We start from the raw sequence: 55464 nt of genomic DNA, 5'->3' as shown, positions 1-55464 counted from the left end.
AAAAAGAATTTGGTGATTCCGCCCGGCACTGATATTCTTGCCGCAACGCAAAAATCGAATGAGCGCCAGCTGCATACCTTCTGGAATTGCGCGGCGCGGTGGATAACGAACGTGGAAGACCCCGAAGGCGGCGCAAAGTCGCAATTAGACGGGGCGTCGGCGGCAAGGCGCAAGGATGGCAAAAAGTCCAGGCGCCGCAAGGGCAAACATGGCGGGCACTCCCGCAATGTAAGCCAGGTCGCTACGCATGTCTCCTCCGGCAATGCAGGAGAGACAGCGCGCCCAATGGACGACGGCGCCGGTAATCCGGCTCGCAAGCGCAAGCGTCGGCGGCGTGGATCAGGCGGATCTGCCGAGAGCGCCAATCAGAATCGAGCGCCGGTTGAGAAAAGCGCGGCTTTAGAAGCGGCTGCGCGTCCGCAGGGCGAATTGGCGTCGGGCCGGCGCAATCGCCGCAAGAATCGCGGCAAGCGCGGTTTGCAGGGTCGCCCGCTCGCACCCACCAAGTCCGTCGGCCATGCTGCCCCGAATGCCCAGCAATCCGCGACCGTAGCACGCAGCGCGCCCACTGATCAGCGTAGCGGCGAGAACGACACGCGATCGTCCCGCCAGCCCGAGCGCGAATCGCGCGGCCAGGGTGGCGAACATGCGTGGCCGGACGAACTCTATGCCGCGCTCGATCTCGGCACCAACAATTGCCGCCTGTTGATCGCGCAACCGACGCGGCCCGGACAGTTTCGGGTCGTTGATGCTTTTTCGCGAATCGTGCGCCTGGGCGAGGGGCTTGCCGCAAGCGGTCGGCTATCCGACGACGCGATGGATCGTGCGGTCGATGCCCTGCGGGTGTGTGCCTCAAAGCTCAAGAACCGCGAAATCCGCCGGATGCGACTGATCGCCACCGAAGCCTGCCGTCAGGCGAGCAACGGCGCGCAGTTTCTGGAGCGCGTGGTTGCGGAAACCGGACTGGAGCTCGAGATCATCGATCGCGAGACGGAAGCGCGGCTTGCGGTATCGGGATGTTCGTCGCTCGTCAGCCGCGAGACCCGTTCCGTGGTTCTCTTCGATATCGGTGGCGGCTCGTCGGAAATCGCGGTGATCCGCATTGGCGAAAGCAGGTTCAACCGGCTGGCCAACCACATCACGCACTGGACCTCGTTGCCCGTGGGCGTCGTTACGCTTTCGGAGCGGCACGGTGGTCGCGATGTCACGCCCGAAGCCTTCGAGGGCATGGTCGTTGAGGTCGAGGGGATGCTGTCGAGCTTCGATTGCCCCGAGATCGAAATCGGGCACTCAGGCGATTTCCACCTGATCGGCACCTCTGGAACGGTCACGACGCTTGCCGGCGTCCATCTCGATCTGCCGCGCTATGATCGCCGCAAGGTCGACGGTATCTGGCTGTCCGATGACGAGGTGTCGGCGATGCAGGCAAAGCTGCTCTCGTGGGATTTCGCCAGCAGAGCGGCCAATCCCTGTATTGGCCCGGATAGAGCCGATCTCGTGCTGGCCGGATGCGCAATCCTTGAGGCGATACGCCGTCGTTGGCCGAGCCCGCGCATGCGCGTCGCCGATCGAGGCTTGAGGGAAGGCCTTCTCACAGACATGATGGCGGATGACGGCGTCTGGCGGCGCCACCGCAACCGCCGCGGCCAGCGCGGCAAATAGGGGACAGGCATGACCAAGCCAACGATTGCGGGCAACCGCACCGGCCGCAAGCTCGGCCAGCGCGTCAAGAACAAGAAGATGAAGGCGTCCTCCCGACAGTGGTTGCAGCGCCATATCAACGATCCCTATGTGCAGCGCGCGCAGCTCGAGGGCTATCGCGCCCGCGCGGCCTTCAAGCTGCTTGAGATTGATGAGAAGCATGGAATCCTGAAGGGTGCGCGACGGATCATCGATCTGGGCGCTGCCCCGGGCAGCTGGTCGCAAATCGCCGCCAAGGTGACCGGATCGACGGACGAAGATGTTCGCGTCGCCGCGATCGACTTCCTCGAGATGGCGCAGCTGCCGGGCGTCAAGATCCTGCAGCTCGACTTCCTGGATCCGACCGCGCCCGATCAGCTTATGGAAGCGGTCGGCGGTACGCCCGACCTTGTCATCTCGGACATGGCCGCGCCCACCACCGGCCATCATCGCACCGATCACCTTCGCACCATGCACCTCTGCGAGGTTGCAGCGCACTTCGCGATCGAGGTGCTCGGCGAGGGCGGGCACTTCCTTGCCAAGACCTTCCAGGGGGGTACCGAGAAGGAGCTGCTCAACATGCTGAAGCAGCATTTCAAGCAGGTCGTCCACGTCAAGCCGGCCTCGTCTCGGGCGGAATCGGTCGAGATGTTCCTGCTCGCGAAGGGATTTAAGGGCCGCAAGGCGGCAATTGACGTTACGGAAGCTTGATCTTTCGGTCGTTCTGGGTCGAATATAGAACTCCCCAGGACTGAAATGACCGCGGATATCTATGCTGCTTTACGTCACTCTCGGAACCAACGACATCGATCGAGCGCGACGCTTCTACGACGCCGTGCTCCCGGTTCTCGGCTACAAGCTCCAGCGCTTTTCGGAAGAGGAGATCGGCTATGCCGCCGACGGCGACAGCCGTTGCCGGCTGTGGATCGTCACCCCCTTCAATCGTCGGCGGGCATCGAATGGCAACGGCTCGATGGTGGCGCTTGCCGCCGAAAGCCGGGCGGATGTCGATGCCTTTTATGCGGCCGCGATCGCCGCTGGCGGCATGGACGAGGGCAAGCCGGGGCTGAGACCGTTTCATGCCAGCTTCTACGCCGCCTACGTCCGTGATCTGGACGGGAACAAGCTCAGCGCGGTTTGCGAGCGACCGGAATAACTATTTCACCCCTGCTGTTCAGCCTCGACGCCTGCCGGTGTCAGAGGCTTGGCGCGATGGCCGGACACCAGCGCGCCCGCGTTCTTGTCCATGCGGATGAACGGGAGAGTGGCGACCACGGTCAGCAGTGCGATCACGTAGAAGGCGATGTGGAAATCCGCCACCTGCAGTTCCTCGCCGCGTAGGTAGATCGACGTCTCGAGGATCGCTGCGGCAACAGCAACACCAAGAGCCAGGCTGATCTGCTGCATGACCGAACTCATCGATGTCGCTTGGCTCGCCTGTGCATCGTCGATGTCGGCATAGGCAAGCGCATTGACGCCTGTGAAGAAGAACGAGCGGGAGAAGCCGCCGATCAGCAGGATGCCGATGATGACGAGATGCGGCGTTTCCGGCGTAAAGAACCCCGTCGTGACGGTTACGAGCGTGGTCACGCCTGCGGCCGTCAGCAAGGTCGTCCGGAAGCCCACCGCCGCGAAAACGCGTCGCGCCATGAACTTCGTGGTGATCGCGCCGATCGCGCCGGCAAAGGTGATGAGCCCTGATTGAAAGGGTGTCAGCCCGAAGCCGAGTTGCAGCATCAGTGGCGTCAGGAAGGGCATCGCGCCGATGCAGATGCGGAAAAGCGTTCCGCCCGTGGTCGACGCCCTGAATGTCGGGTTGCGAAACAGTTTGAGATTGAGGATCGGCGCCGGGTGGCGCCGCGCGTGGCGCACGTAGAGAGCCCCGCAGACCAGCCCGATCGCCGTTGCCGCGATGCCGATGATGGGAGGGAGCGCAGGCAGGCTCACCACCGACAGACCGAACACGACGCCGGCGGCGGCAAACGAGGTCAATATGAAGCCCGTGACGTCAAGCTTCGGCGGGGCCGTGGCTTCGACCTCCGGGAGGAAGATTGTCGCCAGCCAGACGCCGACAATGCCGACCGGCACGTTGATGAGGAAGATCCAGTGCCAGGTGAAATAGGTAGTGATGAAGCCGCCGAGCGGCGGCCCGGCAAGTGGTCCGACCAGCGCCGGGATCGTCAGCAGCGCCATGGCCGAGACGAGATCGCTGCGCTTCGTCGTGCGCAAGAGCACCAGACGCCCCACCGGTGTCATCATCGCGCCGCCCATGCCCTGCAGGAAACGGGCGCAGACGAATTCGATAAGCCCTGACGATGCCGCGCAAAAGATCGAGCCGACGACGAACACGCAAATCGCCAGCCGGAAGATACGCTTGGCGCCGAACCTGTCCGCCATCCAGCCGCTGATCGGAATGAAGACCGCCAGCGACACCATGTAGGAGGTCAGCGCAAGTTTCAGCGTGATCGGCCCGACATGCAGATCGTTGGCGATTGCTGGCAGGGCGGTCGAGATGACGGTGGAGTCCATCTGCTCCATGAACAGAGCGACGGCGAGGATCAACGGAACGATGCGGTTCATGCGCGACAGCCTTGAATGTCTGGCGAAGGCGGCTTGGAAGGCCAGTGCTCTGTATTCCTCGTACGTATCTCTGCCAACCCCTCAATCGCCTTTGAAAACACGTTTGCATCACGTCTGCGTGAGACTGCTTGTTCAGCAAATTCAACGGTCAAGATTGACATATGTTTGTATCGGGCAATTGCCAGATGAAGGCGGTCGGCTCGGCATGGGGGCTGTGCGGCGAAGGTGCCGTGCGTTATTGGAAGGATGGGATATGGCAAAGTCGACGGGGATAAGACGGCGCGCGTTCTGTGCTGCGGGCATTGGCCTGCTGGCGGCGCCGGCGATTTTGAGACAGACGGCCGCAATGGCTGCAAGTGGAGATAAGACAAAGATGGATGCGACGACGCAGCCTCAGTTCAACAAATTCAAACTCGGATCCTTCAACTTCACCGTTATCAAGGACGGCGCGAGTGTGGCCGAGAAGCCGTATGAAACCTTCGGGACCAACCAGAAGCCGGAAACCGTTCAGGAGTTACTGGCAAAGAACTTCCTGCCGACCGACAAGTTCGTCAACGCCTACGCGCCGACGGTGATCGACACCGGCTCCGATGTCATCCTGGTCGATACCGGGTTCGGCGAGGGCGGCCGGGCGCGCGGCGCCGGCCTGCTTCGCGATGGGCTGAAGGCTGCCGGCTATTCGCCGGATGATATCACCGTCGTGGCGCTGACCCATCTGCATGGCGATCACATTGGTGGCCTCATGGAAGCCGGAGCACCGGCGTTCAAGAACGCCCGTTATGTTGCCGGCAAGACCGAATATGACTTCTGGACGGACAAGGCGCGCGAAGGCACGCCGGCCGAGGGCGGCCACAAGGCGGTGCTCGCGAACGTGTTTCCCTTTGCCGAGAAGATGACGTTCATCGGGGAAGGCGACACGGTCGCGGGCGGCATCACCGCCATGCTGGCCCCGGGGCACACGCCCGGCCACATGATTTTCCATGTGGAGTCCGACGGCAAGCGCCTGGTCGCGACCGGTGACACCGCCAACCACTATGTTCTTTCACTGCAAAGGCCCGAGTGGGAGGTTCGCTTCGACATGGACAAGGCGCAGGCCGCGGCCACGCGCAAGAAGGTGTTCGACATGATCGCGGCCGACAAGGTTGCCTTCCTTGGATACCATATGCCGTTCCCGGCTGTCGGCTTTGTCGAGACCTACGACGCCGGTTACCGCTTCGTGCCGAAGACCTATCAGTTCGACCTCTGAGCACGCTGCATGGCAGCCATACCAAGCCCGGCGGCGGCGCCGGGCTTTTTACTATTCCCTTCCTGTCATAGACGTGTTACCAGCCCTCGCCAACTTCCAAAGCAAACCTTGCACATCGCCGGTGCGGACGACTCGTTCCGGGTGAGGCAGCATTTTTCGTAATTGAGGAAATTGGCCATGGCTCGCATCATAGAAACGCCAACCGGGTTGGACGCACTCACCTTCGATGACGTGCTCCTGCAGCCCGGTCACTCCGAGGTTCTTCCGGGTCAGACAAGCGTGGCGACGCGCATTGCGCCCGATTTCGAGCTGAACATCCCGATCATCTCTTCTGCCATGGATACGGTCACGGAAAGCCGTCTTGCCATTGCCATGGCGCAGGCAGGCGGTCTCGGCGTTATCCATAAGAACCTGACGCCGATCGAGCAGGCCGAGCAGGTCCGCCAGGTCAAGAAGTTCGAAAGCGGCATGGTCGTCAATCCGGTGACGATCGGTCCCGATGCTACCTTGGCCGATGCGCTCGCGCTGATGAAGATGCACAGCATCTCAGGCATTCCCGTTGTTGAAAAGTCCGGCCGCCTCGTCGGCATCCTTACCAATCGCGACGTTCGCTTCGCCTCCGATCCGAAGCAGAAGATCTACGAACTGATGACGCGCGAGAACCTCGTGACCGTCAAGGAAAGCGTCAACCAGCAGGAAGCCAAGCGCCTGCTGCACACGCACCGCATCGAGAAGCTGCTGGTCGTTGACGGCGAGGGTCGTTGCGTCGGTCTCATCACCGTCAAGGATATTGAAAAGTCGCAGCTCAACCCGAATGCGTCGAAGGATGCACAGGGCCGGCTCCGCGCCGCTGCCGCAGTTGGCGTGGGTGACGATGGTTTCGAGCGCGCCGAGCGCCTGATCGAAGCCGGCGTCGATCTTCTGGTCGTCGATACCGCGCATGGCCATTCGCAGGGCGTTCTGAATGCCGTCGGCCGCGTCAAGAAGCTCTCCAATTCCGTCCGCGTCATGGCTGGCAACGTCGCGACGTCGGAAGGCACCAAGGCCCTGATCGATGCCGGCGCGGATGCCGTCAAGGTCGGTATCGGCCCTGGCTCGATCTGCACGACGCGTATCGTCGCCGGTGTCGGCGTTCCCCAGCTCGCCGCCATCATGTCGGCCGTCGAGGCCGCTCGCGCGCAGGATATTCCCGTCATTGCCGATGGCGGCATCAAGTTCTCCGGTGACGTCGCCAAGGCGATCGCCTCCGGCGCGTCTGCCGTGATGATCGGCTCGCTGCTCGCTGGTACCGATGAAAGCCCAGGTGAAGTTTATCTCTACCAGGGCCGCTCCTTCAAAGCCTATCGCGGCATGGGTTCCGTCGGCGCCATGGCGCGCGGCTCCGCTGACCGCTACTTCCAGGCAGAAGTGCGCGATACGCTGAAGCTCGTGCCGGAAGGCATCGAAGGCCAGGTTCCCTACAAGGGTCCGGTCTCCGGCGTGCTCCACCAGCTCGCAGGCGGCCTCAAGGCAGCCATGGGCTATGTCGGCGGCAAGGACCTCAAGGAGTTCCAGGAACGCGCGACCTTCGTGCGCATCTCCGGCGCCGGCCTGCGCGAAAGCCATCCGCATGATGTGACCATCACCCGCGAGAGCCCCAACTATCCAGGCTCCGGCAGCTGAGCATGAATTCGGGCAGCCGTATTCCGCTCTGGATAATCGCGCTGCTCGCGGCCCTCTGCCTGGGCGTGCTTGCATGGACGACCTTTGGATTTGTCATTCCGTTCAAGCATGAGACCGGGCAGGCGGTCCTCGATACCTATTTTGCCGGCTACGACGCACTGACGGTCGGCAAGATGCAACGACTGCTCGACCAGAACGAGGTCGCCGACAAGCTTCTGCGGGCGATGTACTGGGGTCCGGAGATCGTATTCCCGGCCCTGTTGACGGCTCTGCTGCTGCTGATCCTCATGCGGCTTGAGGTTGGCGGTTCCTATTTCGGCCGATCGATCCATCCCTCCCTCGCGAAGCTCGTCTACGTCCTACCCTTCGTTTACGGCATTGCCGACTACAGCGAGAACATCTCCAGCCTTGTCGCGTTCGGCGACAGCGGCTGGGCGGATCTTGCCGCACAGGTGCTGCCCTGGACGACGCGGGTGAAATTCGCAGGCCTGGCGATCTGCCTGATCGTCATCGTCCGTTTCGCCATCGTCCGCATGATGCCGCCCACTGATCGGGACGCCGGTTAGGGATCTGGCGGTGCGTCATTCCTGACAGGCATGTGACTGGCACCGCCCGGCCTTTTCCTCTACAGCTCTGAAATCAAAGCAGAAGCAGCAAGGAGAAGACCATATGAGCGGCATGACAGGCTATGAAATGTTCTGGCCAATCATTGCCCATGTGGCGCTGGTTTACGCCCTCTACGGGCTGCTCAGCTACCGCCGTCAGCAAATGGTCCGGGCCGGCAAGGTCCAGATATCCGATTACCGTGAAAACCGCAGCGAGCCGCCCGAAAGCCTGTTCGTCAAGAACTGCATTGCCAACCAGTTCGAGCTGCCGGTGTTGTTCTATCTCTGCTGCATCCTTCTCTACATCACTGAAGCCGACAACCTCATCGCGGTGATCCTGGCGTGGGTCTTTGTCGCTCTGCGCTACGCTCAGGCCTTCGTGCACGTCACGAGCAACCGGATCCGCTACCGCAGCCCGCTCTTTGCCGCCGGCTATGTCGTTCTGGGCATCATGTGGGGCTGGCTTGCCGTCTGGATGGCGTTCCCGAACGGGTGAATCCGGAGTAACGCAGTTTTGTTTCGGCGTTTTCGGCCTCCGTCCTATGTCTTCTCCCAGGCAAATAGCTTGGGTAGCGAAAGAGGAGCTCGACATGGACAAGCCGGAAATCACGCAGGCAATGATCAATGCCTACGACGAATACACGCATCTGACGCTTGATCGGCGCAACTTCATGGACAAGCTGGCAAAGCTTGCAGGGTCTGCAAGTGCTGCTGCGGTGATCGCGCCGATGCTGGCCGCCAACAAGGCCAGCGCCGAAATGATCTCCGCCACCGACGATCGTCTGACAGCCAAGGATGTGACCTATCCCGGCAGCGGCGGCGAGATGAAAGGCTACCTCGTCGAACCGAAGAATGCCGCTGGCAAACTCGGCGCGGTCATCGTCATTCACGAAAACCGCGGCCTCAATCCGCATATCAAGGACGTCGCGCGGCGTGTAGCGCTGGAAGGGTTCGTGGCACTGGCGCCCGATTTCCTGTCGCTGCAGGGCGGCACGCCTGCAGACGAGGACAAGGCCCGCGACATGTTCAGCCAGCTTGACCCGAATGCCACCGTCGCCAACGCCGAGGCCACTGTGGCCTACCTGTCGAAGCTTGATGGAACCAACGGCAAGGTCGGCGTCGTCGGCTTCTGCTGGGGTGGCGGTGTCGTCAACCGTCTCGCGACAAAGTCGCCCGAGTTGAAGGCTGGTGTCGCCTATTACGGCATGCAGCCGGCAGCGGCGGACGTACCGAACATCAAGGCCGCTCTGATGTTGCACTATGCCGGCCTGGATGATCGCACCAACGCCGGCATCGATGCCTACAAGAAGGCACTCGAGGCATCAGGCAAGGACTTCCAGATCTTTGTCTATGAGGGCGCCAACCATGCCTTCAACAACGACACGTCGGCGGCGCGCTACGACAAGAAGGCTGCCGATCTCGCCTGGGGCCGAACGATCGAGTTTCTGAAGAAGAACCTTTCCTGACCCGGCGGCCGCGCTGTAGCCGGAACACGTCAAGCCGGTCATTCGGACGACGAATCAGGCGCGCGCGTCGCTCTTGAGACGCGGCACGGCTGCAAAGCCGACATGTTCAGCATTTCAGTGCAATGCGGCCGCGCAAAACCATCGCCAAAAACGACCAAATCGGGGTGTATCGCCCCGATTTGTTTATGCTTTTCGCAATCGTTAAAATTCGATGCTTCTCGTTTACCCACCATGAAGACCTGCATGCCATATCGGCCAACGCGGCGGTTGGAGCGATCTTCCGCGCAGTAAAAAAACGCTGGTTGGGGAACGACATGAACGTCGAAAATTTTGATCGCATCGGCCTCCGCAGGAAGCCAAAACAGGAACGCAGCATCCAGAGGCTGGATCTCATTTTATCCGCGGCAGCAGGGCTGATCGCCGAAAAGGGTGTCAGCGCCATGCGCATGACGGAACTGGCAGTTGCAGCCAAGGTGCCGATCGGCTCGGTGTATCAGTATTTCCCGGAAAAGGCCGCGATCGTCAAAGCGCTGTTCGACCGGCACGCGTCTACCATCCAGGCCAGAATTTCCGACGCCTTTTCAAAGGTTTATTCAGTCGATGACGCGCTCGACGTGCTCGCGACGACCATCGACTGGCACTATGACGAGTACCGCAACGACGCCGCCTATCTCGGAATCTGGATGGGAACCGAAACCGACCAGGATCTCCTGCGCCTGAACATCGAGCACTCCACGCGTATTGCCGATATCTTCCACAACGCGGTGCGCCGCATCGCGCCGGAATTGACGACTGTCGATATGGAAGCCCGCACCTACCTTTTCAGCCACCTGATCGGCGCTTCCATTCGCCTTGCGGTCGTCAGCGAGGCGTCGCTTGCCAGACGCATTCTGGAAGAATGGAAGGGCGTGATCCGCTCTTCCTTCTTCTCGGCTGTTCCCGCCTGATAGTTACCAGCTCGGGACTGCGTTGGCGACCTTGAGGCGGGGCTCCACCCTGCCATAGGCGTTCTTCAGGTCCGCATCGAGCGTTTCCTCGATAACGGCCGGCGTGATGTTGTCGAGGCAGGCGCTGATATGCGCCGTGATCGCGTTCATCAGCGAGATCGAAACGCCGGGCCGCTTCATGATGCCGATCTGAACCGGGGGCAGGGCGGGGAAACCGTCTGCCTGGCTCAGCACCTTCATGCCGGTGCGCAGCGCCGATTCCGGCATAACGGAGACGGCCATGCCGGCGAGAACCGCAGCCGCGATAACGGTGCAGGACCAGCTGGTGAAGAGGATCTGGTGTTCGCGGCCGACCGCATCGAGCGCCGAGCAGGCAAGCTGGCGCCACTGACAGTCGCGTCGTCCGACAGCGAGCGGAACTGGTGCGTCGTCGCGGATCGGGTGGTTCGCCGAGCCGACCCAGCAGAGCGGCTCCGTTCGTACCACGTCCGACATGCGTTCGCGCGGGTTGTGCGTCACGAGTGCAACGTCGAGCTCGCCGCGCGTGATGCGCTCGGCGAGATCCACCGAGGGTTCGCAGACGATGTAGATCTCGACATTCGGATGCGTCTTGGCGAAACGGCCGATGATCTCCGGCATATAGCGGTCGGCATAGTCGTCCGGCGTTCCGATGCGCAGTGTTCCCTCGAGACGATTGTCGTCGAAGGCCGCGATGGCCTCGTTGTTGAGACGGATCATGCGCCGGGCATAGTTCAGCAGCTTTTCGCCTTCCGACGTCAGCCGGTTGCCGCGGCCGTCCTTGATGAACAGCTGTTTGCCGATACGCTCCTCGAGGCGTCGCATCTGCATGGAGACGGCGGACTGCGTCTTGTAGACGCGATCGGCGGCCTTCGTGAAGCTGCCGGAATCCACGATGGCGATGAAGGTCTGCAACTGGTCAATATCAAGAGGCGCGGACATGATCTCACCTATAACGATCTCTGATGATAATCATTAGAAACATTCGTTGGACTGATCAATAGCCGTTTGGCATCTTGAGCGTGCAAATCAATCACAGCGAAGGACCGGCGCCCTGCCTGTCCGCTCCGATTTCAACTTGCTTCTTCCCGTTTGACCTCGCGGGAAGGGTGGGTTGTTGCGCGCCAACGAAAGGATCGTCCCATGCGCACGACAGACCGGATACTTGAACTCGACTGCAACCAGGCCAGCATGACGTTTGCACAGCGTCTTGGCTATGCTTTTGCACCGTTGGCATCCGTACTGCGCGTGTTCCGCAACCGTATGGAGATCAACCGCCTGCATGACCTCGACGACAATCTGTTGAAGGATATCGGCCTGTCACGGGCTGATCTGACCTCGGCGTTCCTTACGTCGACCTTCTTCGAGGATCCGTCGGATCACTTGACGCGTTCGGCGCGCAATCGCGCACGCAATTCGATGTTCCGGTCCCACGAAGAGTAGGGCCGGCCCCAGTTTTCCCCGCAGGGTGATAGCCAATAGCCCTGCTTCTTACCCGGTGCCGGCCCCAAGCCGTCTCCGGGTTTTTTTATGCCTTTGGAGGGGAGGCGGGCGGCGCCTTCGGCATATAGGTTTCGAAGATCGCTTCCATGCTCTTCTGGTAGCTCTTCTGCACTTCCAGGCCGCTGTCGAACATGGTGTTCAGCATGTCCATGTAGCTTTCCGTTTCGGCTTTAGCCTCCGCCTTGGGAGGCTCTGGTTGCTGCGGCGCGACCGGCTTTCCAAGGTTGCCCATCATCTCCTGAAAGGCCTTGGCGAAGGGGTTGTCGAGGAACGGGTTGATGGCTGGCTTCTCAGGCTCCGGCTTTGGCACGCTGAACATCAGCTGCATCGCCTGCGTGAACGGATTGTCGAAGATGCTCGGCTCCGGAGCTGGCTTTTCCCGGGGCGCAAAGCCGGTACTCTGCAGCCACTGCTGAATGCTCTCACCCATCGCCGTGTTGACGAACGGGTTTACCGGCGCATTCATCTGTCCCATCGATTGCTTGAACAGTCCGCCCATCAACGTGCCGGCCATAACCGGCAGCATCTGCTTGTAGATTTCCTGCCCGATGCCGGTCATCTGTGCCGCCTGTGCCGCCACCGCGCGCGACACTTCCTTCGAGCCGAACAGTTGCGCAAGGATGTTGTTGCCGTCAGAGATCCCCTGCGGCGTGAAGGCCCTGCTCATGTCCTCGAAGTACCGGGCGTAATTTCCTGACGCGACCGCCTGCATCAATCCCATGAAATCGTAGGGGTTGCTGGTGCTGCGCTTCAATCCGGCCGAAAATGCCGGCATCAGCGCGGCCATGGCTTTGGTTGCCTGTTCCTGTGCAAGGTTGAACTGCCGGGAGACCGCGTCCATCGCCGCGCCGTTCTGCGCCTGCATCATCATGTCGAAGAGTGGCAGCATGGAAATCCCTTTCCCGGTTTGCGACGCATAATCGCGCCACTATAGCCGGAAAAAGGGATGCGCAAACGGCTTTTTACAACCGCTTAGTATTGATACTCATCGAAGACAGGTTCCACCGAGCCATTCCAGCGGCCGTGGTACAGCGCCAGCAGATCCTCGGCCAGCGTTGCCTTCTTGGCCATGACTTCGTCGAGCGGCGAGAGGAAGATGGTTTCGTCCTGACCTTCCTTGTTGAGCTTGCCGCGCGCCTTCAGGCCAGCCTTCGAAACGGCGATCACTTCGCGGGCCGTTTCATAGAGATCATGGCCACGGAACTTTGCCTTCAGCCCTTGAACCGGAACCGCATTGCGAAGGGCCTGGACTTCATCGAACGTCCAGTCCTTGGTCAGGATGTCGGCCGCATCAAGCGCCCCCTCGTCATAAAGCAGCCCGACCCAGAAAGCCGGCAGCGCGCAGATCCGCCGCCACGGTCCGCCATCGGCGCCGCGCATTTCGAGGAATCGCTTGAGCCGAACATCGGGGAACAGTGTCGAGAGGTGGTTCGTCCAGTCGCCCATCGTGGGCTCCCAGGCCGCGACTTCGCCCTTCAGGGCGCCGTTCATGAACTGGCGGAACGTGACATGCGTACAGTCGTGGTAGCGTCCGTCGCGCACGATGAAGTACATCGGCACATCGAGAGCCCACTCGACATAGTCATGAAAACCGAAGTCGTCGCGGAAGGTGGAATCGAGAAGACCGGAGCGGTTGTTGTCGGTGTCGCGCCAGATATCGCCGCGCCAAGACAAGAGGCCGTTCAGCTTGCTTTCGGTAAAGGGAGAAGAGGCAAACAGCGCCGTCGCCAGCGACTGCAGCTTCATCGAGACGCGCATCTTCTTGCGCATGTCGGCCTCGGACGAGAAGTCCAGGTTCACCTGGATCGTGCAGGTCCGGTACATCATGTCGAGACCCTTGCTGCCGACCTTCGGCATGTAGCGCGTCATGATCTCGTAGCGGGACTTCGGCATCACTGGCGTTTCGGCAAGCGTCCATTTCGGGCTGCCGCCAATGCCGAGAAAACGGATGCCCATCGGCTCGGCGATCTCGCGCAGCGTTGCCAGATGCTGGTTCGATTCCTTGCAGGTCTCGTGAATGGTTTCCAGCGGTGCGCCGGAGAGTTCGAACTGGCCGCCGGGTTCGATCGAAATCGCGCCCATGCCCTTCGGCTCGGCCAAGCCGATGATGTTGTCGCCGTCGAGAATGGGATCCCAGCCGCTCTTCGCCTCAAGTCCCTTCAACAGGCCGGAAATGCTGTTCTCGCCGAAATAAGGCACCGGGCTGTTGTCGGCACGAAAGAAGGCGAACTTCTCATGCTCGGTGCCGATCCGAAATGCGTCCTTCGGCTTGTTCCCAGCCGCGAGATAATCGGTCAGCTCCTGAACCGAAGAGAGCGGCGTCTGGTCGGTAGTGTCACGAGCCATTCAAGTAACCTGTATCTGGGGAACGTCCGGGGGAAACGGACATGGAAGGGTGATTAGGACCGCTGGCAGGTATGTTGCAAGTGAATTTGTTTCAACGGGCGATCAAAAAAATAGCAGCGGTGTTGCTTAGTGGGCTTTCGCCCGTCACTCCCAGTCTCCGATCGCCGCCTGGATCACAGCCATGGCGGCAACCGCCGCGGTGTCCGCTCGCAGGATTCGCGGGCCAAGCGGTATGGCGGTGACGAAATCGAGACTGCGCAGCCGAGTACGCTCTTCCTCGGAGAAACCACCCTCCGGACCGACCAGCAGCGCAAGCTTCCGTTCCGTAATTTTGGACAGCAGCGGCAGCGGGTTTTGCCCGGCATCGCCCTCGTCGCAATAGATGATCCGTCGCTCGGTCGGCCATCCGTCCAGCAGGTCGAACAGTCGTATCGGCTCGGCGACATCGGGAATGCCGAGGATGCCGCATTGCTCTGCGGCTTCGATGACATTTGCCTTGAGCTTGTCGAGGTTGGTGATCTTGCCTTGCACATGCTGGGTCATCACCGGCTGCAGCACGCCGGCGCCCATCTCGACGGCCTTCTGCACGAGATAATCGAGCCGTCCGACCTTCAGTGGCGCGAAGAGATAGTGCAGGTCCGAGGGTGCAGGTTGTGGCCGCGTCTGTTCTTCGGCGACGACCAGGATGCGCTTGCGGCTCGGAAAGGACAGGCGGGCCTTCCATTCGCCGTCACGCCCGTTGAACACCAGGATCTCGGCGCCGTCGGTCATGCGCAGCACGTTGGCGAGATAGTTGAACTGATCGGCTGTTGCCTCCGCCGCGCCGCCAAGCGAGAGCGGCGCGTCGACGAACAGCCGTTGCATCCGGAAATTTGCGCGCATCAGGAACCCCTTAGACAAAGAGCGCGAACATAACCCAATAGATCATGGCCGCAAGCGCAGCCGACGCCGGCACGGTAATGACCCAGGCGGCGATGATCGTCATGAAATGCGAGCGGCGAACGAGGTAGCGGCGACGGACCTCGTGCGTATTCGGGTCCGCGGGCTCCTCGACGGTCCAGACCTCCGCCTTGCTGCGAATATACGCGACCCGGCGCTTGGAATGGCGAGTATACCATTCGCGGAAGAAGCCGACGCCGAAGACGGAGCCGACGGCGATATGAGTGGTACTGACCGGCAGCCCGAGCCACGAAGCGACGATGACCGTGATTGCCGTCGAAAGCGCCACACAATAGGCCCGCATCGGGTTGAGCTTGGTGATCTGTTCACCGACGAGCCTGATCAGGCGCGGGCCGAAAAGCAGCAGGCCGACCGATATGCCGAGCGCGCCGATGAGCATGACCCAAAGAGGAGGCGCGGTGGGGTCGCCCAGCGGGTGCCCCAGCAATACGCGCACAATGGCAGACAACGGACCGACCGCGTTCGAAACGTCGTTTGCGCCATGCGCGAAGGATAGCAACGCCGCCGAGCCGATCAGCGGCAACTGGAAGAGCACGCGAAGCGAACTGTTACGGTTCTCCAGCCCTTGTGCCCGACGCCGCACCAGCGGTCGCGCAATGATCCAGGCGATGAAACCAGCCGCCACGCCCAGAAGCAGGATCCTTAGCGAGGAGAATGAGCCGGGCGTCTCAAGCTGGAGGATCATGTAGGCCGTGAAGCTGCCGACCATCAGGGCGATCAGTACAGGCACCCATCGCGTCGCGGCGGCAATCTTGTCCTCGCGATAGATGATGAACGTCTTGACCAGGAAAAGCATGCCGGCGGCGATGATCCCGCCGATCAGGGGCGATGTCACCCAGCTGGAGGTGATCTCGGCCATGACCCGCCAGTTCACCGGACCGGGGCCAACGGCGCCGATGCCGGCCCCGATCACCGCCCCGACGATCGAGTGGGTGGTCGAAACCGGTGCGTTCATCCAGGTCGCGAGGTTGATCCACAAGGCGGCGGCCATCAGCGCGGCCATCATGATCCAGGCCAAGAGACCCGCGGGGACCTGCACGGCATCGATGATGCTGGACGATATGGTCTTCACGACCTCGCCGCCCGCGATCGTTGCGCCGAGGATCTCGAAGATTGCCGCGATGACCAGCGCCTGGCCCATCGTCATGGCGCGTGCGCCGACAGCCGCGCCCACGTTGTTGGTCACGTCGTTCGCGCCGATGTTCATGGCCATATAGGCCGCGAGCGCGGCGGCAGCGATCACGAGCACCGCGCCTGGGCGGTCGAAGACATAAACCCCTGCAAACAGCATCGCCAGACCGAGGAAGACAAGCCCGATACCCGGCGCCACCAGCTTCCTGGAAACATACTTCGATGCGTCCTCGACATGCGTCAGCCTGTCGAGGTCCTTGTCGAGCGTTCTTTTGGTGAGGACGGGGGGGCGGTCGGGCATGCTGTTCCTTATGGCTGAATCCTGCTTTAGCGCCCCGGTATTCGCAGGCGCAAGATCGCGGGATTCATTCCGCCGGAATTTGCGTCAGCGCGCTTTCGGCATGCTGCTCCGTCATGCGGCGCTTGAACAGTAGGAACAGGTCGCGCAGTTCGGGTTCATTCACGCGCTTCGCCGCTTCGTCGCAGGAAACCCACTCCACGCGCCGCTCGCCCTTTTCCTTGAAATTCTTGGCGATCGTCGAAACCTGGAGCGCGTAGACCTGAACCTTGCAGATCACTTTCAGGCCGTTCTTGAGAACCTTGGGATAATGATAGCACCCAAGCGTGTCGCTCTCGACAGTTCCGCGAACGCCGGCCTCTTCGTAGGCTTCGCGCGCTGCCACTTCATAGGAGGTGCGTCCATCCATGGGCCAGCCCTTGGGGATCACCCAGCGACCGGTGTCGCGGCTCGTCAACAACAGGACCTCGAGCGCCTTCGTCTTCTCGTTCGTCCGATAGCAGAGCGCAGCATATTGCTGGCGCGGTGGGCGCCGGAACATCAGCTGTACGTCAGAGGCCAGTCGGGCAAGAAGAGTCAACGGTCGGGTCACCTTTATCGTTCCTTTCACGGTCGCTATACAATATCCAATCTGGAGCTTGCGCGATCCATGTGTTTCGTTGCATGCGCGGCAGTTTCGATACTTACCATTAGAGCGTTTCGTTTCGGTTTCGATTTGAGAAAACCGTCACGAATTGCTCTGATCGCGTCATGCTGCAAGAATTAATATGGGCCTGTGTCTTGTCGCAATCAACGACGTTGTCAGGCCGTGCACCGTTAAGTCGAGACTATGGCATTTATACAGCGATTTTTCGTTAAATTCGATTGCCGGCTAATGTTAGAGCGACCGAATCCACAGCATTTTCAGGCTGTGGGGGGAACGGGGGAGGCAGATTTTCTGCGTCAGCCGCAGAAATATGTCCGTGTCCCTCCGCCGCGGCTCCGTCTAACAATGCGACAAACGCGAAGGGACCTGAAGCATGACAACTAGCGCAACACGAATTGATTGGATTGGTCGCAGCTGCCGGCTGCTGCAAGCAACGGCCGCCGAGTTTCGTAATACAAGGCCCTTCGAGGGACTGACAATCGGCACCGGCATCCATCTTGAGCCGAAAACCGTGGCGCTTCTGATGACCTTGCGGGCGGGTGGCGCGCGTCTCGTCTGCACAGGCAACCTCAACAGCACCCAGCCCGCGACGGTCGAGTTTCTGCGAGCTCAGGGAGTGACGGTCTTCGCAACGCAGACGACCGACCCGGTCGCTCATCATCAGAGCCTCGAGGCAGTCGTTGCCGAGAAACCGGATCTGCTTCTCGACAACGGCGGCGATCTCTTTGCCATCGCCGCGCAACATCCATACGCCAGCCTTCTCGGCGGCACGGAGGAGACGACGTCCGGTCGCACACGCCTGCTGCCGATGCGCGAACAGTTGAACATGCCGATCCTGGTGATCAACGACAGCCCGATCAAGCAATTCGCCGAGAACAGGCACGCCGTCGGCCAAAGCCTGTTCGAAAGCTACATGCGCTTCACCAACCGCTCGACCAACGGCAAACGCGTTACCGTCTTTGGCTATGGGGCCTGTGGCAAGGGCACGGCTTCCTGTTTCCGCAACGCCTTCTCCCAGGTCAGTGTCGTCGATATCGATCCGGTCACGTCGCTCCAAGCGCATCTCGATGGCTTTGTGACGCCGTTGCGCGACCAGGCGATCCGCTCGGCGGATGTGCTGATCACCGTCACGGGTCATCCCGACATCGTCACCGCGCGCGACCTTCCGCTGATCAAGGATGGTGCGATCCTGATGAACGGCGGGCACTTCCCGAATGAGATCGACGTCGCCGCGTTCCATGGACACGAGGACGTCGTTGAGATCAGCCGCTACGAGGCCGATGGCATCGAAACGCTGCATCTCAAGGACGGTCGCCTGATCCACATTCTCGGCGGCGGCCACATGGCCAATCTCGCCGGCCCGCGCCCCTTGGGCAATTCCGTGGAATCGATGGACCTCGGCTTTACCCTGCAGGTCCGATGCCTCGAGCGGGTTGCCCAGCGGGCCGTCGGTCCGGAGTCCTGTGTCGTTCCGGTGCCGGCCGATATCGATGCGATGGTGGCATCGGCCTATCTCGATCTGGCCCGCTAGGAGCGCTCAGCGCTCCCAGTAGGGAACTGGTCCGTAAAGGTCGGCCAGATAGTCGATGAACAACCGGACCTTTGCGGGCAGGAACTGCCGGCTCGGATAGACGGCCGATAGCGTCACGTTGCGCGACCCCTCGTAGGCAGGCAAGACCTGGACGAGGCGCCCGCTTTTAAGCTCTTCGCCGATATCCCACGTGGAGCGCAGCGCGATACCGAGCCCGGCGATGACCGCCTCGCGAATGACCTCGCTGGAATTGGTGATGAGCAAGCCTTCGGGTCGCATGGAAAGCGCACCGTCTGGCCCTTCCAGTCGCCACACATCATTGTTGTGTGCGGGAAGGCAGCGATGGTGCTTCAGGTCCTCAATCGTTTGCGGCGTGCCGTTGGTTGCGAGGTAAGCGGGCGAGGCGCACAGCAGCCGGCGCACCGGAGCAAGCCGTCGCGCGACGAGGCTGGAATCCGTCAATTCGGCGATCCGGATCGCCAGATCGAAGCCGCCACCAACGATATCGCTGAACTCGTCGCTGAGCACGAGGTTGATCGCCAGCGCCGGATGCATGTCCATGAACGCCTTCAGATGCGGTGCGATATGCATGCGCCCGAACGATGTCGGGGCCGAGACCTTCAGCGTGCCATGCATCTGCGCCGAGCGTCCGGAGATATAGAACTCCGCTTCCTCCAGCCCTGCGAGAATGCCGAGCACGCGATCGTAGAATCCTTGTCCTGCTTCGGTCAGCGAGATCTGCCGCGTCGTGCGCTGCAAGAGGCGTGTGCCGAGCCTGTCTTCCAGCCTCTTGATGCGCTTGGAAACAACGGCCGGCGAGAAGCCAAGCGCACGTCCGGCAAGCGACATGCTGCCGGTCGCCGCGACCTTGGCGAAGATTTCGAGATCACCCAGATTTGTCATGTTGCCCTGATATTTTCTTCTTTTGGCATAAGTGCTTAGCATTTGCGCCGCATTCGGGAAAGTGCTAAGCCGAAGCTGTTCGCAGCTCGGCGTCGACGCCTTGTTTTGCGAAGGGAGAGAGCCATGTCCGACGCCATTTCGTTTCTCGCCCCGCGCGATGATGTTCTTGCGCGCCGCCGCCAGATCGTCACCGATCTGATCGATCTGCTGCCGCCGGAATGCCTCGTCCACGAGGCCCGCGAGCTTGTGCCGTTCGAGACCGATGCATTCGTGTCCTATCGTCGCGTGCCGCTTGCCGTCGCGCTGCCGCGCAGCACGGCCGAAGTCGTTGCCGTGATGAAATACTGCCATCGCTATGGCGTGCCCGTCGTGCCGCGCGGGGCAGGGACGTCGCTTTCCGGTGGCGCGATCCCGCAGGAGGACGCGGTCGTCGTCTGCGTGTCGAAGATGAACCGCATTCTCGATATCGACCTGCCGAACCGGGCGACCGTCGTTCAGGCAGGGGTCACCAATCTGAACATTTCAGAAGCGGTTTCCGCGGATGGCTTCTTTTATGCGCCGGACCCGAGTTCGCAGCTCGCCTGCACGATCGGCGGCAATATCGGGATGAATTCGGGCGGTGCCCACTGTCTGAAGTACGGCGTGACGACCAACAATCTGCTCGGCGTCAAGATGGTTCTTGTCGACGGAACGGTCATCGATCTGGGTGGCAAGGGACTGGATGCGGCCGGCTACGACCTGCTTGGCCTCGTCTGCGGTCATGAAGGCCAGCTGGGCATCGTGACCGAGGCGACGGTTCGCCTGATCGCCAAGCCGGAAGGCGCGCGCCCCGTCCTGTTCGGCTTCGAGACATCAGAAGAAGCGGGCTCCTGCGTGGCCGATGTCATCGCGTCGGGCATCATTCCCGTCGCCATCGAATTCATGGACAAGCCCGCGATCGAGATTTGCGAGGCCTTTGCGAAGGCCGGCTATCCGCTGGATGTCGGTGCGCTTCTGATCGTCGAGGTGGAGGGGTCCGAGGCGGAGATGGACGACATGCTGGCAAGCATCGTCGAGATCGCCCGCAAGCATGGCGTGAAGACCGTTCGCGAATGCCAATCGGCAACCGAGGCGGCCCTGATCTGGAAGGGTCGGAAATCCGCCTTCGGCGCCACCGGCCGGATCGCCGACTATATCTGCATGGACGGCACCGTGCCGCTCAGCCAGCTCTCCTACGTGCTGAAGAAGACGTCCGAAATCATCGACCGCTATGGCCTCAGGGTGGCCAACGTGTTTCATGCGGGCGATGGCAACATGCATCCGCTCATCCTCTTCAATGCCAACGACCCTGATGACGCCGCGCGTGCCGAGGCCGCCGGAATGGAGATCCTGAAGCTCTGTGTCGATGCGGGAGGCTGCCTCACCGGTGAGCACGGCGTCGGGATCGAAAAACGCGATCTGATGCGCCATCAGTATTCGGATGCGGATCTTGCGCAGCAGATGGCAGCTCGCGCCGCCTTTGATCCGGACTGGATTCTCAATCCGTCCAAGGTCTTCCCGCTCGACGGACGTTCGGTGGCATGATCGACCTGTTTCCGACGACTGAAGAAGATGCCGCCGATATCATTCGTGCCCACGCAGCGGCGGGAACGGCGCTGGCGATCTGCGGTGGCAATACGCGCGCCGGCTTCGGCAACGCGGTCGCTGCCGCGAGCCGCCTGCGCTCGACGAACATTGCCGGGATCGTCGCCTATAATCCGGGGGAAATGGTGCTGACCGCCCGGGCAGGGACACCGCTCTCCGAAATCAAGGCTGCCCTGTCGGAGCACGGCCAGATGATGGCGTTCGAGCCGATGGATCACCGGCCGCTGATGGGCACGACGGGAGAACCGACGATCGGCGGGGTCTTCGCAGCCAATGTATCGGGGCCGCGCCGCCTTGTTGCGGGCGCCGCGCGCGACAGCCTGCTCGGCGTCCGTTTCGTCAATGGCAGCGGGGAGGCGATCAAGGCGGGCGGTCGGGTGATGAAGAACGTGACTGGCCTGGATCTGGTCAAGCTGATGGCCGGCTCGCATGGCACGCTCGGCTTCGTTACGGAAGTCACGTTCCGCGTGCCGCCGAAGCCGAAGACGGAGGAAACGATCCTCGTTGCGGACCTCAACGACGCTGAGGCGGCCAATGCCATGGCGGCGGCAATGGCGCTGCCTGTTGAAGTGTCGGCCGCAGCGCATCTGCCGATGACGGTAACCTGGAAATTCTTAGACGGAACGCTGCCGGCCGGCGAGGCGACCGCGCTGCGCATCGAAGGCCTTGCCGGATCGGTGGAAGCACGAGCCGACAAGCTCGCGAACGCGATGGCGGCTTTGGGAACGGTTTTGCGCTTGGGAAGCAATGACAGCGCGCAGTTGTGGCGGGAGATCCGCGACGTCCTGCCTTATGCGGACGGAACGCCGCGGCCGGTCTGGCGTGTGTCGGTGGCGCCAAGCATCGGCCACCAGCTCGTCGCCGCGCTCCGCCTCGAAACTGGCGTCGATGCCTTTTATGACTGGCAGGGTGGCCTTGTCTGGATGCGGATGGAGGCAGATGCCGAGGCGGACTTGGTGCGTCGCTTCATCAAGGCGCTCGGCGGCGGCCATGCGACCCTAGTCCGTGCGCCCGAGGCGATGCGCGGCTCAACCGCGGCCTTCCAGCCTCAGCCGGAGCCGGTGGAATTGCTTTCCGCACGATTAAAGGCGAAGTTCGACCCCGCAGGCATCTTCAATCCGGGGAAGCTTGCAGGAAGCTAGACGATGCAGACTAATTTTACCCCAGCCCAACTTGAAGACCCACATGTAGCCGAATCCGAGAAGATCCTCCGCAAATGCGTGCATTGCGGGTTCTGCACGGCCACCTGTCCCACCTATGTCACGCTCGGCAACGAGCTAGACAGTCCGCGGGGGCGTATCTATCTCATCAAGGACATGCTGGAAAACGACCGACCGGCGGATGCCGAAGTCGTCACCCACATAGACCGCTGTCTGTCCTGCCTCGCCTGCACGACCACCTGTCCCTCGGGTGTCGACTACATGCATCTTGTCGATCATGCCCGCGCCCATATCGAAAAGACCTACCAGCGCCCGTTCATGAACCGCCTGACCCGTGGCATTCTCGCCGCCGTCCTGCCATATCCCGGTCGCTTCCGTCTGGCGCTGCGGCTCGCGCGCATCGGCCGGCCCCTTGCCGGGCTGCTGCGTCGCAATCCGGCCCTCAAGCCGTTTGCCGCCATGCTGACGCTGGCGCCGCGCCGAATGCCGGCGCGTTCCGCTTATGCCGTACCGGGAAGCGTGCAGCCCGTCGCAGAGAAGCGCGGGCGGGTCGCAATCCTGTCGGGCTGTGCACAGCCCGTTCTCGATCCGGCGATCAACGATGCGGCGATCCGATTGCTGACGCGCCTTGGCGTCGAGGTCGTGTTGCCGCGCGGAGAAGTCTGTTGCGGTTCGCTCGTGCACCATATGGGGCGCGAAGAGCAGGCGCTGGCGAGCGCCCGCGCCAATGTCGACGTCTGGACCCGCGAGATCGAAGCCGGCGGGCTCGATGCCATCATCATCACGGCGTCGGGATGCGGAACGACCATCAAGGACTACGGCCACATGCTGCGGCTGGACAAGGCCTATGCCGAGAAGGCTGCCCGCGTTTCCGCACTGGCCAAGGACATTACAGAATATCTCGCGACGCTCGATCTTCCAAAGCAGATGCCGAGGGCATTGGCGGTCACCTATCACTCCGCCTGTTCGATGCAGCATGGGCAGAAAATCACGATGGCGCCGAAACTCCTGCTGAAGGCGGCCGGCTTCACCGTCCGTGATCCGGCGGAAGGTCATCTCTGTTGCGGCTCTGCCGGCACCTACAACATCCTGCAATCCGACATCTCCGACGCGCTCAAGGCCCGAAAGGTCAAGAACATCGAGGCGACCAGACCAGATGTCATCGCCACGGGCAATATCGGCTGCATGACGCAGATCGCCACCGGTACGGCGATCCCGATCCTGCATACAGTCCAATTGCTTGACTGGGCCTACGGCGGCGACCTACCCGAAAAATTAAGACATCTGCCACTAGGTTAGCGCTGCCGATTGCCGGCAGTCTCGGGAGTTCAGAATGCGTCGTACCATCCTCGCGCTAACGGTTCTTTGCGGTGCCACACAGGCCGCACATGCCGACAGCCGTTTCTTCTGTTCCGCCGACGACAAGGACGTACGGTTCACGATCGAGAGCGGTTTCGAAGCGAAAGAGGGCCACAGGCTCAATCATTTCCGCGGCGCCATCATGATCAAGAGCGCGGACGTCTCACCGGTATTCAAGAAGGTCGTGTTCAACTCGGACCACCTCACACAGAACTGGTCGCATGCAGGCGAACTGCGTCTCGCGATGTTCTATGACGGCGGCGACGAAACCGGTGGACAGACGCTTGATCTCGTCATCGCTGCCGATCAGCACGGCAAGTCGGCCGCGGCATTTTCCGGAACCTATGAGCTGGTGATCGAGGGTGCGGCGAAACCCTTCACCGCGAGCAGCAAGATAAGCTGCGGATCGAAGTAGGCGGCAGGTCACCCAGCCGCCACACTTCTCGTCAATTGGCGTGATCAGCCACCGAAGATGGTGCGCAGAATATCGACGCCCCGGTCGTCAAAGCTGACTTCGCCCTGCTTGTTGCCCGGGCCGACGACGATGACCTTCGTGCCGACAGAGGCGCGCTCGTAGAGATCGATCACATCTTCGTTCATCATGCGGATGCAGCCCGACGACATGTTCAGGCCGATCGACCACGGCTGGTTGGTGCCGTGAATTCGGAACTGGGTATCCTGGCCGCCACGATAGAGATACATGGCGCGTGCACCGAGCGGGTTGTCCTCCCCGCCTTCCTGGAAGGCCGGGATGATGTGACCCTTGGCAGCCTCGCGCTGGCGCATCTCGGCCGGCGGTGTCCAGCTCGGCCATTCCGCCTTGCGCGCGATCTTGACGACGCCCGACCAACCGAAGCCTTCGCGCCCGACGCCAATACCGTAGCGTGTCGCACGGTTCTTGCCTTCGACGTAGTAAAGATACTTGTGATTGGTATCGATGATGATGGTGCCGGGGGCCTCATCTGTCACCAGGCGAACGCGCTGGCGCTTGAATTGCGGCTTCACGGTCTTCGGCATTTGGGTGACGCGAACCACCGGAGCACCATCGTGGGCGGGCATGTTCGGCTGTGCGAGTACAGAGGCGGGCAGGACAGAGAGCATCAGTCCGGCGGCTGTGAAAGCCGTCGTCAGTTTCATCATATGTGTTTCCCCTTCGAAGCAAAAAATCGGACCGAAGCTAGCCGAACTTCGATCCGATTCAAAGTCTTGTGCGCCGGTTGCAGCAATTTCCGCCCAAGGTTGCGGTTAATAGTGACAATCGGCAGGTATTGAGGCGTCGTTACATGACGATGACACGCGTTCCCACTTTGACGCGTTCGTAAAGGTCAGTAACGTCTTCGTTCCGCAGTCTGATGCAACCCGATGACACGGCGCTTCCGATCGTCCACGGCGCATTCGTGCCATGGATGCGATAAAGCGTGGAGCCCAGATACATGGCGCGCGCACCGAGCGGATTTTCCGGACCGCCATCCATTCTTGCCGGCAGGTAGTGTCCCTTGGCGGCTTCGCGGCTGATCATTTCAGACGGTGGCGTCCAGTCCGGCCATTCCGATTTGCGAGTGATCTTGTGAGCGCCGGCCCATTCGAAGCCAGGCTTGCCGACGCCGACGCCATAGCGGCGCGCCTTCCCGCCTTCCATCACGAGGTAGAGGAAGCGGTTGTTCGTGTCGATGACAATGGTCCCGGGGTTCTCTTTGGTCTGGTAGGCGACCACCTGCGGCAGATATTGCGGTTCGATCTGCTGGCGGATCACCGGCACGCCGGGATTGATCGCGGAAACGCGCTGGACGGCTGCGCGGGGGGCGACACGCGGCGCAAACAGTCCGCGCTGCTGGTAGACGACCGGTCGCTGGTAGACGACGGGACGCACCTTGCCGCCGCCGAGCTGCATGATCCATGGAGCGGCGAGGTCGGGGCTCAACACGACCGGCGGACGCGTGGCGTAGCGGTCGTCACCGAACGCAGCGGTGGAAAAGACGCCGAGCAACGCCGCGGCGATCAAAAGGGATTTCATCATCGGACTTACTCTCTACAACTGGCCGAAAATGTACTGGCGGCACGCGCCACCTGTCGCCAGCCTGCCACCGCGCCCGCCAGCGAATGGTAAATTCGATTTCATTAAAGGGCGACGAAACGGATAAACTTTTCGTCAGGGTTATCGTTCGGTTTGGAAAGAGGGTTTGCAAATGGTAAAGCCGGATTCGCAGCTGAAAATGAAGCGGACCCATGAGCGAAACAGGCATCATCATCGGTGAAGACGGCAAGCACCGCTGTCACTGGCACGCCAACCTGCCGGACTACATGCGCTACCACGACGAAGAGTGGGGGCGCCCGGTCACGAACGACATTCGGCTGTTCGAAAAGATCTGCCTCGAAGGCTTCCAGTCCGGCCTCTCCTGGTTGACGATCCTGCGCAAGCGCGAAAACTTCCGCGCCGCCTTCGCCGGCTTCGATTTCGAAAAAGTCGCACTGTTCGATGATGCCGATATCGCGCGCTGCCTTGGCGACACCGGTATCGTGCGCCACCGCGGCAAGATCGTCTCGACGATCAACAACGCCAAGCGGGCAATCGAGCTCCGCAAGGAGTTCGGCTCGCTCGCCAAATACTTCTGGAGCTTCGAACCCGGCCACAACGAGCGCCCCGGCGTGGTCAACCGCGCGACGATCATGGCGAACCCGACGACGCCGACATCCGTCATCATTTCCAAGAATCTGAAAAAGCGCGGCTGGACCTTTGTCGGTCCGACCACAGTTTATGCCTTCATGCAGGCAATGGGTCTCGTCAACGATCATTTCGAAGGTTGCTTCTGCCGCGCCGAGGTAGAGGCGATGCGCGACGCATTGGTACGTCCATGAGAAAGCTGATGGCGATTGCCGTGTTTGGTGCGCTGCTGGCTTCGCCCGCGCTGGCGCAGTCGCCCGAGCTTCAGCCGGGCGAGCGTTTGGAAAAGCTGCAGTTTCCCGGCGCGACGATGGAGCTCAAGGGCTGGACGAAATTCGGAAACAGCCGCGTCTACACACTGCCGGTCAAGGTCGGGCAGCACGTGAAGATCAGTTTCACGACGAAAAGCAAGTTTGCTTTCCTGGCGATCTTCGATCTGGCAACGCCGGATGACGAGGCGATCTTCGGCACGGACGAGGACGGCGACACTTACACCACGACGGCGAAGACCAATACCACCTGGCTGCTCCGGCCCTATTACTCCAAGGCGTCGCCGCGCCGCGGTCTTGGTGCTCCCTACAGCATCCTGATCGAACCGCAGGCCGCCGCGCAACCGGCATCGCCACAAGCCACCCCGGCGCCTGCCGACGACAAGAAGCCATCGCCGTTGTTTCCGCCGCGGCAATGAGGGCGAGAGCTCACTTGAGCGTCTCGATCAGGTTTCGCAATTCTCCGAGATGCTCGATCTTGCGGAAGCGTGGTGCCTCCGTGGGCTCTTCGACATGTTCGAGCACCCATGTGAGTTCGTGCGGAACGAACACGCCGTAGCTGCCGGCAGCGATCGCCGGCACGATGTCGGACTTCAGCGAGTTGCCCACCATCATCGCCCGTTCCGGGCCGCCGCCGACCTTCGAGAAGATGCGCCGATAGGTAACGGCTGTCTTGTCCGAGACGATCTCGACGGCGTGAAAATAGTCGCCAAGCCCCGATTGCGCCAGCTTCCGCTCCTGGTCGAAGAGATCGCCCTTGGTGATCATCACGAGCAGATAGTGTTCGGCAAGCGCCTCCAGCGTATTGCGAACATGCGGCAGCGTTTCGACGGGATGAGACAGGAGATCGCGGCCGGTATCGAGGATACGGGCAATCACCGCGGCCGGAACCTTGCCATCCGTGATCTCGATCGCCGTCTCGACCATCGAGAGCGTGAAGCCCTTGATGCCGAAACCGTAGTAGCGGAGATTACGCTTCTCCGCCTCCAGCAACCGCTCTGAAATCTTCGGCCCTTCGGCAAAGTCCGCCAGCATCTCGGTGAAACGCGCTTCGGTCAGCCGGTAATACTGTTCGTTCTGCCAGAGTGTATCGTCGGCATCGAAGCCGATCGTCGTCAGCATACGGGTGGTCATGGGCGCACCGTAGAAAATCCAGATAAACAATTTATGAGCCGGCGCCGCCGAAACAAGGGAGCGCCTATTGATAGACGACCGCACCGATGAATCGCGGGCGAGCAAAGGCCGTCTCGGCAAAGGTCATCGATCCGAACCCAAGAATGGATGACATGGTCGTATAGCTTGCCACACCTTCGATGTAGATGACGGAATCGCCGTCTGTCAGCTGCGGCAGGGTTTTGGTGTCGAGAACCTGCGGCTTCAGCAGTGCGACCGTTCCGCTTTCGTTTTTCCAATCGAGTTTGTAGGCGCCACCGGTCTTCTTGATACTCGATATGCGCAGCGCGTTCGGACCAGTGCTGCTCTGTTGCAGGTGGGTAAAGACCCCATAGATATTGCTGATGAATGCGCTGTTGATCGATGTCTGCCGGGAAATGACGTCGGCGACGATGCCGTTCGCCTGAACGATACCTTGGTAGGTGCGGTACATGTCGAAGGCCGTGATGCTCGCCAGGAAGAAGAAGATCATCACGGGTGCAATCAGGGCAAACTCGACTGCGGAGGCGCCCGAGCGCTCGCGGAGCATTCTGGAAAGATAAGGGTTGCGCATCAAATCGGCTCATTCACAAAGGCAAAGCTGGACGTCAGGCGGATGCCGCCGGTCGCGTCCTTGGGGAAGCTGAGGCCCATTCCCAGACCCGGTATCAGCGGGTTAACGACATAGCAGGCTCGGGTGAAAATGATCTGCGACGGCTGTCCGGCAGTGTAAGTCGTCACAGGATCGATAGCGAGCGAGCGGTCGACGCAGGGCGTTGCATTCGTCGGGAAATCGGTGGCGCTGCTGATCGGCGTGAACTCGACCCGGATGGATTTGACGCAATCGCTGAGGATGATCGCTTCGCTGCAAACCGCCGCCTTGAACTGGGCATAGGTCAGCTTCGCTCCGTTGATCTGCAGCGCGCGCGAAGTGCGGCTGACGGCCCTGTCGAGCATGATCGATTGCGTCATGATCCAGCCGGCTTCGAAGATCGAGAATACCAGCGCGAAGACGATCGGTGCCAGGATGGCGAATTCGATTGCGGCGGCCCCAATGCGTTCGCTCAGGATTTGTCGCATCCGGGCCGATACCACTGCATGCTTCATTGCGTTAGCCTCAATTTCCGGATCGAGGTTGAAATCGACTTGAAGGCGTCACCGATGCCGGTGCCGGACGCCTGGTAGAAATGGGCAGCGCTGGTGGCGCAGTTTTTCATGCCGTTGATTGCGGTGGTGTCGTTGCCCAGTTCGAATCCGATCGTGAAGATCGTGAGTTTCCCCATAACCTTCCCCACGTTTGGCAAAGAGTTATCGATGATCAATTAGGATCTGGTGAATAAAAGCTGGAAAATCCTGCAAATACAATCACAAAGAGAATTATCGTCAGTTGCAATCGCTGCCGCGTGATGCTGGCCAACGCGATAAAATTTCTTGCCCATCGTTGAAACCTGTCGGCATCGCCTTAATTTGTAGCCGTCTCATCCGCGCAGCCAATGAGGGCGCGCACCATTCCGCACAGGTCACCAATATCAAGGGTTCATGACTCCGCCGGCGTCCGCCGGGTGGCTACCACAAGGAAGTGTCCGATCATGCGTTACAATCAACTTGGAAATACCGGGCTGTTCGTCTCCGAGATCTGCTTGGGGACGATGACGTTCGGGGCGGCAGACGAAGGCAGTATGTGGGGTTCGATTGCCGATGTCGACCAGACCGCTGCCGACCGGATCGTCGAACGGTCCCTTGCCGCCGGCGTCAACTTCATCGACACCGCCGACGTCTATTCCTCGGGCGAATCCGAACGGCTGCTTGGCCAGGCCCTGAAAAACCTCGGCGTGCCGCGCAAGGATGTTGTCATCGCCACCAAGGTTTATGGCGTCATGGGCGACAAGCCGAATGATCGCGGTGCCTCACGCGGCCATATCATGGACTCCGTCGAGGCCAGTCTGGAGCGCCTGCAGACAGATCATATCGATCTCTACCAGATCCATGCCACCGATCCGGTGACGCCGATTGACGAGACGCTTCGTGCGCTCGACGACCTCGTGTCGCGCGGTCTTGTCCGCTACATCGGCGTCTCGAACTGGCAGGCATGGCGCATCGCCAAGGCGCTCGGCATTTCCGAACGGCGCGGCTTTGCCCGCTTCGAAACCGTTCAGGCCTACTATTCGATCGCCGGTCGCGATCTCGAACGTGATATCGTGCCGCTGATGAACGAGGAGAAGCTCGGGCTGATGGTGTGGTCGCCGCTTGCCGGCGGACTTCTTTCCGGCAAATACGGCCCGGGCGCGCCCGGCAACGGCGAGGGGCGCCGCGCGACCTTCGACTTCCCGCCGGTCGATAAGGACAAGGCCTGGGCCTGCGTCGCCGTCATGCGCGAGATTGCGGCGAAACATGGCGTAAGCGTCGCGACGGTGGCGCTGGCCTACATTCTCGCCAAGCCGTTTGTCACCACGGTCATCATCGGCGCCAAGCGGGTCGAGCAGCTCGATCAGAATCTCGCTGCCGTCGGCCTGAAGCTCGATGAAAACGATCTGAAGAAGCTTGATGAGGTGAGTGAGCTCGCGCCCGAATATCCGGGCTGGATGCTCGCCCGCCAGGGTGCCGGCCGCCGTCCCGCGCCGTTCGAACCGCAGGCATGAACGGAAGGACGCCGGAGTTGAGCTCCGGCGTCCACCGCTGTTACTTGCCGTGGGCCTTCAGCCAGGCCTGCATGTCGGCAATCTCGGCCTCCTGGGCCTTGATGACGGCCTCCGCCAGTTTGCGGATTTCAGGGTCCTTGCCGTATTGCAACTCGACCTTGGCCATGTCGATCGCCCCCTGATGGTGCGGGATCATGCCCCGGACGAAATCGGCATCGGCATCGCCGCTATACTTGATCATCATGTCCTTGTGCATCTTGGCATTGGCCTCGGCAAACGCATGGCTTGACGCGCTGTGGTTGCCCATCGGCTTGCTCATGTCCATCGACATGTCTTCCGCAAGGAGGGGGGAGGCCGAAACCACAAGGCTTGTGGCAATAACGAGCATTTTCATAGACATGGGATATCCTTCCTGTTTCTGGCAATGGAATTTCGGAATGCGGCGCGAAGCCGCGAAATGCGGTCGAAAATCGGATTGTCAGGCTGTTCGGGGAGGCGGTGCCAAAGGCGCGGGTCGTGCCCCTGGAAGGGCGAGCGCGACATCAGGGGAGGGGTAGGAAAACACCTGCTTGCCATCGGCATGGACGGCGGCCTCAGGTGGCACGACAAGGCAGGCGGAGCAGAACGGCATATGCACCGTGCCGCCCGCCGGGCATGGATCTGTCGCCGGCGTGTCGGCCTTCGCCGTATCGCCCATGCCCGCCATATGATGGTGCTGCGCACTGGCATTCACATCGGCATTCACCACCTGGTTCATCGAGGCGCACATCGGGCATCCCGCCCATGCGGACATCGTCCCATAGGCGAACCAGGCAAGCATCATTGTCGCGATGGCCATTAAGCGCATGGGCTGAAGATAGGCAAACCCGCGGCGGCTGCCAAGATGGCGACACGCATTATCGAAGCTTGGCCGCCTTGCGTAACGCATCGTTGATCCGCCCTTGCCATCCCTTGCCAGTCGCCTTGAAGGCATCGATCACATCAGGGTCGAGCCTGAGCGAAATCTGCCGCTTCGGCTGCTCCACTGCCGGGCGACCACGCGAGCGCCTGATGCTTTCGGCAAGCTCGGGGAAGACCTCTGCGAAGGGACGAGCCTTTTTGAAGTCCTCTTCGGTCCATTCGGGATTATCCGGATCTTCGGCAATGCCGCGCTGGATCGCGGCTTCTTCCTCGTCAGTGAGGCCGTGGATTTTTCGACTGGAATTGTTCATAGAGCCTCCTTTCCTGGCGGCTTGCCCGTCGCATCGAGATGACGGAAATCCCCTCGCTCCCGAGAACGGCGAAAACGACGGCGATCACATCCTCGATCAGGACACCCACGGCCTTCAACCGTGGGCTCCTGGCGTCGAGGATCAACGCCGCCGCGAAGAAATCCTCATCCAGGTCGCAAAAATCCAGCCCGTGCTTTGCAGCATTGCGGACGCGTTTCGGCTCATCCCAAACGATCTTCATCGATACGATATCGCAAAATAAAAGTGATACAATAAATCTTTGATTGCATCACGATATCTTGCAATTCACCAGGCCGCAATCACCTGATGGATCACCTGGTAATCCTGGCTTTCCTCTCCAATCGGCACCACCGGCCAGGCCCAAGCCGCCCGCGCCTCCGGCACCGCGACCCCGTGCATGAGGTCGCTCTCTTCGTGGGTATTTCCGTTGCGGTCGATCACCGCATAGGACACGTCGGTGACGAGGCAGCTTTTGAACGGCATACGCGACAACCCTGAGAGATGCGCCGCGATCAGTTGTTCCGCCGTATCGGCAGGCATCCGCTCCCGCTCCGCCTCGAACCACCGCTGCACCCCGCGCCCGATCTGCGAGAGCAGATTGGCCGAAACCACGAAGTCGAGATAGGGCACGTTGCGCAGGAAGCTGAGCGGCTCCGGCGCCTTGCCGGCGGCAAGCTCGTCATAGCCCGAGAGATCGCGCTCGATCAGCCGGACGTTGCGATAGATCTTGCTCCGCATCTTCAGCCGCACCGTCGCGACATGCACGAGATCGATCAGAACGACGGTATCGAAGCTGGCTGCCAGCTCCCGGATCGGCACGTCGCGCAACAGCCCGGACCCCAGCACCACGGCCGTCCGCCGCTGTTTGCAACCCGCCATGGCGGCAAGGATTGACCGCTTCGTGTTCTCCTCATGCTCGGCCCATTGCCGGCTGCAGCGGTTGGCGCGGGACCAGAGATTGATCGAGTAGCGGATATATTTGCGGTGCGCCTTCTGCGTCCGCCAGGCAGTCGCGGCGTAGAGAAGTGCTTCAGCGATCATCATATAGCTCCGCCATTCGGTCCATTCTCTCTCGTTCAATCGATTCTGTGCTCCGGATCAAGGGCCTTCGCCCTTGCCGCATCCGGCCCTTTCCGCTAGGAAACCGCCACTGTCACACTGAGCGGAAGACGTTGGAAATGAACGACAAGCAGAAGAAACCACAAAAGCTCAAGGCCAGACTTCCCCGCGGTTTCGTCGATCGTTCGGCGGCCGATATTCGCGCTGTCAACGAGATGACCGCGAAGATCCGCGAAGTCTACGAGCATTATGGTTTCGATCCAGTCGAAACGCCGCTGTTCGAATACACCGACGCGCTCGGCAAGTTCCTGCCCGATGCCGACCGGCCGAACGAAGGCGTCTTCTCGCTGCAGGATGATGACGAGCAGTGGATGTCGCTGCGCTACGACCTGACGGCGCCGCTCGCCCGCCATGTCGCGGAAAACTTCAACGAGATCCAGCTGCCCTACCGCACCTATCGCGCTGGCTATGTGTTCCGCAACGAGAAGCCCGGCCCCGGCCGCTTCCGCCAGTTTATGCAGTTCGACGCCGATACCGTCGGCGCGCCCGGCGTGCAGGCCGATGCCGAGATGTGCATGATGATGTCGGACACGCTGGAAGCGCTTGGCATCAAGCGAGGGGACTATGTCATCCGCGTCAACAACCGCAAGGTTCTCGACGGCGTTCTGGAAGCGATCGGCCTCGGCGGCGACGACAAGGCTGCGCAGCGTCTCAACGTGTTGCGTGCCATCGACAAGCTCGACAAGTTCGGTCCCGAGGGCGTGGCCCTCCTGCTCGGCCCGGGCCGCAAGGACGAGTCCGGCGATTTCACCAAGGGCGCCGGCCTCGACCGGAGCCAGATCGACAAGGTCCTCTTCTTCGTCGGCATCAAGGATTATGCGGAAAGCGCTGCCCAGCTGGCGGAACTCGTCGCTGGCACCTCCAAGGGTGCTGAGGGCGTCGAGGAGCTGAACTTTATCGGCAGCCTCGTCGCTGGCGCCGGTTACCAGTCCGACCGCATCAAGATCGATCCCTCCGTTGTCCGCGGTCTCGAATACTACACCGGCCCGGTCTACGAAGCCGAACTGCTGTTCGACGTCACAAACGAGAAGGGCGAAAAGGTCGTGTTCGGTTCCGTCGGCGGCGGCGGTCGCTATGATGGTCTGGTCTCCCGCTTCATGGGTCAGCCGGTTCCGGCAACAGGCTTCTCCATCGGCGTCTCGCGCCTGATGACGGCGCTGAAGAACCTCGGCAAGCTCGGTCAGAGCGAAGTCATCGAGCCCGTCCTCGTCACCGTCATGGATGGCGATGTCGAGGCCATGGGCGGCTACCAGCGCATCACCCAGGAACTCCGCCAGGCCGGCATCCGCGCCGAAATGTACCAGGGCAACTGGAAGAAGTTCGGCAACCAGCTGAAGTACGCCGATCGCCGCGGTTGCCCCGTCGCCATCATCCAGGGCGGCGATGAGCGCGCCGAGGGCGTCGTGCAGATCAAGGACCTGATCGAGGGCAAGCGCCTCTCCGGCGAGATCGAGGACAACGCCTCGTGGCGCGAGGCCCGCGTTGCGCAGGAGACGGTCAAGGAGGCCGATCTGGTCGCCAAGGTGAAGGAAATCCTGGCGGCGCAGGCGGAAGATCGCAAGCGAGCGTCGAATGGTTGAAAAACCCCTCCCCAACCCCTCCCCACAGGGGGGAGGGGCTTTCGGTCGCGCCGGCCTGCCCAATCCATTGTTGGCCAGTGCCGCTACGTTTCGGATTTTGCTCGACAGCGACCCCGACTTAGTCCCTCCCCCTTGTGGGGAGGGGTTGGGGAGGGGCCTTTATTTGGGAGCAGCACCATGCCCCTGATCAACCTGCCCGATTTCTCTTCCGATCTGTTAGACGAATTCGCCGCGCGCCGGACGGAGCGGGTGGATACGCCCGTCATCCAGCCGGCCGAGCCGTTCCTCGATATTGCCGGCGAAGACCTGCGCCGCCGTATCTTCATGACGGAAAGCGAGACCGGCGCCAGCCTTTGCCTGCGCCCGGAATTCACCATCCCGGTCTGCCTTCAGCATATCGAAACCGCGACCGGCACGCCCAAGCGCTATTCCTATCTCGGTGAAGTCTTCCGCCAGCGCCGTGACGGCAGCAGCGAGTTCTACCAGGCCGGGATCGAAGATCTCGGCGATATCAATATTGCGAGTGCCGATGCGCGGGCAATCAGCGATGCCGCCGGCATCCTTGCGCGCCTGTTGCCGGGGAAGCGCCTTGCGATCACCATTGGCGACCAGGCGGTGTTCGAAGCCGTAGTTCAGGCGCTGGGCCTGCCGCTCGGCTGGCAGAAGCGCCTGATCCACGCCTTCGGAAACATGATCCAGCTCGAGGCCTTGCTTGCAAGCCTGGTCAGCCCGCAGTTCGTCACCGGTCTGGACGACGATATCGCCCGCCTGATCGGCGCCGGCGACGAGGCGGCTCTCGTGGCGCATATCGACGCAACGATGCAGCAAACTGGCTACTCCACAAACGCCAGCCGTTCGCCGCAGGAAATCGCGCGCCGGCTGACGGAGAAGCTGATCCTCTCGGAAACGCGCCTCGATGATGCGGCTTTCCGCGTGCTGGAAGAATTCCTGTCGCTGGACGTGCCTTTGATCAACGCGTCTGCCGCGCTGTCCGGCTTCGCGGACGCTGCAGGGCTGAAGCTCGGCAACGCGCTCTCACGCTTCGACGGACGAGTGGCTGCGCTTGCAAATGCCGGCATCGATCTTTCCATGATCAGCTATCGCGCCGCCTTCGGCCGTCCGCTGGATTATTATACCGGCCTGGTCTTCGAGATTGGCGTCGAGGACTCTGAAGCTGTTCTGGCCGGTGGTGGTCGCTTCGACAAACTGATGAGCTTCCTGGGTGCGAAGGATCGCATTCCGGCTGTCGGCTTTTCCCTCTGGCTTGACCGCATCGCAACCGAGAGGGCTGCCTGATGACGATTACCATCGCGCTTCCCTCCAAGGGCCGAATGAAGGAAGACGCTTCGGCGATCTTCGAACGCGCCGGCTTGAAAATTACCGCCGTTGGCAATGATCGTTCCTATCGCGGCCGCGTCGAGGGCTGGGACGACGTCGAAGTCGCCTTTCTGTCGGCATCGGAAATCTCCCGCGAGCTCGGCAATGGCACCGTCGATTTCGGTGTCACCGGCGAGGATCTGGTTCGGGAAGGCCTAGCCGAGGCCGACAAGCGCGTCGAAGTCTGCGCCCGCCTGGGTTTTGGTCACGCCGATGTCGTCGTCGCCGTTCCCGAGATCTGGCTTGATGTCGATACCATGGCCGATCTTGGCGATGTTGCCGCCGATTTCCGCGCCCGGCACGGCCGGCGTCTCGCGATCGCCACCAAGTACTGGCGCCTGACGCAGCAGTTCTTCTCGAGCCAGCATGGCATTCAGCTCTATCGCATTGTCGAAAGCCTCGGCGCCACCGAAGGCGCTCCGGCGTCTGGGTCCGCCGATATCATCGTTGATATCACCTCGACCGGCTCGACGCTGCGGGCAAACCATCTGAAGGTTCTCTCCGACGGCGTCATCCTGCGCTCCGAGGCGTGCCTCGTGCGCGCCCGCAAGGAAAGCCATGGCGACGCGCCTTCTGTCGCACGGCTGGTCGAAGCCGTCCGCGCGGCCTTGTGATGGCGGGCGAGGACGAGAACATCATCGCGCTCTATGAGCGTCATGCCCTCGCATTCGATGATCTTCGCGGTCGTAACCTGTTCGAAAAGCCTTGGCTGGACCGGTTCACGGCGCTCGTCCCGCCGCGCGGCGATATTCTCGACCTCGGCTGCGGTGCCGGCGAGCCGATTGCCGCAAGCCTGATCCGCGACGGCTTTCGTGTGACGGGTGTTGATGCGTCGGAAACGCTGATCGGTCTTTGCCGCGAGCGCTTTCCCAACCGGGCATGGTTCGTCGCCGATATGCGGCAGTTCTCGCTGCCGGCGAAGTATGATGGCATTCTGGCCTGGCACAGCTTCTTCCATCTGAACCAGAGCGACCAGCGCGCGATGTTTCCGCGCTTCGCAGCCCTTTCGGCGCCCGGCGCGGCGCTGATGTTCACGGCAGGCCATTTCGATGGTGTGGCGATGGGCGAGTTCGGCGGTGAGCCGCTCTATCACGCGAGCCTCTCGACCGAGGAATATACCGCACTGCTCGAGGATAACGGCTTCGCGGTTGTTGCTCATGTCGTGCAGGATCCGCAATGCGGCGGCGCCACCGTCTGGCTGGCGAAGCGGATTTCGTAACCGCTCCCGGCGCGCAGCACTTTTCTTCAGCGAGCAAACGAAAAACCCGCTGTCTTCCGACAGCGGGTGGAGCATGCTTGGGAGAATGCGATATTCGCTTAGGCGGCTGCCGTGACGGCACCGCGGCGGGCGTCGATCGAGTAGAGGCCCGGGCCGAAGGTGGCGAGCAGGATGTAAGCGCCGGCCAGCGTGAAGTTCTTCATCAGCATGATGCCGTTCAGGGCGTTGATCCAGCCAAGTGCTGCATCCGGCCAGCCGGGAACGGCAACGGTACCAGAGTGGAAGACGAGGCCGGTGAATGCGCAGAAGAGAGCCAGTGCCCAGCCGACGATCTTCGTCTGGAAGCCGACGAGAACGGCAATGCCGGTGACGAGTTCAAATGCGCCAGCGAGATAGGCGAGCGCGGTTGCAGCAGGCAGGCCGGCGCCGGTGATCATGCCGGCAGTGCCGGACGGATCGGTGAGCTTGCCGAAGCCGGAATAGATGAAGATGAACGAGAGCAGGATGCGTGCGACGAGAATGACGGTGTTCTGGGTATTCGACATGGAACTGTCTCCGGTTGAATGAGCTGAGATCCTGTGCCCCGGCACGTTGTTGATCTCGGATGACACGTTGTCGCCTTTTTTTGCTGTCGTGAAAAGATAGACGGAAGGGGACGCTTTGTTCTATAATGTTGAACGATCAAGGGTCGAATCCGTGGCTTGTCACGGTCCGTAACAGTCTTCTATGTTCGCTCCCGAACATGGAGATTGATAATGACAGACCTTTCTGCTTTTCCCATTACGACGCGTTGGCCGGCAAACAATCCCGATATCATTCAACTCTATTCGCTGCCGACGCCGAATGGCGTGAAAGTCTCGATCGCTCTCGAAGAACTCGCGCTGCCCTATGAAGCGCATCTGATTTCCTTCGGGACGAACGACCAGAAATCCCCCGAATTTGTATCGCTCAATCCGAACGGCCGCATTCCGGCGATCATCGATCCCAACGGTCCGGATGGAAAGCCGATCGGCCTTTTCGAGTCCGGCGCAATTCTGCTCTATCTCGCGGAGAAGACCGGCAAGCTCATTCCTGCCGATGCGGCAGGCCGCTACGAAACCATCCAGTGGGTCTTTTTCCAGATGGCAGGCATCGGCCCGATGTTTGGCCAGTTCGGTCATTTCTACAAGTTCGCGGCCGACAAGGTCGCCAACAATTCCTACCCGATGGAGCGTTATCGCGATGAATCCAAGCGCCTCCTGTCGGTGCTGGAAGCAAGGCTGCAGGGTCGCCAATGGATCATGGGCGACAGCTACACCATCGCTGATATCGCGACCTTCCCGTGGCTTCGTGGCGCGGATATCTTCTATGGAGGCCGGGAGGTTCTCGACTACGCCAGTTTCCCCGCGACGATGGCATGGCTGGAGCGCTGCATCGCACGTCCTGCCAGCGAGAAGGGACTGAACATACCGCCGCGCCCTTAAGGTTCGCGCACTCAAAGCAGAAAAGCCGGTCCCTCGCGGGGCCGGCTTTTTAGTTCGCGGTTCAATGACCCTACTGGCGGCGGACAACCGGCTCGTCGGTGTTGGTCTTGAAGCGAGGAAAGATGAAAACGCCCAGCAGGCTGCCGCTGTGGGCTTCCTCGTAGCCATTCGACTCTCCCATGCAGAAGAGCGGCTGACGGTATCCATTCGGCATGATGATGGTCGTAGAGAAACAGAAGGACGAGGAGCGTGTCGCCGCCTGTTCGAATATCTCCAGGATACGATGGTGGTCGTTGGCGTCGTAGCACCGCATAAGGCTCAGAAGGCCGCATTCCGGCGTTATCAGGCCGTGGAGCTTGGCGCTTCGTTCCTTCAAGCGGATCACGCCGCTGGAAAAGTCTCCAACCCAGGTCTCCGAAATGGAGTACTGCGCCAGAAGATCGTGTTCGTGATTATCGTTATCCAGCGATCCCGGCATGAGCGGTGCGGCGACGTTGGTTCTCGCGATCTTAAACAATTCGTTCCCCAGTTTGGGTGTGGCTTCCCCCGCCACACGCCCGGCAAACATAACAGGCTCATGCCGCGCCGTGCCTCATGCTCGGGCGATCAGGATATGGGGCTGCGTTGCCGGGTTCTTCTTGAGGGAACCGCGTCCATATCTCCGAGTCTTGCACAACTTTAGATACGTGTCTTGTAAGTGGCGTCTTAAAGACCGTCTCGGCGCCGCGATGATCATAGCCGCCCTTTATGGGGTCGAGCAGCCGCTCATCATCGGATCGAGCGCAGGCGGGATTTATAGAAATTTTTACGCGAACATCAATCACTTTTTACGCACAGAGGCTTTCCTGCAAGGCTAGACATTCCGCAGGTTGGAGCAAAAATTTGCGCTAGAACTGCTAAAAAACCGAAAAATGATTGAATGAAAACGCTTTCAATCGGCTGTTGAACGCAAAATTGTGCGGAAAGCGCGTATCGCGAACGAAAATCCAGAGTTGAAAAAAGCGATAGCGTGGCAAGCCTGGGGAAAGCCTCGCCAGGGGCCTTTGCGCCTTCTCCGGCGATTAAACGTTTCAGCATTCCATGGGCGAATCACAACAAAAAGGGCGGCCCGAGGACCGCCCTTTCCATAACTGAACCGGTTGGCTCAGATGTCAGACCCGAAGGTCTTACATCATGTCCATGCCGCCCATGCCGCCCATGCCGCCAGGCATGCCGGCCGGTGCGTCCTTCTTCGGCAGCTCGGCGATCATGGCTTCCGTCGTGATCAGCAGCGAAGCAACCGAAGCTGCGTTCTGCAGAGCCGTACGGACGACCTTGACCGGGTCGACGATGCCCATGGCGATCATGTCGCCATATTCAGACGTCTGAGCGTTGTAGCCGAAGTTGTCTTCGTTCTTGTCGAGAACCTTGCCGACAACGATCGAAGCTTCGTCACCAGCGTTTTCTGCGATCTGGCGAACCAGAGCCTGCAGAGCGCGGCGGATGATGTTGATGCCAGCTTCCTGGTCGTCGTTCTCACCCTTGGCGGCGATCTTCGTGGAGGAGCGCAGCAGAGCGATACCACCGCCCGGTACGATACCTTCCTGAACAGCAGCGCGCGTCGCGTTGAGAGCGTCGTCGATGCGGTCCTTCTTTTCCTTGACTTCGATTTCCGTGGAGCCGCCGACGCGGATGACGGCAACGCCGCCAGCGAGCTTGGCAAGGCGTTCCTGCAGCTTTTCGCGGTCATAGTCCGAAGACGTTTCTTCGATCTGAGCCTTGATCTGTGCAACGCGGCCTTCGATGTCCGACTTGGCGCCAGCGCCGTCGACGATCGTGGTGTTTTCCTTGGAGATCGAAACCTTCTTGGAACGGCCGAGCATGTCGAGCGTAACGGATTCGAGCTTGATGCCGAGGTCTTCGGAGATGACAGTGCCGCCCGTGAGGATCGCGATGTCTTCCAGCATGGCCTTGCGGCGGTCGCCGAAGCCAGGAGCCTTGACGGCAGCGATCTTCAGGCCGCCGCGCAGCTTGTTGACGACGAGCGTAGCAAGAGCTTCGCCTTCGACGTCTTCAGCGATGATGAGGAGCGGCTTGCCGGTCTGAACGACAGCTTCGAGAACCGGGAGCATAGCCTGGAGGTTCGAGAGCTTCTTCTCGTGGAGGAGAATGAAAGCGTCTTCGAGGTCAGCAACCATCTTTTCCGGGTTGGTGACGAAGTACGGGCTGAGGTAGCCGCGGTCGAACTGCATGCCTTCGACGACTTCGAGTTCGGTTTCAGCGGTCTTGGCTTCTTCGACGGTGATAACACCTTCGTTGCCAACCTTCTGCATGGCTTCAGCAATGTCGAGGCCGACCTGCTTGTCGCCGTTTGCTGAGATCGTGCCGACCTGAGCAACTTCAGCCGAGGTCGAGATCTTCTTTGCCTTGGCCTGCAGGTCCTTGACGACTTCTGCAACAGCGAGGTCGATACCGCGCTTCAGGTCCATCGGGTTCATGCCGGCAGCAACTGCCTTGGCGCCTTCGCGAACGATAGCGCGGGCGAGAACGGTTGCAGTCGTGGTGCCGTCGCCGGCGATGTCGTTGGTCTTCGAAGCAACTTCGCGGACCATCTGAGCGCCCATGTTTTCGAACTTGTCTTCGAGTTCGATTTCCTTGGCGACCGATACGCCGTCCTTGGTGATGCGCGGAGCGCCGAAGGACTTGTCGATAACGACGTTACGGCCCTTCGGACCGAGGGTTACCTGCACTGCGTCAGCGAGGATGTCGACGCCGCGCAGCATCTTTTCGCGCGCAGAGCGGCCGAACTTTACTTCTTTAGCTGCCATTTTGGTTACTCCTGAAAAGGGGTGTCAGCGATAAACGGGTCGGGATAACCGGCAGATCAGCCGATGATGCCCATGATGTCGGCTTCCTTCATGATCAGAAGGTCTTCGCCGTTGATCTTGACTTCGGTGCCGGACCACTTGCCGAACAGAACGCGATCACCAGCCTTGACGTCGAGAGCGACGACCTTGCCGGATTCGTCACGAGCGCCGGAACCGACGGCGACGATTTCGCCTTCCTGCGGCTTTTCCTTGGCGGTGTCAGGAATGATGATGCCGCCCTTGGTCTTTTCTTCGGACTCAACGCGGCGAACAACGACGCGATCGTGAAGGGGGCGGAAGTTGGTGCTTGCCATTGTCTAATCCCTCGATCAAATGACACTCGCAGGCCGAGAGCGGCCTGCACGGATGGGTGTTAGCACTCTCTTGTTATGAGTGCTAGCGGCCTGCATTTAGGGTTGGCCTGTTGGGGAGTCAAGGATGAGGGTGACGATTTTTCCCTAGGGGACCTTTGTATCGTTTTGATGGCAAAAACGCCCCGCTTGCCAAAATCATTCCACTTCTCTGATAATCTTTGACAAACAAACTCTTATGGCTCGCCCTCGGGCGTTAACCTTGCCGCATGAACGCGCGGGTCTCTGGCGCTTGGGACCGGCGCGAACAGGAAGTTACAATGGCGATCCTGGGCTGACAGTGCATTGCATCGGCCGCATCGTGTTGGGATTGTCGCACATCGGTGCCAATGATACGGAGCAGTTTGAGGCCGGAAAAGGCGCAATTGGCCTCGCATGTCGAGGCGAGGGGCAGGCAGCGTGAATAAAGTCATTGCGGCAGATGAAGTCGTGGCGGTTCCTTCGTTTCGGGAGGCCACGCGCGTTTGGGCAAAGATCGGCTGTCTGAGCTTCGGCGGTCCGGCCGGCCAGATAGCGCTGATGCACAAGACCCTTGTCGACGAGAAGCGCTGGATCTCGGAAGAGCGTTTCCTGCATGCCCTGAGTTATTGCATGCTACTGCCGGGGCCGGAGGCGCAGCAGCTGGCGACCTATATCGGCTGGCTCATGCACGGCGTTCGCGGTGGCCTGGTCGCCGGTCTGCTCTTCATCCTCCCCGGTTTCGTTGTCATCGTCGCGCTCTCCAGCCTCTACGTGCTGTTCCAGGATGCGGCATGGTTGTCGGCGGTGTTCTTCGGCCTAAAGGCCGCAGTGCTGGCGATCGTCGTCGAAGCGCTTCTTCGGCTGACGCGCAGGGCGCTGAAGGACCGTTTTCACTACTGGGTCGCGGCCGCGTCATTTCTCGCGCTCTTTCTCCTGAATTTGCCGTTTCCTGTTGTCGTTATTCTTGCCGGAGCCGCCGGTTTCCTGATGCAGCGATACGGGCAGCGGCCGACCGATGCACCTGCCGCGCCGCAGCCATCCGAGCGGCCGGAGCGCGGCAGGCTGACGACGCACGCGATCGCCAGGCCTCTTCTCGTTCTCGTGTTCTGGATTCTGATCTGGCAGTCGCCGCTGCTCCTCGTTCGTGCGCTGGATGCTCCGACGGACCTGATCGCAGAGACCCTGAGTGGCGAGACCAATGTCTTCGGCGCGGTCTTCATCTTCTTCTCGAAGATGGCGGTCATCACGTTCGGCGGCGCCTATGCGGTGCTCTCCTACGTGGCGCAGGTCGCTGTCGGACATTATGCCTGGCTGAAGCCCGGCGAGATGCTGGATGGTCTGGCACTGGCGGAAACGACGCCGGGGCCACTGGTGCTAGTCCTCTGCTTCGTCGGCTTCCTCGCCGGCTTCCGCAATCCGATCGCCATGGCGCCACTGCTGGGTGGCGTCTTCGGCGCCTTGCTAGCCGCATGGGCGACCTTCGTTCCAAGCTTCATCTGGATCTTCGCAGGCGCGCCCTACATCGAAAAGCTGCGCAACAACGCGGCGCTGTCGGCGTCCTTGTCGGCGATCACGGCCGCCGTCGTCGGTGTCATCCTCAATCTCGCGCTCTGGTTCGGCCTTCATGTCCTGTTTGCCGAAGTCGGCCGCATCGCGCTGCTATCGAGAGGCACGGGCCTGCCCCTGGTGAGCCTCGCCTGGCCCGATTGGCGCAGCCTCGATGTCGCGGCTCTCGCGCTCTTTGCGAGCGCCGCTTTGCTGCTCTTTCGCTTCAAGGCGGGCATGGTCAAGATCCTCGCATTTTCCGCTGTGACCGGCCTGCTGATCACTGGCGCGGAGACTTTCTTTAAGTGAGCGGAAAGGACTTTTTGCGCCCACCGCGCTCGAAATGCCTTGCCATCCCGGCAGGCCTTTGCGATGTCACCGGGAACTGAATGCAACGCAGGAAATCGGAATGGCCAAGCGGATCGAAAACTTTGCGGAAATCACCAGCCGGTACGACGCGGTGTTCTGCGATGTCTGGGGTGTCCTGCACAATGGCATCGATCCTTTCCCGAAAGCCGCTGCCGCGCTTGAGGCTGCCCGCGCCGCCGGCTTGACGGTGGTGCTCATCACCAACTCTCCGCGCATCGCGCCGCAGGTCGTCGACCAGCTTCGCCACATCGGTATTCAGGACGCCGCCTACGACCGGATCGTTACCTCAGGTGACGTAACGCGCGGCCTTATCGCCGAAGGCCCGAAGAAGGTCTTCCTTCTGGGGCCGGAACGAGACGTTGCGATTATCGAAGGGCTTGGCGTCGAGCGCGTCGAAGCCAGGGATGCCGACTCCGTGGTCTGCACCGGCTTCTTCAACGACGAGACGGAAAAGCCGGAAGACTATACGGAAATGCTGAAGGCGTTTCAGGCGCGCAACGTCCCGATGATCTGCGCAAATCCGGATCTCGTCGTCGAGCGCGGACACCGGATCATTCCCTGCGCCGGCGCGATGGCTGCTTATTACAACCAGCTCGGCGGCGAAACGCGCATTGCAGGCAAGCCGCACAAGCCGATCTACGATGCCGTGCTCTCGGTCGCCCGCGAAGTGCATGGCGACTTCCCGCTGGATCGCGTTCTGGCAATCGGCGATGGCATGCCGACCGACGTTCGCGGCGCTCTCGATTACGGTCTCGACCTCCTTTATATCAGCGGCGGCATCCACGCGAAGGAATACACGCTCAACGGCGAGACCGACGAGGCGATCCTCACCGCCTATCTGGAGCGAGAAAAAGCCACGCCGAAGTGGTGGATGCCGCGCCTTGCCTGAAGCCGCCCCGCATGGAAAAGCCAGCCGATGACCGTCTTTCACCGCAACGAAACCCGTGACCCCTTGCCGGCTCATCTGCGCGGCGGCGTCATTGCGATCGGCAATTTCGATGGCGTCCACCGTGGCCACCAGTCGGTCCTCAACCAGGCGCTCGAAATAGCCCGCGAACGCGGTGTGCCGGCGCTGGTCCTGACCTTCGAGCCGCATCCGCGCACCGTGTTCAGGCCGGCGACGCCGGTCTTCCGCATCACGCCGGCGCCGTTGCGGGCTCGCATCCTCGAAGCCATCGGCTTCAATGCGGTTATCGAATACCCGTTCAACCTCGAATTTTCCCAGCGCTCGGCTGAAGATTTCATCCACTCGATCCTCAAGGATTGGCTGGGGGCATCGCAGGTCGTCACCGGCGTCGATTTCCATTTCGGCCGTGGCCGCGAAGGCGGACCGGCCTTCCTCATGGAGGCGGGCCACAAATACGGTTTCGGCGTGACGCTGATCGATGCCTTTCGCGACGAGAACGCCGATGTCGTCTCATCGAGCCGCATTCGCGGGCTTCTGAAAGAGGGGGAGGTGAGCGAGGCCGCCGCCTCGCTCGGCTATCACTATACCGTTGAGGCGGAAGTGATCGGCGGCGAAAAGCTCGGCCGCACGCTTGGCTTCCCGACGGCAAACATGCGCCTGCCGGCCGAGGTCGAATTGAAGTCGGGCATCTATGCGGTCCGCTTCCGTCGCGCCGACGGAATACTTCATGACGCTGTCGCCAGCTATGGCCGGCGCCCGACCGTTACCGACAATGGCGCGCCTCTGCTCGAAACCTTCCTCTTCGATTTCAGCGGCGACCTTTATGGCCAGGTCTGCGGCGTCTCCTTCTTCGGCTATTTGCGTCCGGAGCTGAAATTCGACGGGCTCGAGCCGCTTGTCGAGCAGATGAACCGCGACAAGGATGAGGCGAGGGCACTGCTCGCCGGCGTGCAGCCGCTTGGCGAGCTCGATCGCAAGATCTGTTTTGTTTGAGCCATTCGCCCTTTTGTGCCATGCCGGCCGGGCCGATTTCCTCTTCCTTTTCCGGGCAAAAGCGCCTATGAACCGGCGCGATGAATAAGTTCCGGCTGGCGACCACGATACGAATTATCGGCCCGGCCTTCCGCGCGCGCTAAGCGGCCGGAAGGTCCGGGTTTTTGGCGCTCGACCAAAGAGCGTCTCCGCCACCACTATATTTCCAAGCCCGTTGCGCCCGTTTGCGAGGCGCCAGCGACGATCGCTAGAAGAGACGATTGCCAGACATGACCGATACAGCCGAAAAGATCGATTACTCGAAAACCCTCTATCTGCCGGAAACCGATTTCCCGATGCGCGCCGGTCTGCCGCAGAAGGAGCCGGAAACCGTTGCCCGCTGGCAGGAGATGGGCCTCTACAAGAAGCTGCGCGCCTCCGCCGCCGGCCGCGAGAAATTCGTCCTCCACGACGGCCCTCCCTATGCCAACGGCAACATCCATATCGGTCACGCGCTGAACAAGATCCTCAAGGACGTCATCAACCGCTCGTTCCAGATGCGCGGCTTCGACGCCAACTATGTTCCCGGCTGGGATTGCCACGGCCTTCCGATCGAATGGAAGATCGAGGAAGAGAACTACCGCGCCAAGGGCAAGGCAAAGCCTGACCTGAAGCAGGCCGACGCGATGATCGAGTTCCGCAAGGAATGCCGCGCCTATGCCGAAAAGTGGATCAAGATCCAGGGCGACGAGTTCAAGCGCCTCGGCATCGAAGGCGATTTCGACAATCCGTACCTGACGATGAACTTCCACGCCGAAAGCCGCATCGCCGGCGAACTGTTGAAGATCGCCATGAGCGGCCAGCTCTATCGCGGCTCGAAGCCGATCATGTGGTCGGTGGTCGAGCGCACGGCGCTGGCCGAAGCCGAGGTCGAGTATCACGACGTCGAGAGCGATATGATCTGGGTGAAGTTTCCGGTTGAAGCTAAAGCAAATCCTAACAGGGCGGTTAGCGGTTTCCGGGATTTCGGTGAACTGCCGAATAACCCGCCCGTTGGCGCTGTGCATCCAGATGACTTGGCTGATGGCCTTGGCAGTTTCGAGGGAGCCAATGTCGTAATTTGGACCACCACTCCCTGGACTATACCCGGCAACCGCGCTGTTGCGTACTCTCCAAAGGTTGCTTACGGCCTCTATGAGGTGATCGAAGCTGTCAACGAGTTTGGTCCGCAGCCGGGTGAAAAGCTGATCTTTGCTGATGCGCTGGCGGAAGAGTCCGCCGCTAAGGCAAAACTCACCTTCAAAAAGTTGTTCAGCGTTTCGGCCGACGTATTGGCTACTCTACTGCTCGCTCACCCCCTCAAGGGCCTCGGCGGCGGCTACGAATTCGCTGTTCCGCTGCTCCCCGGCGACCACGTCACCGATGACGCAGGTACCGGCTTCGTCCACACCGCCCCGTCGCACGGCCGCGAAGACTTCGAGGCCTGGATGTCCTCCGCCAAGCAGCTCGAGGCCCGTGGCATCGATACACGTATCCCGTTCCCGGTCGACGACAGCGGCACCTATACGACCGACGCCCCCGGCTTCGAAGGCGCCCGCGTCATGGACGACAACGGCAAGAAGGGCGATGCCAACGAGCGCGTCATCAAGACGCTGATCGAGCGCAACGCGCTGTTTGCCCGTGGCCGCCTGAAGCATTCCTATCCGCATTCTTGGCGCTCCAAGAAGCCGATCATCTTCCGCAACACGCCGCAGTGGTTCGTCTACATGGACAAGGACCTCAAGGACGGCACGACGCTGCGCACCCGTGCGCTGAACGCCATCGACGATACCCGCTTCGTGCCCGCTGCCGGCCAGAACCGCCTGCGCGCCATGATCGAGCAGCGCCCGGACTGGGTGCTTTCGCGTCAAAGAGCATGGGGCGTTCCGATCTGCGTCTTCGCCGATGAGGACGGTAATGTCCTGCAGGATGCCGATGTCAACGCCCGCATCCTCGAGGCCTTCGATGTCGAGGGCGCCGATGCCTGGTTCGCCGAGGGCGCCAAGGATCGCTTCCTCGGCAATGGTCACGACCACGCCAAGTGGACCCAGGTCATGGACATCCTTGATGTCTGGTTCGACTCGGGCTCGACCCACACCTTCACGCTGGAAGACCGCCCGGACCTGAAGTGGCCGGCCGATCTCTATCTCGAAGGCTCCGACCAGCATCGCGGCTGGTTCCACTCGTCGCTGCTGGAATCGGCCGCGACCCGTGGCCGCGCACCCTATAACGCCGTTCTTACCCATGGCTTCACCATGGACGAGAAGGGTGAGAAGATGTCGAAGTCCAAGGGCAACGTCACATCGCCGCAGGAGATCATGAAGGATGCCGGCGCCGACATCCTGCGCCTCTGGGTCATGACGTCCGACTACGCAGACGACCTGCGCGTCGGCAAGACGATCATCCAGACAAATGTCGACGCCTATAGAAAGCTGCGCAACACCATCCGCTGGATGCTTGGCACGCTGGCACACGACAAGGGCGAGACCTTCGAAGTGTCCGAAATGCCGGAGCTGGAGCAGCTGATGCTCCATCGCCTGGCCGAGCTCGACCAGCTGGTGCGCGAGAATTACGACGCCTTCGACTTCAAGAAGATCGCCCGCGCGCTGATCGACTTCGCCAATGTCGAGCTCTCGGCCTTCTACTTCGACGTCCGCAAGGATGCGCTCTATTGCGACGCGCCATCCAGCCTGCGCCGCCGCGCCTCGTTGCATGTCATCCGCAACATCTTCGATTGCATGGTGACTTGGCTTGCCCCGATGCTGCCTTTCACCACCGAAGAAGCATGGCTGTCGCGCAACCCTGATGCCGTCTCCGTCCACCTCGAGCAGTTCCCGGAAGTCCCTGGCAACTGGAAGAACGAGGCGCTGGCCGAGAAGTGGAAGAAGATCCGCGCGGTCCGTACGGTCGTCACCGGCGCGCTTGAGATCGAGCGCAAGGACAAGCGCATCGGCTCCTCGCTGGAAGCGGCTCCCGTCGTCCATATCGCCGATGCCGAGCTCCTGAAGGCGCTGGAAGGACAGGACTTCGAGGAAATCTGCATCACCTCGGGGATCGTCATCGAGGGCAACGAAGGCCCGTCCGACGCGTTCCGTCTTCCCGAAGTGGCCGGCGTCAGCGTCGAGCCGAAGCTTGCTGAGGGCACCAAATGCGCTCGTTCGTGGCGAATCACGACGGATGTCGGCTCGGATGCGGCCTATCCCGATGTGTCGGCACGCGATGCGGCGGCACTTCGCGAACTAGCGGTGCAAAACTGAAGAAAGTTACCGGGTGAATTGCGCATTGGTGGTTCATCCGGTAAAAGCTGCCTGAAAATGGCCGGATTTTTCCGTCACGGGGAACAAGTGTCCGGTTTTGGGCGATGATTGCACCGGCATGGCTGGAAGGGTTTTCATGTTATCGAAGCGTTGGTTCCGTTTGGGCGCTTGCCTGACTGTTGCTATGGCAGGCGGCGCGATGATGTCTGGCTGCACGAGCGGCCCCCGCTATGGCACGGACAAGACGGCATTCCAGCAGCTGACGGATGACCTTGGTGACTCGGTTTCCGTGACCGGCAAGGACCCCAAGAACAAGGGCGTCCGCTATGCGCCGCGTCCGTCGCTCGTGCTCCCCACCGACACGGCCAAGGCAACGCTCGTCGAGCCGCAGAAGTCAATCGCGAGCAAGGACAATCCGGAGTGGGTCGAGTCTCCGGAAGAAACCCGCGCCCGTCTGGTCAAGGACGCTGACGAAAATAGCGACAGGTCGGATTTCCGCTCGCCGCTGGCCGGCTCCGGCATCGATGGCGGTCGCCCGACGACGGAAGCGCAGACCAAGGCCTACCGCGAAGCCCGCGCCATCCAGAAGGGCTCCAACCTCGACGAGCGCCGCTATATCTCGGATCCGCCAACGGAATATCGTCAGGTTGACGATCCTGCCAAGCTGGACGACGTCGGCGAGCCCGAGCTCAAGAAGCAGAAGAAGCGCAAGAAAGACGCTGCCGTCGCGGGAAGCGGCAAGCAGTGGTGGAACCTTCTGCAGTAGAGTGGATCGAACGGGGCGTCAGCCCCGTTTTCTTTTTGAGGCGTGTTATATCACCGCGCCGTCACGGCTCCCTCTTCAGCGAAAAGAACGACCTCAGGATCTCGGCCGCACTGCTTTCGTTCATGCCCGAATACACCTCTGGCGCATGATGGCATGTCGGCTGCGCGTAGAAGCGCACACCATTGTCGACGCCGCCGCCTTTCGGGTCTTCCGCGCCGTAGTAGAGCCGGCGAATGCGGGCGAACGAGATTGCGGCCGCGCACATCGTGCAGGGCTCGAGCGTGACGTAGAGATCGGCACCTGTCAGTCGCTCCTGGCCGAGCGCTTCGCAGGCCATGCGGATGACAGCCACCTCGGCATGCGCGGTCACATCGTTGAGCTCGCGGGTGCGGTTGCCGGAGCGGGCGACGACCGTGCCGTCGAGTACCAGCACGGCACCGATCGGCACCTCGCCACGCTCGCCCGCGGCGCGCGCTTCATCCAGTGCCAGCTCCATAAATTGATTTGTCTTCACGACGCGACAATTTCCACTTAACCGCAGGGGCGCGACCTGATAGACAGGCGCAAAAGGCAGGCAAACAACAAATGACATTCAAAGACAAGCCAAAACGGCCGGGTGGCGAGCCATCCCCGCGCGATACCGCCGCGAAATCGGGCGAGAAGCCCGCAAAGAAGTTCGCAAAATCGGCTGACAAGGCGGATGCCGTGTCCGACGTGACGGGTGACAGCAAGGCGGAACGTATCTCCAAGGTGATGGCGCGCGCCGGCGTTGCCTCGCGCCGCGATATCGAGCGCATGATCCTCGACGGCCGCGTCACGCTGAACGGCAAGCCGCTGGATACGCCCGTCGTCAACGTCACGCTGACGGACAAGATCGAAGTCGACGGCATGCCGATCCGCGGTATCGAGCGCACGCGCCTGTGGCTCTACCACAAGCCGGCCGGCCTGGTGACCACCAACGCCGATCCGGAAGGTCGCCCGACCGTATTCGACAACCTGCCGGATGACCTGCCGCGCGTCATGTCGATCGGCCGCCTCGATATCAACACCGAAGGCCTGCTGCTGCTGACCAACGACGGCGGCCTGGCGCGTGCGTTGGAACTGCCGACCACGGGCTGGCTGCGCCGCTACCGCGTGCGCGCCCACGGTGAGATCGACCAGGAGGCGCTCGACAAGCTGAAGGACGGCATCGCCGTCGACGGCGTGCTCTACGGAGCCATCGAGGCGACGCTCGACCGCACCCAGGGCTCCAACGTCTGGCTCACCATGGGCCTGCGCGAAGGCAAGAACCGCGAAATCAAGAACGTGCTGGGCGCGCTCGGTCTCGACGTGAACCGCCTGATCCGCATCTCCTACGGCCCGTTCCAGCTCGGCGATATTCCGGAGCGCGCGGTTGTCGAAGTCCGCGGCCGCACGCTGCGCGACCAGCTCGGCCCGCGCCTGATCGAGGACGCGAAGGCCAATTTCGACGCGCCGATCTACAACGCGCCCGCCGTGACCGAGGAAGAGGAAGCGGCAGCCCAGCCCGAGCGCCGCGAGCGCTCGTGGAAGCCGGAAGACAAGCGCGAACGCGCGCTGAGCCGCCTCGACACCAAGCGCGACGACAAACGTGATGACAGGCGTGACGATCGCCGTGGCGGTGACCGTGATGCCGGCCGTGGCCCGAGCCGTGGTGGCGACCGCAAGGACGAAGGCCCGAAGCGCCCTGCGCTCGGCAGCCGCCGAAACGCCAACGTCTGGATGGCGCCCGGCGCCCGTCCGCTCGGCGAAAAGGCAGCCGCCAAGGCCGAGAAGAATGCCCAGACGGCCCTTCGCCGCGGCGAGATGCCCGGCCGTTCCAAGCCGCAGCCGACAAGCTACGATGAAGGCCCGCGTGTGCAGATCAATCGCGCCCGCGACGAAGAGGGCGAATGGATCCGCTCCAGCGAAGTCAGCAAGGACGACGGTGACCGCAAGCGCGGCGACCGTGGTGATCGCGGCTTCGGTGACCGTCCCCGTGGCGACCGCTCCTTCGGTGATCGCGGTGACCGCTCCGGCGGCGACCGCACGGCGCGCGGCGACCGGCCTTTTGGTGATCGCCCACCCCGTGGCGATCGTCCCTTTGGCGACAAGCCACGCGGCGAGCGCAAGCCGCGCGAGGATGGCGACCGTCCGCGTTCCTTCGGCGACCGCCCAGCGCGTGGTGACAAGCCACGTGGCGATCGGCCTTTCGGCGATCGTCCTCCCCGTGGTGACCGGCCAGCCGGCGACCGCCCGTTCGCAGCCAAGCCTCGCGGCGACCGCAGGCCGCGCGAGGAGGGAGACGACCGTCCCCGTTCCTTCAGCGATCGTCCGCCACGTGGCGACCGGCCGTTTGGCGACAAGCCGCGCCGGCCGCGCGACGAGGGCGACGAGCGTCCCCGCGCCAAGCGTTTCTCCGGCGAAGCTCGTTCCGAGCGTCCGGCAGGCGAGCGTTCGTATGGCGACCGGCCTCGCGGAGACAGGCCGCAGGGTGATCGTCCCCAGGGCGAGCGCCCAAGAGGTGATCGTCCCCAGGGCGAACGCCCGAGAGGCGATCGTCCCTTCGGCGACAAGCCGCGCGGCAAGAGCTTCGGCGGCAAGCCTGGCGGCTCCAAGCCGGGTGCGAAGAGTTTTTCGGGCAAGCCTTCGGGCGATCGTCCCGGTGGCGGTGGCAAGCCCTCGGGCGGGCCGTCTCGTGGTGGACCTAAGGGCAAGGGAATAGGACGCGGTGCGGATCGTCGGCGGTGAGTTTCGCGGACGGTCGCTCGCCGTGCCTAAATCCAACGACATCCGGCCGACTGCCGACCGGACGCGTGAGAGCCTGTTCAATATTCTGAGCCATGCCTATCCGGAATGCGTCGATGGCACCCGGATACTCGATCTCTTCGCAGGTACCGGCGCCGTCGGTCTGGAAGCCGTCTCGCGCGGCTGCCGCCATGCGCTCTTCGTTGAAAACAGCGTCGAGGGCAGGGGCTTGCTCTGGGAAAATATCGATGCGCTCGGCCTGCACGGCAAGACGCGCATCCTGAGGCGCGACGCGACCGATCTCGGCAGCGTCGGCAACCTTGAGCCGTTCCAGTTCCTCTTCGCCGACCCGCCCTATGGCAAGGGTCTTGGGGAAAAGGCGATGGCGGCTGCCGTCAAGGGCGGCTGGCTCGTGCCTGGCGCGATTGCGGTGCTCGAAGAACGCGCAGACGTTGTCGTTTCTGTCGATCCTTCCTATCTGTTCCTGGAAAGCCGCATGTTCGGCGATACCAGGGTTCATTTCTTCCGCTACCAGCCTCAATAGGCCGCGGAGCATCGGGGGTAGAGGTGCAGCAGGCGGAGAACATCAGTACAGAGTTGCCTGCCGCTGACGCTTCTTCGCAAGGCAGCACGCCAACTATTGCCGTCGCATTTGGCGGCGGCGGTGCACGCGGTATTTCGCACATCCACGTTATCGAAACGCTGGACGAACTCGGAATTCGCCCCGTGGCGATCGCCGGCTCGTCGATCGGCGCGATCATGGGCGCCGGCATGGCGGCCGGAATGACGGGCGAAGCCATCCGCGAACATGTCCTGATGACCGTCGGCAACAAGACCGCCGTCGTCAGCCGCCTTTGGGGCCTGCGCCCGCAGACGGTGCGCGACGCGGTGGCGAACGGCGTTCGCATCGGCCAGTTCAATCTCGAGCGTATCCTCAAGGCCTTCCTACCGGCCGATCTCCCCGATCGTTTCGAGGATCTGGCGATCCCGATGACGGTGACGGCGACCGATTACTACGGGCAGGCCGAGGTGCTTGTCAGCGAGGGACGGCTCTTTCCGGCGCTTGCCGCATCCTCCGCCATCCCTGCGGTCTTCATGCCGGTTCGCTTGTATGGCCGGGTGATGATCGATGGCGGCATCAGCAATCCGGTGCCGTACGAGTGCCTGATGGACAAGGCGGATATCGTGATCGGTATCGACGTCGTTGGGGCACCCGAGGGCGACGGCACGCATATTCCCAATCGCATGGAAAGCATCTTCGGCTCGGGGCAGCTGATGATGCAGACGGCGATTACGCTGAAGCTGCGGCTGCAGGCGCCGCATATCTTCCTGCGCCCCGCCGTCGGGCGCACCGGCGTCATGGATTTCCTCAAGGCGCGGGAAGTGCTGGCAATGTCTGCCGGGGTGAAGGACGAATTGAAATACGCGCTGGATCAGGCGATCGAGGCGCATGCCCGCGCCTAGAGCCTTATAGGGTCAGTTTGACGTCGTGTGGCTCAAACGGCGTTGAATGGCCGATCGGCTCTGGCGTACCTTCAGGTATGCCTTTCGCCAACCGCCTCGACCCTGGAAAAAAACCTGCTCCGGCAGAGCGCTCAGTTTAACCCTTGAAGGCTCTACGCATCGGCCGCGACGTCTGCCGTTCCCGCCAGCGGATCCACATCGAAGTCCATCGCCCGCTTCGGCTTGACCAGCGGTTCCGGCCTGACAGGCTGCGAATACAGCATGTCGCGCCCGGCCTGCAGCCCTTCCGAAACCTGCAGCTCGAGGCGCTGCTCGTCGCGCCGGCGGATATCCTCGCCGATTTCATAGGCGTCGCTCTCGCTGACACCAAGCGCTTCCAAGGTACGGCGGCCGAACAGGAGGCCGGACTCCAGCGTCTCGCGCAACTCGTAGTCGACGTTCCGGTTGCGGAGCGAGATCGAGTGGATACGGTCGTAGGAACGGACGTAGAGCTTGGCATTCGGATAGTCCGCCTGCACCAGTTCCACGATCTTGTCTGTCATCTCGCGCTTCTGCGTGCAGACGACGACGACCTTTGCACGGTCGATGCCTGCCGCCCGCAGCACGTCCTTGCGGGTGCCGTCGCCGAAATAGATGCGGAAGCCGAATGATGATGCCTGACGAATACGATCCGCCGAAACATCGATCACCGTCACCGCGCGACCACCTGCCAGGAGGATCTGCGCCGCGATCTGCCCGAAACGGGAGAAGCCCACCATCAGCACATCGGCGCCGGCGCCCTCGAAATCCTCGTCCAACTCCTCGCGCTCGTCACCCTGCAAGAGCCGCTTCGAAAGCATGGTGCCGATCGGGGTCAATGCCATCGAAAGCGTGACGATTGCGATAAGCAGCGATGCCGTGCTCGACGGCATCAGGCCGGCCATGCCGGCTGCGGAAAAGAGAACGAACCCGAATTCGCCGCCCTGTGGCAGCAGAAATGCAATGCGTACCGCATCGTTGTGTGGCGAGCCCGCCACGCGGCAGAGCACATATATCACGATCGCCTTGACGGCCATGACGACAGGGACGGCGACGACGATCAGCAGCGCATTGTCCCACAGCACATCAAGCTGCAGCGACAGGCCGACCGCGATGAAGAAGATAGCGAGCAGCACCCCGCGGAAAGGCTCGATGTCGGCTTCCAGTTCGTGCCGATAGGACGATTCCGCCAGCATGACGCCCGCGACAAACGCGCCCATGGCCATCGAGAGGCCCGCAAGTTGCATCAGGCTCGCGGATCCCATGACGACGAACAGGGCCGCCGCGATCATCACTTCGCGGGCGCCGGTGCGCGCGATGACCTGGAAGAGCGGGGTCAGCAGATAGCGGCCCATGATGATCATCGCGCCGATGGCGCCGACGGCCACGGCAAGATCGAGAACGGGCGTGCCATGGCCCTTGCCGCCATCGAGAATATTGGTCAGCGCGAGCAACGGAACGATGGCGAGGTCCTGGAACAGCAGCATAGAAAAGGAACGCTGCCCGTAGCTCGTATTCGCCTCGCCGCTGTCGTTCAGGATCTGCATCGCGAAGGCGGTGGAGGACAGCGCAAGCCCGAAACCGACGATGATGCTGCCGCGCCAGTCGATGATGCCGCTCAGCCAGGCAATCGAGGTGAGCAGCGCACCGGTCACGACCACCTGCGCCGTTCCCAGTCCGAAGATGTCCTTCCTCATCTGCCACAAGCGGCCCGGCTTCAGCTCGAGACCGATGATGAAGAGCAGGAAGACGACGCCGAGTTCGGCAACGTTCAGGATCTGCTCACCATCGGTAAGGCCATGAAAACCAGGCCCGATCACAACGCCGG

Annotated in this window: 56 protein-coding genes (1 of these 56 running past the window's edge); 31 read left to right on the top strand and 25 right to left on the bottom strand. The window is 61.5% G+C overall.

Annotated features, from left to right (window positions below; genetic code table 11):
* Nucleotides 1–111 precede the first annotated feature (111 nt).
* The 3 genes from QTL94_RS26230 to QTL94_RS26220 all read left to right on the top strand — a co-directional run bounded on the left by QTL94_RS26230 (nt 112) and on the right by QTL94_RS26220 (nt 2836).
* On the top strand, nt 112–1662 hold the full coding sequence (locus QTL94_RS26230) for a Ppx/GppA phosphatase family protein (RefSeq protein ID WP_289803552.1): 1551 nt from the start codon (nt 112–114) through the stop codon (nt 1660–1662).
* A gap of 9 nt (nt 1663–1671) precedes the next feature.
* Nucleotides 1672–2391, top strand: coding sequence for an RlmE family RNA methyltransferase (locus QTL94_RS26225; RefSeq protein WP_065689587.1), 720 nt, complete (start codon nt 1672–1674; stop codon nt 2389–2391).
* Between the two features lie 61 nt (nt 2392–2452).
* Nucleotides 2453–2836: a VOC family protein gene (locus QTL94_RS26220; RefSeq protein WP_289803551.1), complete on the top strand. Its 384-nt coding sequence runs from the start codon at nt 2453–2455 to the stop codon at nt 2834–2836.
* Nucleotides 2837–2841: 5 nt separating this feature from the next.
* Here QTL94_RS26220 and QTL94_RS26215 read toward each other — a convergent pair whose 3' ends face one another.
* Entirely contained in the window at nt 2842–4260 is a 1419-nt protein-coding gene (locus QTL94_RS26215; protein WP_289803550.1) for a DHA2 family efflux MFS transporter permease subunit, read from the bottom strand.
* A gap of 253 nt (nt 4261–4513) precedes the next feature.
* Between QTL94_RS26215 and QTL94_RS26210 the strand changes: the two genes are divergently transcribed.
* From QTL94_RS26210 to QTL94_RS26185, 6 genes are all read left to right on the top strand, one after another.
* On the top strand, nt 4514–5506 hold the full coding sequence (locus QTL94_RS26210; protein WP_289803549.1) for an MBL fold metallo-hydrolase: 993 nt from the start codon (nt 4514–4516) through the stop codon (nt 5504–5506).
* Nucleotides 5507–5683: 177 nt separating this feature from the next.
* Nucleotides 5684–7168 carry an IMP dehydrogenase gene (gene guaB / locus QTL94_RS26205; RefSeq protein ID WP_289803548.1) on the top strand — a complete coding sequence of 495 codons (1485 nt, stop codon included), beginning with the start codon at nt 5684–5686 and terminating at the stop codon, nt 7166–7168.
* Between the two features lie 2 nt (nt 7169–7170).
* Nucleotides 7171–7734 carry a hypothetical protein gene (locus QTL94_RS26200; protein WP_289803547.1) on the top strand — a complete coding sequence of 188 codons (564 nt, stop codon included), beginning with the start codon at nt 7171–7173 and terminating at the stop codon, nt 7732–7734.
* Nucleotides 7735–7846: 112 nt separating this feature from the next.
* A complete protein-coding gene (locus tag QTL94_RS26195; RefSeq protein ID WP_289803567.1) occupies nt 7847–8269 on the top strand; it encodes an MAPEG family protein in 423 nt (140 codons plus the stop codon).
* Between the two features lie 94 nt (nt 8270–8363).
* Nucleotides 8364–9239, top strand: a complete 876-nt coding sequence (locus QTL94_RS26190; RefSeq protein WP_289803546.1) for a dienelactone hydrolase family protein — start codon at nt 8364–8366, stop codon at nt 9237–9239.
* 314 nt (nt 9240–9553) lie between these two features.
* The gene (locus QTL94_RS26185) at nt 9554–10186 is read left to right on the top strand and encodes a TetR/AcrR family transcriptional regulator (protein ID WP_289803545.1); all 633 of its coding nucleotides are present in this window, start codon (nt 9554–9556) and stop codon (nt 10184–10186) included.
* A 3-nt stretch (nt 10187–10189) separates the two neighbouring features.
* Here QTL94_RS26185 and QTL94_RS26180 read toward each other — a convergent pair whose 3' ends face one another.
* On the bottom strand, nt 10190–11146 hold the full coding sequence (locus tag QTL94_RS26180; RefSeq protein ID WP_065689595.1) for a LysR substrate-binding domain-containing protein: 957 nt from the start codon (nt 11144–11146) through the stop codon (nt 10190–10192).
* A 201-nt stretch (nt 11147–11347) separates the two neighbouring features.
* Between QTL94_RS26180 and QTL94_RS26175 the strand changes: the two genes are divergently transcribed.
* A complete protein-coding gene (locus QTL94_RS26175) occupies nt 11348–11647 on the top strand; it encodes a YjiS-like domain-containing protein (RefSeq protein ID WP_289803544.1) in 300 nt (99 codons plus the stop codon).
* An 85-nt stretch (nt 11648–11732) separates the two neighbouring features.
* On the opposite strand, the gene QTL94_RS26170 is transcribed toward QTL94_RS26175, so the two are convergent.
* The 5 genes from QTL94_RS26170 to QTL94_RS26150 form a co-directional block, all read right to left on the bottom strand.
* Nucleotides 11733–12596, bottom strand: a complete 864-nt coding sequence (locus QTL94_RS26170) for a DUF937 domain-containing protein (protein WP_289803543.1) — start codon at nt 12594–12596, stop codon at nt 11733–11735.
* Between the two features lie 83 nt (nt 12597–12679).
* Nucleotides 12680–14053: a glutamate--cysteine ligase gene (locus QTL94_RS26165; RefSeq protein ID WP_289803542.1), complete on the bottom strand. Its 1374-nt coding sequence runs from the start codon at nt 14051–14053 to the stop codon at nt 12680–12682.
* Between the two features lie 144 nt (nt 14054–14197).
* Nucleotides 14198–14935: a 16S rRNA (uracil(1498)-N(3))-methyltransferase gene (locus QTL94_RS26160; protein ID WP_289803541.1), complete on the bottom strand. Its 738-nt coding sequence runs from the start codon at nt 14933–14935 to the stop codon at nt 14198–14200.
* Between the two features lie 10 nt (nt 14936–14945).
* On the bottom strand, nt 14946–16445 hold the full coding sequence (locus tag QTL94_RS26155; protein WP_289803540.1) for an inorganic phosphate transporter: 1500 nt from the start codon (nt 16443–16445) through the stop codon (nt 14946–14948).
* Between the two features lie 64 nt (nt 16446–16509).
* Complete coding sequence (locus QTL94_RS26150; RefSeq protein WP_065689601.1) at nt 16510–17022, bottom strand: NUDIX hydrolase; 513 nt, start codon at nt 17020–17022, stop codon at nt 16510–16512.
* A gap of 439 nt (nt 17023–17461) precedes the next feature.
* On the opposite strand from QTL94_RS26150, the gene QTL94_RS26145 reads away from it, so the two are divergent.
* Entirely contained in the window at nt 17462–18619 is a 1158-nt protein-coding gene (locus tag QTL94_RS26145) for an adenosylhomocysteinase (protein WP_289803539.1), read from the top strand.
* Nucleotides 18620–18625: 6 nt separating this feature from the next.
* Here the strand turns inward: QTL94_RS26145 and QTL94_RS26140 are convergent, their stop codons facing one another.
* Nucleotides 18626–19522, bottom strand: a complete 897-nt coding sequence (locus QTL94_RS26140) for a LysR family transcriptional regulator (RefSeq protein WP_289803538.1) — start codon at nt 19520–19522, stop codon at nt 18626–18628.
* A 123-nt stretch (nt 19523–19645) separates the two neighbouring features.
* Between QTL94_RS26140 and QTL94_RS26135 the strand changes: the two genes are divergently transcribed.
* Genes QTL94_RS26135 through QTL94_RS26120 form a run of 4 tightly spaced genes read left to right on the top strand, consistent with a single transcriptional unit; the run spans nt 19646 to nt 24079 of the window.
* The gene (locus QTL94_RS26135) at nt 19646–21085 is read left to right on the top strand and encodes an FAD-linked oxidase C-terminal domain-containing protein (protein ID WP_289803537.1); all 1440 of its coding nucleotides are present in this window, start codon (nt 19646–19648) and stop codon (nt 21083–21085) included.
* Nucleotides 21082–22287 carry a glycolate oxidase subunit GlcE gene (gene glcE / locus QTL94_RS26130; RefSeq protein WP_289803536.1) on the top strand — a complete coding sequence of 402 codons (1206 nt, stop codon included), beginning with the start codon at nt 21082–21084 and terminating at the stop codon, nt 22285–22287. Before QTL94_RS26135 ends, glcE begins: the two co-directional genes overlap by 4 nt.
* 3 nt (nt 22288–22290) lie before the next feature.
* Nucleotides 22291–23604 (top strand): glycolate oxidase subunit GlcF, encoded by a 1314-nt coding sequence (glcF, locus tag QTL94_RS26125; RefSeq protein ID WP_289803535.1) that lies wholly within the window; start codon nt 22291–22293, stop codon nt 23602–23604.
* Nucleotides 23605–23638: 34 nt separating this feature from the next.
* On the top strand, nt 23639–24079 hold the full coding sequence (locus tag QTL94_RS26120) for a hypothetical protein (protein ID WP_065689607.1): 441 nt from the start codon (nt 23639–23641) through the stop codon (nt 24077–24079).
* Nucleotides 24080–24123: 44 nt separating this feature from the next.
* Here QTL94_RS26120 and QTL94_RS26115 read toward each other — a convergent pair whose 3' ends face one another.
* Nucleotides 24124–24804, bottom strand: coding sequence for a L,D-transpeptidase (locus tag QTL94_RS26115; RefSeq protein ID WP_065689608.1), 681 nt, complete (start codon nt 24802–24804; stop codon nt 24124–24126).
* A 139-nt stretch (nt 24805–24943) separates the two neighbouring features.
* Nucleotides 24944–25681: a L,D-transpeptidase gene (locus QTL94_RS26110; RefSeq protein WP_065689609.1), complete on the bottom strand. Its 738-nt coding sequence runs from the start codon at nt 25679–25681 to the stop codon at nt 24944–24946.
* A gap of 209 nt (nt 25682–25890) precedes the next feature.
* Here QTL94_RS26110 and QTL94_RS26105 point away from each other — a divergent pair, with 209 nt between their 5' ends.
* Both QTL94_RS26105 and QTL94_RS26100 read left to right on the top strand, forming a co-directional pair.
* Complete coding sequence (locus QTL94_RS26105; RefSeq protein WP_289803534.1) at nt 25891–26520, top strand: DNA-3-methyladenine glycosylase I; 630 nt, start codon at nt 25891–25893, stop codon at nt 26518–26520.
* An 8-nt stretch (nt 26521–26528) separates the two neighbouring features.
* Complete coding sequence (locus tag QTL94_RS26100; protein ID WP_502944189.1) at nt 26529–27014, top strand: hypothetical protein; 486 nt, start codon at nt 26529–26531, stop codon at nt 27012–27014.
* Nucleotides 27015–27024: 10 nt separating this feature from the next.
* Here the strand turns inward: QTL94_RS26100 and QTL94_RS26095 are convergent, their stop codons facing one another.
* The 4 genes from QTL94_RS26095 to QTL94_RS26080 all read right to left on the bottom strand — a co-directional run bounded on the left by QTL94_RS26095 (nt 27025) and on the right by QTL94_RS26080 (nt 29030).
* A complete protein-coding gene (locus QTL94_RS26095) occupies nt 27025–27729 on the bottom strand; it encodes an HAD family hydrolase (protein WP_289803532.1) in 705 nt (234 codons plus the stop codon).
* Nucleotides 27730–27793: 64 nt separating this feature from the next.
* Nucleotides 27794–28321, bottom strand: coding sequence for a TadE/TadG family type IV pilus assembly protein (locus QTL94_RS26090; RefSeq protein ID WP_289803531.1), 528 nt, complete (start codon nt 28319–28321; stop codon nt 27794–27796).
* Nucleotides 28321–28854 carry a TadE/TadG family type IV pilus assembly protein gene (locus QTL94_RS26085; RefSeq protein WP_289803530.1) on the bottom strand — a complete coding sequence of 178 codons (534 nt, stop codon included), beginning with the start codon at nt 28852–28854 and terminating at the stop codon, nt 28321–28323. Before QTL94_RS26085 ends, QTL94_RS26090 begins: the two co-directional genes overlap by 1 nt.
* Nucleotides 28851–29030: a hypothetical protein gene (locus QTL94_RS26080; RefSeq protein ID WP_289803529.1), complete on the bottom strand. Its 180-nt coding sequence runs from the start codon at nt 29028–29030 to the stop codon at nt 28851–28853. Before QTL94_RS26080 ends, QTL94_RS26085 begins: the two co-directional genes overlap by 4 nt.
* Before the next feature lie 306 nt (nt 29031–29336).
* Between QTL94_RS26080 and QTL94_RS26075 the strand changes: the two genes are divergently transcribed.
* Entirely contained in the window at nt 29337–30386 is a 1050-nt protein-coding gene (locus QTL94_RS26075) for an aldo/keto reductase (RefSeq protein WP_289803528.1), read from the top strand.
* Between the two features lie 40 nt (nt 30387–30426).
* Here QTL94_RS26075 and copM read toward each other — a convergent pair whose 3' ends face one another.
* From copM to QTL94_RS26050, 5 genes are all read right to left on the bottom strand, one after another.
* Complete coding sequence (copM, locus tag QTL94_RS26070) at nt 30427–30786, bottom strand: CopM family metallochaperone (RefSeq protein WP_289803527.1); 360 nt, start codon at nt 30784–30786, stop codon at nt 30427–30429.
* 78 nt (nt 30787–30864) lie between these two features.
* A complete protein-coding gene (locus QTL94_RS26065; protein WP_289803526.1) occupies nt 30865–31209 on the bottom strand; it encodes a hypothetical protein in 345 nt (114 codons plus the stop codon).
* 73 nt (nt 31210–31282) lie between these two features.
* Nucleotides 31283–31597, bottom strand: coding sequence for a BrnA antitoxin family protein (locus tag QTL94_RS26060; RefSeq protein WP_289803525.1), 315 nt, complete (start codon nt 31595–31597; stop codon nt 31283–31285).
* Entirely contained in the window at nt 31560–31838 is a 279-nt protein-coding gene (locus QTL94_RS26055; RefSeq protein ID WP_289803524.1) for a BrnT family toxin, read from the bottom strand. The genes QTL94_RS26060 and QTL94_RS26055 overlap by 38 nt, the downstream gene beginning before the upstream one ends.
* 65 nt (nt 31839–31903) lie before the next feature.
* The gene (locus QTL94_RS26050) at nt 31904–32659 is read right to left on the bottom strand and encodes a hypothetical protein (RefSeq protein WP_289803523.1); all 756 of its coding nucleotides are present in this window, start codon (nt 32657–32659) and stop codon (nt 31904–31906) included.
* A 137-nt stretch (nt 32660–32796) separates the two neighbouring features.
* On the opposite strand from QTL94_RS26050, the gene hisS reads away from it, so the two are divergent.
* The 4 genes from hisS (at nt 32797) to QTL94_RS26030 (ending at nt 36913) form a co-directional block, all read left to right on the top strand.
* On the top strand, nt 32797–34317 hold the full coding sequence (gene hisS, locus QTL94_RS26045; RefSeq protein WP_289803522.1) for a histidine--tRNA ligase: 1521 nt from the start codon (nt 32797–32799) through the stop codon (nt 34315–34317).
* A 177-nt stretch (nt 34318–34494) separates the two neighbouring features.
* The gene (locus QTL94_RS26040) at nt 34495–35613 is read left to right on the top strand and encodes an ATP phosphoribosyltransferase regulatory subunit (protein ID WP_289803521.1); all 1119 of its coding nucleotides are present in this window, start codon (nt 34495–34497) and stop codon (nt 35611–35613) included.
* Nucleotides 35613–36308 carry an ATP phosphoribosyltransferase gene (gene hisG, locus QTL94_RS26035; protein ID WP_289803520.1) on the top strand — a complete coding sequence of 232 codons (696 nt, stop codon included), beginning with the start codon at nt 35613–35615 and terminating at the stop codon, nt 36306–36308. The genes QTL94_RS26040 and hisG overlap by 1 nt, the downstream gene beginning before the upstream one ends.
* Nucleotides 36308–36913: a class I SAM-dependent methyltransferase gene (locus tag QTL94_RS26030; protein WP_065689622.1), complete on the top strand. Its 606-nt coding sequence runs from the start codon at nt 36308–36310 to the stop codon at nt 36911–36913. The genes hisG and QTL94_RS26030 overlap by 1 nt, the downstream gene beginning before the upstream one ends.
* A gap of 98 nt (nt 36914–37011) precedes the next feature.
* On the opposite strand, the gene QTL94_RS26025 is transcribed toward QTL94_RS26030, so the two are convergent.
* Nucleotides 37012–37458, bottom strand: coding sequence for a DoxX family protein (locus QTL94_RS26025; protein WP_065689623.1), 447 nt, complete (start codon nt 37456–37458; stop codon nt 37012–37014).
* Nucleotides 37459–37668: 210 nt separating this feature from the next.
* Here QTL94_RS26025 and QTL94_RS26020 point away from each other — a divergent pair, with 210 nt between their 5' ends.
* Nucleotides 37669–38376 carry a glutathione binding-like protein gene (locus QTL94_RS26020; RefSeq protein WP_289803519.1) on the top strand — a complete coding sequence of 236 codons (708 nt, stop codon included), beginning with the start codon at nt 37669–37671 and terminating at the stop codon, nt 38374–38376.
* A gap of 70 nt (nt 38377–38446) precedes the next feature.
* Here the strand turns inward: QTL94_RS26020 and QTL94_RS26015 are convergent, their stop codons facing one another.
* From QTL94_RS26015 to groES, 3 genes are all read right to left on the bottom strand, one after another.
* A complete protein-coding gene (locus QTL94_RS26015; RefSeq protein ID WP_289803518.1) occupies nt 38447–38893 on the bottom strand; it encodes a hypothetical protein in 447 nt (148 codons plus the stop codon).
* 649 nt (nt 38894–39542) lie between these two features.
* Entirely contained in the window at nt 39543–41183 is a 1641-nt protein-coding gene (gene groL, locus QTL94_RS26010) for a chaperonin GroEL (RefSeq protein ID WP_153269573.1), read from the bottom strand.
* Nucleotides 41184–41239: 56 nt separating this feature from the next.
* A complete protein-coding gene (gene groES / locus QTL94_RS26005; protein ID WP_004675403.1) occupies nt 41240–41536 on the bottom strand; it encodes a co-chaperone GroES in 297 nt (98 codons plus the stop codon).
* Between the two features lie 456 nt (nt 41537–41992).
* Here groES and chrA point away from each other — a divergent pair, with 456 nt between their 5' ends.
* The 5 genes from chrA to QTL94_RS25980 all read left to right on the top strand — a co-directional run bounded on the left by chrA (nt 41993) and on the right by QTL94_RS25980 (nt 49409).
* Nucleotides 41993–43408, top strand: coding sequence for a chromate efflux transporter (gene chrA, locus QTL94_RS26000; protein ID WP_289803517.1), 1416 nt, complete (start codon nt 41993–41995; stop codon nt 43406–43408).
* Nucleotides 43409–43508: 100 nt separating this feature from the next.
* Entirely contained in the window at nt 43509–44357 is an 849-nt protein-coding gene (locus QTL94_RS25995; RefSeq protein ID WP_289803516.1) for a TIGR01459 family HAD-type hydrolase, read from the top strand.
* Between the two features lie 27 nt (nt 44358–44384).
* Nucleotides 44385–45368: a bifunctional riboflavin kinase/FAD synthetase gene (locus tag QTL94_RS25990; RefSeq protein WP_289803515.1), complete on the top strand. Its 984-nt coding sequence runs from the start codon at nt 44385–44387 to the stop codon at nt 45366–45368.
* 269 nt (nt 45369–45637) lie between these two features.
* Nucleotides 45638–48643 carry an isoleucine--tRNA ligase gene (gene ileS, locus QTL94_RS25985; RefSeq protein WP_289803514.1) on the top strand — a complete coding sequence of 1002 codons (3006 nt, stop codon included), beginning with the start codon at nt 45638–45640 and terminating at the stop codon, nt 48641–48643.
* A 136-nt stretch (nt 48644–48779) separates the two neighbouring features.
* The gene (locus QTL94_RS25980) at nt 48780–49409 is read left to right on the top strand and encodes a hypothetical protein (RefSeq protein ID WP_065689633.1); all 630 of its coding nucleotides are present in this window, start codon (nt 48780–48782) and stop codon (nt 49407–49409) included.
* 61 nt (nt 49410–49470) lie between these two features.
* On the opposite strand, the gene QTL94_RS25975 is transcribed toward QTL94_RS25980, so the two are convergent.
* Nucleotides 49471–49905: a nucleoside deaminase gene (locus QTL94_RS25975; RefSeq protein WP_065689634.1), complete on the bottom strand. Its 435-nt coding sequence runs from the start codon at nt 49903–49905 to the stop codon at nt 49471–49473.
* 89 nt (nt 49906–49994) lie between these two features.
* Here QTL94_RS25975 and QTL94_RS25970 point away from each other — a divergent pair, with 89 nt between their 5' ends.
* From QTL94_RS25970 to QTL94_RS25960, 3 genes are read left to right on the top strand one after another with little or no spacing between them, the layout of a single operon-like run.
* A complete protein-coding gene (locus tag QTL94_RS25970) occupies nt 49995–52157 on the top strand; it encodes a pseudouridine synthase (RefSeq protein WP_289803513.1) in 2163 nt (720 codons plus the stop codon).
* Nucleotides 52138–52698, top strand: coding sequence for a 16S rRNA (guanine(966)-N(2))-methyltransferase RsmD (gene rsmD, locus QTL94_RS25965; protein ID WP_113520096.1), 561 nt, complete (start codon nt 52138–52140; stop codon nt 52696–52698). The genes QTL94_RS25970 and rsmD overlap by 20 nt, the downstream gene beginning before the upstream one ends.
* A gap of 23 nt (nt 52699–52721) precedes the next feature.
* The gene (locus tag QTL94_RS25960) at nt 52722–53618 is read left to right on the top strand and encodes a patatin-like phospholipase family protein (RefSeq protein WP_289803512.1); all 897 of its coding nucleotides are present in this window, start codon (nt 52722–52724) and stop codon (nt 53616–53618) included.
* A gap of 152 nt (nt 53619–53770) precedes the next feature.
* Here QTL94_RS25960 and QTL94_RS25955 read toward each other — a convergent pair whose 3' ends face one another.
* On the bottom strand, nt 53771–55464 hold the 3' portion of the coding sequence (locus tag QTL94_RS25955) for a monovalent cation:proton antiporter-2 (CPA2) family protein (protein ID WP_289803511.1). Its footprint extends 115 nt past the window's final position; 1694 of the gene's 1809 nt are visible here — the last part of the coding sequence; its start codon lies beyond the right edge, outside the window; the stop codon is at nt 53771–53773.

Source organism: Rhizobium sp. S96 (genome assembly GCF_030382195.1).
Lineage (GTDB): Bacteria > Pseudomonadota > Alphaproteobacteria > Rhizobiales > Rhizobiaceae > Rhizobium.
Note: the sequence above shows the minus strand (reverse complement) of the source record. Positions and strands in the feature narration are given on the sequence as shown.

Bases quoted from the DNA above. Each gene is read 5' to 3' on its own strand.
- ileS (WP_289803514.1), top strand. From the start codon at position 45,638: ATGACCGATACAGCCGAAAAGATCGATTACTCGAAAACCCTCTATCTG.
- QTL94_RS26160 (WP_289803541.1), bottom strand. From the start codon at position 14,935: ATGCGCGCAAATTTCCGGATGCAACGGCTGTTCGTCGACGCGCCGCTC.
- QTL94_RS25975 (WP_065689634.1), bottom strand. From the start codon at position 49,905: ATGGAGCTGGCACTGGATGAAGCGCGCGCCGCGGGCGAGCGTGGCGAG.
- QTL94_RS26220 (WP_289803551.1), top strand. From the start codon at position 2,453: ATGCTGCTTTACGTCACTCTCGGAACCAACGACATCGATCGAGCGCGA.
- QTL94_RS26210 (WP_289803549.1), top strand. From the start codon at position 4,514: ATGGCAAAGTCGACGGGGATAAGACGGCGCGCGTTCTGTGCTGCGGGC.
- hisG (WP_289803520.1), top strand. From the start codon at position 35,613: ATGACGATTACCATCGCGCTTCCCTCCAAGGGCCGAATGAAGGAAGAC.
- QTL94_RS26195 (WP_289803567.1), top strand. From the start codon at position 7,847: ATGACAGGCTATGAAATGTTCTGGCCAATCATTGCCCATGTGGCGCTG.
- QTL94_RS26190 (WP_289803546.1), top strand. From the start codon at position 8,364: ATGGACAAGCCGGAAATCACGCAGGCAATGATCAATGCCTACGACGAA.
- QTL94_RS26080 (WP_289803529.1), bottom strand. From the start codon at position 29,030: ATGGGGAAACTCACGATCTTCACGATCGGATTCGAACTGGGCAACGAC.
- QTL94_RS25995 (WP_289803516.1), top strand. From the start codon at position 43,509: ATGGCCAAGCGGATCGAAAACTTTGCGGAAATCACCAGCCGGTACGAC.
- QTL94_RS26185 (WP_289803545.1), top strand. From the start codon at position 9,554: ATGAACGTCGAAAATTTTGATCGCATCGGCCTCCGCAGGAAGCCAAAA.
- QTL94_RS26155 (WP_289803540.1), bottom strand. From the start codon at position 16,445: ATGCCCGACCGCCCCCCCGTCCTCACCAAAAGAACGCTCGACAAGGAC.
- QTL94_RS26090 (WP_289803531.1), bottom strand. From the start codon at position 28,321: ATGCGCAACCCTTATCTTTCCAGAATGCTCCGCGAGCGCTCGGGCGCC.
- QTL94_RS26025 (WP_065689623.1), bottom strand. From the start codon at position 37,458: ATGTCGAATACCCAGAACACCGTCATTCTCGTCGCACGCATCCTGCTC.
- QTL94_RS26115 (WP_065689608.1), bottom strand. From the start codon at position 24,804: ATGATGAAACTGACGACGGCTTTCACAGCCGCCGGACTGATGCTCTCT.
- groL (WP_153269573.1), bottom strand. From the start codon at position 41,183: ATGGCAGCTAAAGAAGTAAAGTTCGGCCGCTCTGCGCGCGAAAAGATG.
- QTL94_RS25980 (WP_065689633.1), top strand. From the start codon at position 48,780: ATGTTATCGAAGCGTTGGTTCCGTTTGGGCGCTTGCCTGACTGTTGCT.
- QTL94_RS26165 (WP_289803542.1), bottom strand. From the start codon at position 14,053: ATGGCTCGTGACACTACCGACCAGACGCCGCTCTCTTCGGTTCAGGAG.
- QTL94_RS25990 (WP_289803515.1), top strand. From the start codon at position 44,385: ATGACCGTCTTTCACCGCAACGAAACCCGTGACCCCTTGCCGGCTCAT.
- QTL94_RS26140 (WP_289803538.1), bottom strand. From the start codon at position 19,522: ATGACAAATCTGGGTGATCTCGAAATCTTCGCCAAGGTCGCGGCGACC.
- QTL94_RS26145 (WP_289803539.1), top strand. From the start codon at position 17,462: ATGACAACTAGCGCAACACGAATTGATTGGATTGGTCGCAGCTGCCGG.
- glcE (WP_289803536.1), top strand. From the start codon at position 21,082: ATGATCGACCTGTTTCCGACGACTGAAGAAGATGCCGCCGATATCATT.
- QTL94_RS26020 (WP_289803519.1), top strand. From the start codon at position 37,669: ATGACAGACCTTTCTGCTTTTCCCATTACGACGCGTTGGCCGGCAAAC.
- QTL94_RS25970 (WP_289803513.1), top strand. From the start codon at position 49,995: ATGACATTCAAAGACAAGCCAAAACGGCCGGGTGGCGAGCCATCCCCG.
- QTL94_RS26170 (WP_289803543.1), bottom strand. From the start codon at position 12,596: ATGCTGCCACTCTTCGACATGATGATGCAGGCGCAGAACGGCGCGGCG.
- QTL94_RS26050 (WP_289803523.1), bottom strand. From the start codon at position 32,659: ATGATCGCTGAAGCACTTCTCTACGCCGCGACTGCCTGGCGGACGCAG.
- glcF (WP_289803535.1), top strand. From the start codon at position 22,291: ATGCAGACTAATTTTACCCCAGCCCAACTTGAAGACCCACATGTAGCC.
- QTL94_RS26105 (WP_289803534.1), top strand. From the start codon at position 25,891: ATGAGCGAAACAGGCATCATCATCGGTGAAGACGGCAAGCACCGCTGT.
- QTL94_RS26030 (WP_065689622.1), top strand. From the start codon at position 36,308: ATGGCGGGCGAGGACGAGAACATCATCGCGCTCTATGAGCGTCATGCC.
- QTL94_RS26225 (WP_065689587.1), top strand. From the start codon at position 1,672: ATGACCAAGCCAACGATTGCGGGCAACCGCACCGGCCGCAAGCTCGGC.
- QTL94_RS26085 (WP_289803530.1), bottom strand. From the start codon at position 28,854: ATGAAGCATGCAGTGGTATCGGCCCGGATGCGACAAATCCTGAGCGAA.
- QTL94_RS26215 (WP_289803550.1), bottom strand. From the start codon at position 4,260: ATGAACCGCATCGTTCCGTTGATCCTCGCCGTCGCTCTGTTCATGGAG.
- QTL94_RS26075 (WP_289803528.1), top strand. From the start codon at position 29,337: ATGCGTTACAATCAACTTGGAAATACCGGGCTGTTCGTCTCCGAGATC.
- groES (WP_004675403.1), bottom strand. From the start codon at position 41,536: ATGGCAAGCACCAACTTCCGCCCCCTTCACGATCGCGTCGTTGTTCGC.
- QTL94_RS26110 (WP_065689609.1), bottom strand. From the start codon at position 25,681: ATGATGAAATCCCTTTTGATCGCCGCGGCGTTGCTCGGCGTCTTTTCC.
- QTL94_RS26065 (WP_289803526.1), bottom strand. From the start codon at position 31,209: ATGATGCTTGCCTGGTTCGCCTATGGGACGATGTCCGCATGGGCGGGA.
- QTL94_RS26120 (WP_065689607.1), top strand. From the start codon at position 23,639: ATGCGTCGTACCATCCTCGCGCTAACGGTTCTTTGCGGTGCCACACAG.
- hisS (WP_289803522.1), top strand. From the start codon at position 32,797: ATGAACGACAAGCAGAAGAAACCACAAAAGCTCAAGGCCAGACTTCCC.
- QTL94_RS26060 (WP_289803525.1), bottom strand. From the start codon at position 31,597: ATGAACAATTCCAGTCGAAAAATCCACGGCCTCACTGACGAGGAAGAA.
- QTL94_RS26175 (WP_289803544.1), top strand. From the start codon at position 11,348: ATGCGCACGACAGACCGGATACTTGAACTCGACTGCAACCAGGCCAGC.
- QTL94_RS26100 (WP_502944189.1), top strand. From the start codon at position 26,529: ATGGCGATTGCCGTGTTTGGTGCGCTGCTGGCTTCGCCCGCGCTGGCG.
- QTL94_RS26200 (WP_289803547.1), top strand. From the start codon at position 7,171: ATGAATTCGGGCAGCCGTATTCCGCTCTGGATAATCGCGCTGCTCGCG.
- guaB (WP_289803548.1), top strand. From the start codon at position 5,684: ATGGCTCGCATCATAGAAACGCCAACCGGGTTGGACGCACTCACCTTC.
- QTL94_RS26095 (WP_289803532.1), bottom strand. From the start codon at position 27,729: ATGACCACCCGTATGCTGACGACGATCGGCTTCGATGCCGACGATACA.
- copM (WP_289803527.1), bottom strand. From the start codon at position 30,786: ATGTCTATGAAAATGCTCGTTATTGCCACAAGCCTTGTGGTTTCGGCC.
- QTL94_RS26040 (WP_289803521.1), top strand. From the start codon at position 34,495: ATGCCCCTGATCAACCTGCCCGATTTCTCTTCCGATCTGTTAGACGAA.
- QTL94_RS26135 (WP_289803537.1), top strand. From the start codon at position 19,646: ATGTCCGACGCCATTTCGTTTCTCGCCCCGCGCGATGATGTTCTTGCG.
- QTL94_RS26055 (WP_289803524.1), bottom strand. From the start codon at position 31,838: ATGAAGATCGTTTGGGATGAGCCGAAACGCGTCCGCAATGCTGCAAAG.
- QTL94_RS26180 (WP_065689595.1), bottom strand. From the start codon at position 11,146: ATGTCCGCGCCTCTTGATATTGACCAGTTGCAGACCTTCATCGCCATC.